Raw genomic sequence first — 56,751 nt, forward strand, 5'->3', positions numbered from 1 at the left:
GTCGGTCGCCGCGCCCAACTGGCTGCACCGGGAGATCGGCGTCGCCGTCGCGGGGTCCGGCCGGCACCTGTGGATCGAGAAGCCGGTGGGCCTGACCGCCGACGACGCCCGCGCGGTGGCCGGCGCGGCCGCCGCGGCCGGCGTCCAGGGCGTCGTCGGGCTGAGCTACCGCAACGTGCCCGCGGTCGCCCTGGCGCGGGAGATGGTCGCCGCCGGCGAGATCGGCCGGGTGACCCACGCCCGCGTCGCCTTCCTCAGCGACTACGCCGCCGCGCCGGAGGGGGCGCTGACCTGGCGGTACGAGCGGGCCCGCGGCGGCAGCGGGGTCCTCGCCGACCTCGGCTCGCACGCCGTCGACCTGGTCCGCCACCTGCTCGGCGACGAGGTCGAGTCCGTGCTCGCCGACACGGCGGTGTTCGTGCCGCAGCGGCCCCGGCCGGCCGGGCCGACGTCGGGGCACGCGCTGGCGACCGGCGGCGTCCCGGGGCCGGTGGAGAACGACGACCACGTCGCCGCGCTGCTGCGGCTGTCCTCCGGCGCGCGGGTGGCGCTGGAGGCCAGCCGGGTGGCGGCGGGGGAGCAGAACGCCTACGGCTTCGAGGTGCACGGCAGCGCCGGGCGCCTGGCGTGGGACTTCCGCCGGATGGGTGAGCTGCAGGTCAGCCGCGGCCCGGTCGCACAGGACCAGCCCGTCGCCACCGTGCTGGTCGGTCCCGGGGCGGGGGAGTACGCGGCCTTCCAGCCCGGCCCCGGCAACCCGATGGGCTTCGACGACCTGAAGGTCGTCGAGGCGCGCGACGCGCTGCTGGCGGCCGCGACCGGCGAGCCGCACGGCGCGACGCTGGCCGACGCGGTGCAGGCGGCGGTCGTCCTCGACGCGATCGCCGAGTCCGCCGCCCGGGGGGAGCGGGTGACGGTCCCCGCGGACCGGGCCGTCCCGGTCGGGGGCACGCCGGGCCCTTGACGCCTCTGGTGCCCCATGTCACATTCCACATGTCACTATGTCCAGACATAAGGACGTCGTTGTGACGGGGGAGGTCCGGCGTCTGGACCGGCCGACGGCCGCCAGGAGGGTGGCCATCCCGACGAGGAGACGCCCATGAGGAGGACCCGCAGGTCGCTGCAGCTGGCGGTGGCGGTGAGCGCGACGGTCGTGGTCGCGAGTGCGTGCAGCAGCGAGGGCGGTGCCCAGAACGAGGGCGGCGGTGCGGACCAGGGCGACTACACCATCGCGATGATCACGCACGAGACGCCGGGGGACACCTTCTGGGACAAGATCCGCGCCGGCGCGGAGGCCGCCGCCGACGCCCACGGCCTCACGCTCAACTACTCGAACGACCCGGACTCCAGCGAGGAGGCGACCCTCGTCCAGAACGCCGTGGACCAGGGCGTCGACGGCATCGCGGTCACCCTCGCCTTCCCCGACGCGGTGGGGCCGGCGGCGCAGTCGGCCATGGAGGCCGGCATCCCGGTCGTCGCCTTCAACTCCGGGATCAATGACTACCAGAACTACGGCGTGCCGATGTACTTCGGGTCCAACGAGGACCTGGCCGGCCAGACCGTCGGCACCCGGATCGGGCAGGACGGTGGCGGCAAGGCCCTCTGCGTCATCCAGGAGCAGGGGCAGGTCGCCCTCGAGACCCGGTGCGCCGGTGTGGCGAAGACCTTCGCCAACACCGAGAACATCAACGTGCCCGGCGCCGACCTGCCGGCGGTGCAGCAGACGATCGGGGCCAAGCTCCAGCAGGACCCCTCGATCACCCACGTCGTCACGCTGGGCGCCCCGGTCGCCCTCGCGGCGCAGCAGGCCAAGAACGACAGCGGCAGTCAGGCCGAGATCGTCACCTTCGACCTGAACTCCGACGTCGCCGAGGCGATCCAGAACGGTGACATCGCCTTCTCGGTCGACCAGCAGCCCTACGTGCAGGGCTACATGGCCGTCACCGCGCTGTGGCTGAACATCACCAACGGCAACGACATCGGTGGTGGCGGCCCCGTCCTGACCGGCCCGTCGATCGTCGACGAGGAGAACATCGGCCCGATCGTCGAGTACGCGGCCAACAACACCCGGTAACCCCGCTCGGGGGGAGCCGGGGCCGCCCGGCTCCCCCCGCCCTCCCCCTGGAGTGCAGACATGAGCTCATCCGTGGCGACACCCCCATCGGCGGCGCCGCCGTCGGCCGCCGTCCAGGCGCGCCCCCAGCGGTCGCTGGTCTCCCGCCTCCTGGCGCGGCCCGAGATCGGCGCCCTGGCCGCCGCGGTCGCGATCTTCGCCTTCTTCTACGCGGTGGCCCCGCCCTTCCGGACCCTGCCCGCCTTCGCCACCGTGCTCTACGCCAGCTCGACCATCGGCATCGTCGCGGTGGGGGTCGCGCTGCTGATGATCGGCGGCGAGTTCGACCTGTCGTCCGGCGTCACGGTGACCACGGCGGCGCTCGCCTCGGCGATGCTCTCCTACCAGTACAGCCTGAACATGTGGGTGGGCGTCGTCTTCAGCCTCGCCGTCGCGCTCGTCATCGGGTTCGTCAACGGCTACCTGGTGGTGCGGACGGGGATCCCCAGCTTCCTCATCACACTGAGCACCTTCTTCATCCTCCAGGGTGTCAACCTCGGCGTGACCAAGATCGTCACGGGCACCGTGGCGACGCCCAACGTGAGCGACATCGACGGGTTCGACGCAGCGCGGTCGGTGTTCGCCAGCGACATCGACCTCGGCTTCATGACGGTGAAGATCACGGTGCTGTGGTGGCTGCTGTTCGTCGCCGTGGGCACCTGGCTGCTGCTGCGGACCCGCACCGGCAACTGGATCACCGCCTCGGGCGGCAACCCGGCCAGCGCCCGCGCGGTCGGCGTGCCGGTGCGCAAGGTGAAGATCGGCCTGTTCATGGGCGTCTCGTTCCTGGCCTGGTTCCTGGGGATGCACCTGCTGTTCAACTTCAGCTCGGTCCAGTCCGGCCTGGGCATCGGCAACGAGTTCATCTACATCATCGCCGCGGTCGTCGGCGGGGCCCTGCTCACCGGCGGCTACGGCTCCGCGGTGGGCTCGGCGCTGGGCGCCTTCATCTTCGGCATGACGACGCAGGGCATCGTCTTCGCCGGCTGGGACCCGAACTGGTTCCGGACCTTCCTCGGCGTGATGCTCCTGCTCGCCGTGATGGTCAACCTCTACGTCAAGAACTACGCCGAGCGCAGGAAGTGACGACGATGACCGACACCATCACCGAACACGCCGCGCGCGACTTGAAGGCCGGCACGCCGCTGGTCGAGATGCACGACGTCGGCAAGTCCTACGGCGCCATCCGGGCCCTCGAGGGCATCGACCTGACTGTCAACGCCGGGGAGGTGGCCTGCGTCCTCGGGGACAACGGCGCCGGGAAGTCGACGCTCATCAAGATCATCTCGGGGCTGCACCCGCACACCGAGGGGACGCTGCGGGTCGACGGCCAGGAGCGGCACTTCAGCTCACCCCGCGAGGCGCTCGACGCCGGCATCGCGACCGTCTACCAGGACCTGGCGGTCGTCAGCCTCATGGAGGTGTGGCGCAACTTCTTCCTCGGCTCGGAGATCCGCAAGGGGAAGTACCCGATGGCGCCGCTGGACATCAAGGCCATGCGGGAGATCGCCGACACCGAGCTGCAGAAGATGGGCATCGTCGTCAAGGACATCAACCAGCCGATCGGCACGCTGTCGGGCGGTCAGCGCCAGTGCGTGGCCATCGCCCGGGCGGTGTACTTCGGCGCCCGTGTGCTCATCCTCGACGAGCCGACCGCGGCGCTCGGCGTCAAGCAGTCCGGCGTCGTGCTCAAGTACACGGCCGCGGCCCGGGACGCCGGCCTCGGGGTCGTCTTCATCACCCACAACCCGCACCACGCCTTCATGGTCGGGGACCACTTCGTAATCCTGAAGCTGGGCCGGCGGGTGCTGGACAAGAAGCGCTCGGAGGTCACCCTCGAGGAGCTCACCGGCGAGATGGCCGGCGGCCAGGAGCTCGCCGAGCTCTCGCACGAGCTGAAGCGCTGACGGCACCCGGCCCTCCCCGCGCGGCCCGCGCGCGGGGAGGGCCGGCCGTGCCCGCCGACCCCGCAGCCGGACCCGCCGGGCGCCCGGGCGACGACGCACGCCCGCGTCGGCCGGGCAGGACCGGTGACGGCACCCCCGCACGACGCCCACCGCACGACGCCCACCGCACGACGCCCACCGCACGACGCCCACCGCACGACGCCCACCGGACCAGGCAGGGAGCCCGCCGTGACGACCACCGCCACCCGCACCGCCACCGGGATCGACTACGACCCGTTCCGGCCGGACTTCTACACGTCCGACCCCTTCGGCCTGTACCGCCGGATGCGCGACGAGGCGCCGGTGTGGCACAGCGAGCGGTGGGGCTGGTATGTGCTGACCCGCTTCGAGGACGTGCGCGCGGCCGCGCTCGACGCGGACACCTTCCGCAGCTTCGAGGGCATGGACATCGACGACAGCCGCCTCGAGCAGGCGCCGCCGGGGTCGATCGGCAGCATGGACAACCCCCGGCACGACCAGGTCCGCTCCGTCGTCCAGCCGTACTTCGTGCCCCGCCGGATCGCCGACCGGGAGGACGGCATCCGCGCCGTCGTCCGCGACCTCGTCGCCTCCTGGCGGGACCGCGGCACCGGCGGCCGGGGCACGGTCGACATCGCCCAGGAGCTGGCCTGGCCGATGCCCTTCGACGTGTTCTTCCACCTCATGGGCCTGCCGGGCCGGCACGACCCCGACCCCCTCGAGCAGGCACGCCGGGAGCAGCTCGAGCACTGGACGCACGAGCTCAAGGACCGGGTGCCCGGCACCCCGCACCTCACCCCCGTGGCGCGGGCGGCCACCGCCGGCGTCCAGCAGTTCTTCATCGACCTGCTCGACGACCGCCGCCGCGCCGCCCGCGACGACCTGGTCACGCGCTTCGTGCAGGCCGACATCGACGGCGTGCCGTTCGTGCCCGAGCGGGTGACGACGGAGTCCGAGGTCAGCGGACTGATGATGATCCTGTTCCTCGGCGGCGTCGAGTCCACCGCCGGGCTGACCGGGACGCTGTTCGAGCTGCTCGCCGAGAACCCGGACCAGCGGGCGCTGCTACGGGCCGACCCCTCGCTGATCCCGGCCGCGGTCGAGGAGGCCATGCGGCTGATCACCCCGCTGCAGCTCACCGCCCGCACCACCTCCCGCGAGGTGACGCTGCACGGCGTCACCATCCCGGCCGGCGGCCGCGTCGTGCTGGTGACCGGCGCGGCCAACCGCGACGAGCGGCAGTTCCCCGACCCCGACACCTTCGACCTGACCCGGCCCCGCGGCCGCCACCTCGGCTTCGGCGAGGGCGTGCACGGCTGCCTCGGCGCCCCGCTGGCCCGGCTCGAGGCGCGGATCGCGCTGGAGGAGGCGCTGCCGGTGCTCGGCGACTACGAGCTCGCCGGCCCGCCGACCTTCTACCCGAGCTCGCCGAACATGTACGTCTGGAAGAACCTGCCGATCAGCTTCGGCGGGGGCGCCCGGCACCGGCCGCACGTGGAGGAGGTCCGGCACCGCACCACCAGCGTCACCCTCGCCACCACCGAGTTCGAGGCGCCGGCCCGGGTGGCCGCCAAGCGCGAGGTCGCCGACGGCGTGGTCGAGCTGGTGCTGCGCGCGGCCGACGGCTCCCCGCTGCCGGGCTGGGAGCCCGGCGCGCACGTCGACCTGGTCCTCGACGGGGCGCCCACCCGGCAGTACTCGCTGTGCGGCGACCCCGCCGACCACTCCGCGTACCGGCTCGGCGTGCTGCGCGACCCCGACGGGCGTGGCAGCTCCCGGTACGTGCACGACACCCTCCGCGAGGGCGATCCCGTGCGCGTGCGCGGCCCGCGCAACAACTTCCCGCTCGCACCCTCGCCGCGGTACCTGTTCATCGCCGGCGGCATCGGCATCACGCCGGTCCTGCCGATGGTCCGGGCGGCCGAGGCGGCCGGCGCCGACTGGCGGCTGGTCTACGGCGGCCGGCGCCGCGCCTCGATGGCCTTCCTCGACGAGCTCGCCCCCCACGGCGACCGGGTCTCGGTCCGCCCGCAGGACGAGACCGGCCTGCTCGACCTGCCCGCACTCCTCGGCACCCCGCAGCCGGACACCCTCGTCTACTGCTGCGGCCCCGAGCCGCTGCTCGCCGCGGTCGAGCGCGCGGTCGCCGGCTGGCCCCCGCGGTCGCTGCGCGTGGAGCGGTTCGCCCCGCGGCCGCGGACCGGGCCGGTGCGCGACGAGCCGTTCGAGGTGGTGCTGCAGCGCAGCGAGCTGACCCTGCCCGTGCCGGCGGACCGCTCGATCCTGGCGGTGGTGGAGGCGGCCGGGGTCGGGGTGCTGTCCTCCTGCGCGGAGGGCACCTGCGGCACCTGCGAGACGGCGGTGCTCGCGGGCACCCCCGACCACCGCGACTCCGTGCTCAGCGACGACGAGCGGCAGGCCGGCGACTGCATGATGATCTGCGTCTCCCGCGCCGCGGGCCCGCGTCTGGTGCTGGACCTGTGACCGCCGGCCCGCTGGGCGTCGCCCTCCTGGGGTCGGGGCGGATGGGCGCCTTCCACGCGCAGACCCTGGCCCGGCGGCTGCCGTCCGCGCGGCTGGTGGCCGTGGCCGACCCCGCGCAGGGCGCCGCCGAGTACCTGACGGGGGTGCTCGGCGCGGGCCGGGCGTACACCGACGCGGCGCAGGTGTGGGACGACCCGGACGTCGACGCCGTCGTCGTCGCCGCGCCGGCCCGCGCGCACGCCGACCTCGTGGTCGCCGCCGCGGCCGCCGGCCGGCACGTGTTCTGCGAGAAGCCGATGGCGGTGACGCTGCCCGACGCCGACCGCGCCATCGACGCCGCCCGCGCCGCCGGCGTGGTGCTGCAGGTGGGCTTCAACCGCCGCTTCGCCGCGGACTGGGCCGCCGCCCGGGCGCTGCTGGACGACGGCACGCTCGGCACGCCGCGGCTGCTGCGCTCGCTCACCCGCGACCCGGGCGGCTTCTCCCCGGCCCGGGTGCGGCCGGACACCGTCTTCCTGGAGACGCTGATCCACGACTTCGACACGCTGCGGTTCCTGCACCCGGGCGCGGAGGCGGTGGAGGTGCACGCCGTCGCCGACGCGCTGGTCGAGCCGGCCTGGCGGGACCGGGGGCTGCTGGACACCGCAGTCGTCGTCGTCCGCTTCGCCGACGGCGCGATGGGGGTCGCCGAGGCCTGCTTCGAGGCGGCCTACGGCTACGACGTCCGCGGCGAGGTGCTCGGCTCCGGCGGCATGGCCACCATGGGCGACGGCCGCCGCACCGGCATGGTGTTCTCCGGCCCCGGCGGCCGGGTGGCGGAGACCGTCCGCAGCGACCAGGAGCTGTTCGCCGGCGCCTACACCGCCGAGCTCGCGGCGTTCGTCGACGCCGTCCGCGGCCGGACGCCGCCCCCGGTCACCGGGGAGGACGCCCGCGCGGCGCTGGCGATCGCGCTGGCCGCCGCGGAGTCGGTCCGCGCGGGCCGGCCGGTGCGGACCGACGAGGTGGAGAAGTGAGCCGGTACCGGCTGGCGGCGTTGGCGGAGATGCTGTTCCTCGACCTGCCGTTCCCCGAGCGGGTGCGGCGGATCGCCGCCGCCGGCCTCGAGGTCGAGATCTGGGACTGGACGGCGAAGGACCTCGACGCGCTCGCCGCCACCGGCGCCACGTTCTCCTCGATGACCGGCTACGTCACCGGCACCCTCGCCGACGACGGCGGCGCGGCCGAGCTGCTGCGCACCGCCGAGCTGTCGCTGGCGGCCGCCGAGCGGCTGGGCTGCCCCCGGCTCAACGTGCACGGCACCGGGCTGGACGCCGGCGGGCTGCCCGTCGTCCCCGCGGTCGTCGTGACCCCGGCGATGTGGCTGACCGCCGCCCGCACGCTGACCCGGCTGGCGGGGCTCGGCGAGCGGGCCGGGCGGGTGTTCACGCTGGAGAACCTCAACACCGCCGTGGACCACCCGGGCACCCCGTTCGCCCGGGCCGCGGACACGATCGCGCTGGTCGAGGCGGTGGGCAGCCCGCACCTGCGGCTCAACCTGGACCTGTACCACGCGCAGATCGGTGAGGGGAACCTGGTCGCGCTGGTGGAGCGGGCGCTGCCGCTGGTGGGCGAGGTGCAGGTGGCCGACGTCCCGGGGCGGTGCGAGCCGGGCACCGGCGAGATCCGCCACGAGGCGGTCGCGGCCGCGCTCGACCGGCTCGGCTACGACGGCGTCGTCGCGCTGGAGGGCTGGGCGTCCGGCGACCCGGACGACGCGCTGAAGGCGTTCCGCGCCGCCTACGGCTGACGTGTTTGTCCGGACGTCCTGATGTCCGGCTGCCCCGATGTGGGGACGACAGGAGGTGCCCGTCCGGGTGCGATCATCGGGGACGCGGGAAGCGGGTCTCCGGACCGACCCGCGGTGCTCGCTTCCCGGGAGGCAGACGTGCTCACCTTCGACATCGACCGCTCCAGTCCCACGCCGCTGTACTTCCAGCTGGCGCAGGCCATCGAGGGGGCGATCACCGGCGGCTCGCTGCCCGCGGGCTCGCGGCTGGAGAACGAGCTGCTGCTGGCCCAGCGCTACGGGCTGTCCCGGCCGACGGTCCGCCGCGCGGTGCAGGAGCTGGTGGACAAGGGCCTGCTGGTCCGCAAGCGCGGCGTGGGCACCCAGGTGATCCAGCCGCACGTCCGCCGGTCGGTGGAGCTCACCAGCCTCTACGACGACCTGTCCCGCGCCGGCGAGGCGCCGACGACCGAGGTGCTGTCCCTGGAACGGCGCCCCGCGCCGGCCGACGTCGCCGGGGAGCTCGACCTCGCGCCGGGGGAGGAGATCGTGGTGGTCCGCCGGCTGCGCCGCTCGCACGGCGAGCCGCTGGCGCTGATGACCAACCACCTGCCCGGCCGGTTCGACCCGTCGGTGGAGGACCTCACCGAGCGGGGGCTCTACCAGTACCTGCGCGCGCAGGGGGTGCACCTGCGGGTGGCCCACCAGCGGATCGGCGCGCGCCTGGCCCGGGCAGACGAGGCGCGGCTGCTGCAGGAGCCGCCGCGGGCGGCGCTGCTGACCATGGAGCGGACGGCGTTCGACGACAAGGGCGGCGCGGTGGAGCTCGGCCGGCACGTCTACCGCGCGTCCCGCTACGACTTCGAGACGACGCTCGTCGGCCGCTGACGGCGGCCGGTGTGCCCGGTCACGGTGCGCACACTCACAGGCCGGATACCGCTCCGCCGCGCCGCGCGCGAGGACGATGGAGTCGGTACAGAGAAGACGACGCAGACGCAGCTCGGAGAACCGCCATGCCCTCCCTCCTCACCCCCTCCCGCCGCGGCTCGGTGTGGCAGCGGTCCCGCCGCGCCCTCGAGCGCGAGCTGGCCGACTACGCCACGACCGCCGACCGCGACGACCTCACCGCCCTGCTCGAGGGCCGCGGCTCCGGCGAGAGCCTCGCCGCCGAGCTCCTGGGCCGCCAGGCGCACCGGGCGCTGTTCGCCCGCGCCTGAGCCGTCCGGCGGGCGAGCTAGGGCAGCCGCTCGAGCTCCCCGCCGTCCCACTCCCAGCGGACGGTCATCCGCCCGGACGGCCCGCCGGCGTGGGTGTCGCCCTCCTCGTAGACCCGCATGACCGCCACCACCCGGCCCTCCTCGACCGCGAGCCCGTCCGGGTCGTAGACCGGCGGCAGGACGTCGGCCCGCGGCAGCGTGCGCGGGCTCGGCAGCACGGCCAGCCGGCGGCCGTCGGCGTCGAGGACGTGCACCTCCTCGACGATCCCGTTCGACGGCTGCGGGGAGCACCGCAGCAGGACGACGGTGTCCGGCCGGCCGTCGCCGTCGACGTCCCCGCCCACCGCGGCGCCGAGGGAGACGTCGAACCAGTCGTAGGGACCCGCGGCGGCCGGCACCCGCGCCGACCCGTCCCGCAGGGTGGCCGCGAACCCGTCCGGGACGACGCCGTCGCAGGTCACGGTGTAGGTGGTGTTCCGCCAGTCGGGGGCGCGCGTCGCCGGAGCCGCCGGGGCGGGGGAGGCGCCCGGGTCACCGGCGCAGCCGGCCAGCAGGAGGCACGCCCCCACACCGGCCGCGCTCAGCCGGCGGATCGCCGCGTCGGACATCGGGCCTTCCCTCGGCCGGGGCGGAGGAACGGGGGAGCACCCCTCCGCACCGAGCGTCCCACCGTCCGGGCCCTCAGGCGAACGGGTTCTCGCCGGCCTCGACCTGCGCCGCGAGCTCCCGCAGCGCCGCCCGGTCCGGCGTGCCGCCGGCCTCCCGCACCGCGGCCTCCAGCGCGGCGGCCACCTCGTCCGCCGGCCGGCCCGCCATGCGGTCGGCGACCGCGGCCAGCGTGGGCGCCACCCGCTCGCTGAGCAGCTGCTCCCGCCGCGGGTCCGGCGGGCGCAGCAGCCGCAGCAGCTCCTCCTGCAGCCCGCTCCGGGGTCGGCGTCCCACCGGCTCCCTCCCTCCGACGGCCCGGCCAGTCGACACCCCGCCGGGCGGCCGGGCAAGCCCCGCGGCGCTACCGTCCGGGCGAGGGAGGGAGCGCCGGTGCACGAGGTCACCGAGGACGTCTTCTGCGTGCCGGGCACCGCGGTCAACCGGGTGCTGGTCCGCGACGGCCGCGACCTGACCCTGGTCGACGCCGGGTACCCGGGCGACGCCGCTGGCCTCGCCGACGCCGTCCGCGCCCTGGGCTCCCGTCCGGAGGACGTGCGCGCCGTCCTGGTCACGCACGCCCACGTCGACCACGTCGGCGGGCTGTCCGCCCTCGCGCCGGGCACCCCCGTCCTCGTGCACCCGGACGAGCTGCCGAACGCCCGCGGGGAGCGCCGCGAGCAGGCCACGCCGCTCGACGTCGCCGTCCGGGCCTGGCGGCCGCGGGTCGCCCGGTGGGCGCTGTCGGTCGTGCGGGCCGGGGCGACCGCGCACCCCGTCGTCGCCGCGGCGCGACCGCTCCCCGGCGGCGGCCCGCTGGACCTGCCCGGCGGGCCGGTCCCCGTGCCCACGCCCGGCCACACCTCGGGGCACACCGCCTACCTGTTCCCCCGGCACGGGGTGGTGGCGACCGGCGACGCGCTGGTCACCGGGCACCCGACGTCGCGGGTGCGCGGACCGCAGCTGCTGCCGGGGTTCTTCTCCGCCTCGCCGGACCGCGCCCGGGACGCCCTCGGCGCGCTCGCCGCGCTGCCGGCCGACCTGCTCGTCCCCGGCCACGGCGACCCGTGGCGCGGCGACCTCGGCGTCGCGGTGACCCTCGCCCGCCGGTGACGGGGGCCCCGCCGCGATGAGTTCCGGCCGGGGCGGGGGTCCTCCCTGGGAACCGCCGGCGACGAGATCCCCCGGAGGACGCCATGACGACCGTCCCGGACCGCCCCGCCCCCGCGCCCACCGGCCGCCCGCCCGTCGTCGACCGGGCCACCTGGCAGGCCGCCCGGGACGAGCTCCTGGTCCGCGAGAAGGCGCACACCCGCGAGGGCGACGCCATCGCCGCGGCCCGCCGCCGGCTGCCGATGGTGGAGGTCGACGGCGCGGCCGAGGTCGTCGGACCCGGCGGCCCGGTCCCGTTCCCCGACCTGTTCCAGGGCCGCGACGAGCTCCTCGTCTACCACTCCATGTGGTACGACGGCGCGCCGCACCAGGGGCAGTGCGAGGGCTGCACCTTCAACCTGTGGCACCTGCGGGACGCCGTCTACCTCAACGCCCGCGGCGTCTCGTTCGCCGTCCTGACCTCGGGCCCCTGGGACGAGGTGGCGCCCTTCGTCGACTTCATGGGGTATCCCCAGCCCTGGTACTCGGTGCGGGGCACCGAGGAGCGGATCGCCACGGAGGAGGGGCACCTGTCCTGCTACCTGCGCGACGGCGACCGCGTGTTCCTCACCTACTCCACGACCGGCCGGGGCAACGAGCCGGCCGACGGGACTCTCGGCCTGCTGGACATGACGCCCTACGGCCGCCGCGAGGCGTGGGAGGACGTCCCCGAGGGCTGGCCCGCGGCCCCGCAGGTCGGCTCACCGGTCGGCGGGCACGGCGCGCCGATCTGCTGGTACTGGCGCTCGGACGCCGACGGGAACGCCGCCTGGGGCCCGACCAGCCGCCCGGTGCCGCAGTGGACCCGCCCCGGCGCGACCCCCGTGGACACCCTCGGCCGGCACGCCCACCACCACTGACCGGGCGCGCTCAGGCGTTCTGCGGGAAGCCCAGGTTCAGGCCGCCGTGGCTCGGGTCGAGCCAGCGGGAGGTGATGACCTTGCCGCGGGTGAAGAAGTGCACGCCCTCGGCGCCGTGGGCGTGGGAGTCGCCGAAGAGGCTGTTCTTCCACCCGCCGAAGGAGTAGTAGGCCATCGGCACCGGGATCGGCACGTTGATGCCGATCATCCCGACCTCGACCTCGTGCTGGAACCGCCGGGCGGCGCCGCCGTCGTTGGTGAAGATCGCGGTGCCGTTGCCGTACTCGTTGCGGTTGACCAGCTCGACGGCGTGCTCGTAGCTGTCCACCCGCAGCACCGACAGCACCGGGCCGAAGATCTCGTCGGTGTAGACGCTCATGCCCGGCTCGACGTGGTCGACCAGCGTCGGGCCGAGCCAGAAGCCGTCCTCGGCGCCGTCGGGCTGCACCTGCCGGCCGTCGACGACCAGCTTCGCGCCCTCCTCCTCACCGGCCTCGACGTAGGACTCGACCCGGTCGCGGTGCCGCTTGCTGATCAGCGGGCCCATGTCGCAGCCCTTGCGCCCGTCGCCGGTGCGCAGCGTCCGGGTGCGCTCGGCGATGCGGGCGACCAGGTCGTCGCCGATCCCCCCGACGGCGAGCACGGCGCTGATGGCCATGCAGCGCTCGCCGGCCGAGCCGAACCCGGAGTTGACCGCGGCGTCGGCGGCCAGGTCCAGGTCGGCGTCGGGGAGGACGACCATGTGGTTCTTGGCTCCGCCCAGGGCCTGCACCCGCTTGCCGTGCCGGGTGCCGGTCTCGTACACGTACCGGGCGATCGGGGTGGATCCGACGAAGGACACCGACCTGATCCCGGGGTGCTCGAGCAGCCGGTCGACCGCGACCTTGTCGCCCTGCAGCACGTTGAAGACGCCGTCGGGCAGCCCCGCCTCCTGCCACAGCTCGGCCATCCACAGCGACGCGGAGGGGTCCTGCTCGCTGGGCTTGAGGACGACGGTGTTGCCGGTGGCGATCGCGATGGGGAAGAACCACATCGGGACCATCGCCGGGAAGTTGAACGGGCTGATGACCGCCACCGGGCCGAGCGGCTGGCGGACGGAGTGGACGTCGACGTTGGTCGAGGCGTTCTCGGTGAACCCGCCGCGCACGAGCGAGGGCACGCCGCAGGCGTACTCCACGACCTCCTGGCCGCGGGAGACCTCGCCGAGCGCGTCGTCGAGCACCTTGCCGTGCTCGGCGGTGATGATCGCGGCCAGCTCGGGCTTGCGGGCGTTGAGCAGCTCGCGGAAGCGGAACAGGACCGCGGTGCGCCTGGCCAGCGAGGTGTCGCGCCAGGCGGGGAAGGCCGCGGTCGCCGCGGCGACGGCCGCGTCGACCTCCTCGGTCGAGGCCAGGGCGACCTCGCCGAGGACCTCACCGGTCGCCGAGTCGGTCACCTCTGCGGTGCGGCCGCTGGCGCCCTCGCGGCGGGCGCCGTCGATCCAGTGGGGGATGGAGGTGGGCATGGCTGCTTCTCCCGGGGTGGGTGTCACGGAGCGGTGTCGTCGGGGAGCGGTGTCTGCGGGAAGTTCGGCCGTCCCGACGCGCCGGTGTCGGGTCGGGCGGCGCCGCGGCCGGCGTCGTCGGGGAAGTGCTTGGCGACCAGCTCGCGGATGGCCTCGAGCATGCGCGTCCCGGACTCGCGGGCCTGGTCGTCCCAGCCGAACACGCAGGTGGTGAGGACCCCGTCGAAGCCGGTGCCGGCGAGGGCGGCGAAGGCCGCGTCGAAGTCGACGTCGCCACGGCCGATCTCCATGTGCTGGTGGACGCGGGTGGTGTTGCCGGGCGGGTTGGTGATGTAGCGCAGCCCGTCGGAGGCGCGGTGGTCCATCGAGTCGGCGACGTGCACGTGGGTGAGCAGATCGCCGGCGTGCGCGATGATCCCGGCCGCGTCGTCGCCCTGGTGGAACGTGTGCGGCGTGCAGTACAGGAAGGAGACGCACGGCGAGTCGATGCCGCGGACCATGTCGACCGCGGGGTGGCCGAGCTCGATGAAGTCGTCCGGGTGCGGCTCGAGGGCCAGCCGGAGCCCCTCCCGCTCGAGGACGGGCAGCAGCTCCTCCATCGACCGCCAGAACATCGCCTCGGCGAGCTCCGGCGCCTCGGGGCGGCCGTTGAACTCCGAGTTCACCGTGTCCACGCCGAGCTCGACGGTGATCTCGATCGCCCGCCTCCAGTAGCGCACCGCCGCCTGCCGCTCGTCCTCGCCGGGCCCGGACCAGCGCATGACCGGCAGCACCGAGGTGACGCCGACGCCGGCGTCGGCGAGCCGCGACCGGAACGCGCGGACGGTGGCCAGGTCCACGCGGGGGTGCTTGAAGAACGGGACGAAGTCCTCCCGCGGGGACAGCTCGATCCACTCGTAGCCCATCGCGGCGACGACGTCGGGCAGCTCCAGCAGCGGCGTGGTCCGCAGCATCTGCGGGTCCAGGGCGATCCTCACCGCTGCTCCAGCCGGACCTCGGTGCGCCGTCCGGTGCGCAGCGCCTCGACACCGGCCGCGCACACCGCCTGGGCGGCGTAGCCGTCCCACGCGCCGGGGCCGTCGATCCCGCCGCGGCGGGCGGCGTCGGCCCACCGCTGCAGCTCGACGTCGTAGGCCCGGCCGAAGCGCACGCGGAAGTCCGGCGCGATGCCGGCCGACCGGGTCGGGCCCGCCGCCCCGCCGGACGTGCGCAGCAGCCCGGCCTCGAGGCCGATCACGGCGCTGCCGTCCTCGCCGACCACCTCGGTGCGGACCTCGTAGCCCACCCCGGTGCTGACGAAGACCTCGACGTCGACCAGCCGGCCGCCGGTGGTCTCGAACAGGACCAGCAGCGGGTCGGACTGGCCCGTGACCGCGTGCCGGGTCGCCCGCGGCCGCAGCACGGTGACCGCGGCGATCTCCTCGTCCAGGAGGAACCGGGCGACGTCGACCTCGTGCACCACCGAGTCGTTGACCATCATCTCGCTGGTGAAGTGCGGCGGGACCGCGGCGTTGCGGTGGGCGCAGTGCACGATCAGCGGCTCACCCAGCCCGCCCTCGGCGACCAGGGCCCGGAGCTGGGCGTACTCGGGGTCGAAGCGGCGCATGAAGCCGACCTGCACCAGCCGCCGGCCCGTGCGGGCGGTGTACGCGTCCTCCGCGCGCACGACGGTGATGGAGCTGTCGGCGTCCATCGTGAGCGGCTTCTCGCACAGCACCGGCTTGCCGTGCTCGATGCAGGCGAGCACCTGCTCCTCGTGGAACTGCCCGGGGGTGGCGACGAGGACGGCGTCGACGCCGTCGTCGGCGATCGCGGCGAGCGGGTCGCCGACCACCCGGCAGCCGGGCACGCCGGCGGCCACCTGCTCGGCCTTCTCGGCGGAGGCGTCGCTGACCGCGACCACCTCCGCGCCGGAGATGCGGCTGTGGAGGCGGGCGACGTGGTCGGCGCCCATCATGCCGACCCCGAGCACGGCGACCCGGAGCCCGCGTGCCGGGACGTCGGCCATCGCCGGGAGGACACCGGCCTGCGTCTCCGTGGTGGTCACGCCCGGGCCTCCGATCCGGGTGCGGGGGTCCTCGGGGCGCCGATCTGCAGCGACGGCAGCCGGCAGCCGGCGATGTGCCGGTGGGTGCGCCGGGCGATGGGGAGGGGCCGGTCGGGCGGGCAGGGGTACATGTCCTGCTCGACGATCGCGAAGACGTCCAGGCCGAGCTCCTCGATCGCCTCGAACAGCGGCGGGTAGGCGGGCACGCCGTGGGGCGGTTCCACGAAGGCGCCCATCCTGACCGCGTCCGGCCAGGTCACGTCCTTCTCCAGGACCTCGTCGACCACCTGCGGGTCGACCTGCTTGAGGTGCAGGTAGCCGATCCGCTCCGGGTGGCGGCGGACCAGGTCGAGGTTGTCGCCGCGGTAGTAGCTGACGTGCCCGGTGTCCAGGCACAGCGGCACGTACCCGGGGTCGGTGTCGGCGAGGAACCGCTCGATGTCGCGCTGCCAGCCGACGTGGCTCTCGGCGTGGGGGTGGTAGGCGATCGTGAGCCCGTACTCCTCCCGGATCGCGCGGGCCAGCCGGTCCACCCCGCTGGTCTTCGCCCGCCACGCCTCGGGGGTGAGCTCGCGCGGCTCGACGTCGGCGCCGGTCTTCTGGTCGCGGAAGGTGTCGGGGATGACCACCACGTGGGTGCCGCCGGTGGCCCGGGTCAGCGCGGCGACGTCCTTGACCTGGCTCCACACCGCGTCCCAGGAGTCGGGCCGGTGCAGGTGCTCGAAGACGGTGCCGGCGGACACCTGCAGGCCCCGCGCGGAGAGCTCGTCGGAGAGCCGCGCCGGGTCGGTGGGCAGGTAGCCGTAGGGACCCAGCTCGATCCACTCGTAGCCGCAGGCGCTGACCTCGTCGAGGAAGCGCTGCCACGGCACCTGTTCCGGGTCGTCGGGGAACCAGACGCCCCACGAGTCGGGAGCCGAGCCCACCCGGATCCGCGCGCGGCCGTGCTGCTCTGTCATGGGTGCTCCTCCTGGCTGGGATCAGGGCTGGGCAGGAGTGAGGTACGGGCGCTGGCGCGCCTTCTCCTCGGCGTAGACGGCGCGGGCGCGCCGGGTGCTCTCGAGCGTGGAGACCTCGCTGACCGGCACGTCCCACCACGACTCGCTGGAGGGCGCGTCGACGAGCGGGTCGGTCTCGACGTGCACGACCGTCGTCCGGTCGCTCGCCTTGGCCTTGCGGAGGGCGGCCTCCAGGCTCGGTCCGTCCTGGGCGGAGAGGACGTCGACGCCGAGGCTGGCGGCGTTGGCGGCCAGGTCGACCGGCAGCACGTCCCCGTCGAGCCGGCCGGAGCCCGACCGGTACCGGTAGCGGGTGCCGAACCGCTGCGACCCGAGGGACTCCGAGAGCGCGCCGATCGAGGCGAAGCCGTGGTTCTGCACCAGGACGACGACCACCTTCACGCCCTCCTGGACGGCGGTGACCAGCTCGGTCGGCATCATCAGGTAGGAGCCGTCGCCGACCATGACGAACACGTCACGGTCCGGGCTGGCCATGCGGACGCCGATGCCGCCGGGGATCTCGTAGCCCATGCACGAGTAGCCGTACTCGACGTGGTAGCCCTTGGGGTCCCGGACCCGCCACATCTTGTGCAGGTCCCCGGGCATCGACCCGGCCGCGCACACCACCACGTCGCGCGGCGCCGACACCTCGTTGACCAGCCCGATGACCTCGTTCTGGGTGAGCCGGCCTCCGCTGCCGGGTGTGGCCGGGTGGTAGGCGGCCTCGACCGTGGCCTCCCACGCGGCGGCGAGCTCGGCGGTGCGGGCGCGGTACGCGTCGTCGGCCGACCAGCCGGCCAGCGCCCCGGTCAGCGCGGTGAGCGCCTCGCGGGCGTCGGCCTGCACCGTCACCCCGGCGTGCTTGGCGGCGTCCACCGCCGCGACGTTGACGTTGACGAACCGCACACCCGGGTCGGCGAAGGCGGTGCGGGAGGCGGTGGTGAAGTCCTGCCAGCGGGTGCCGACCCCGATGACGACGTCGGCCTCGCGGGCCAGCGCGTTGGCCGCCGTCGTGCCGGTGGAGCCGATCGCGCCGACCGACCGCGGGTGGTCGAAGGGCAGCGCGCCCTTGCCGGCCTGGGTCTGCGCGACCGGGATGCCGGTGGCGGTGGCGAACGCGTCCAGCGCCGCGGTGGCGGAGGAGTAGACGACCCCGCCGCCGGCGACGAGCAGCGGCCGCCGGGCCGAGCGGATCACCTCGACGGCGCGCTGCAGGGCGGCCGGCTCGGGCTGCGGGCGCCCGACGTGCCAGGTGCGCGGGGCGAACAGCTCGACCGGCCAGTCGAACGCCTCGGCCTGCACGTCCTGCGGGAGGCAGACGGTGGCCGCGCCGGTCTCGGCGGGGTCGGTGAGCACCCGCATGGCGCCGAGCAGCGCGGCGGGCAGCTGCTCGGGCCGCTCCACCCGGTCGAACCACCGGGACACGGGGCGGAGGGCGTCGTTGACCGAGACGTCGCCGCTGTCGGGGCGCTCGAGCTCCTGCAGCAGCGCGCCGGCGGCGCGGGTGGCGAAGGTGTCGGCGGGCAGCAGCAGCACCGGCAGCCGGTTGACCGTGGCCAGCGCCGCGCCGGTGACCATGTTGGTCGCCCCGGGCCCGATGCTGGTGGTCACCGCCCAGGTCTGCAGCCGGTCCTTCGCGCGCGCGTAGCCGACGGCGGTGTGCACCATCGCCTGCTCGTTGCGGCCGAGCACGTAGGGCAGCGCCCGCGGGGACTCCAGCTCGGCCTGCAGCAGCGCCTGGCCGAGGCCGGCGACGTTGCCGTGGCCGAAGATGCCCAGGCAGCCGGCGAACAGCCGCTGCCGGTGCCCGTCGCGCTCGGTGGACTGCTGGGCGAGGAAGCGCACCACGGCCTGGGCGACGGTCATCCGGGCGGTCCCGGGACGGGCCTGCGGCGGGGTCTGGCTCACGAGGGGGACGCTCCCTCCGGGTCGGGGCGGTGGATGGGCAGCGGCAGCCGGGGGTCGACGTCCTCGTCGGCCCACGTGCCGCGGACCCAGGCGTGCGCGGGGTCGTCGACGATCCGCCACGCCCGCTCGGGGCCGGGACCGGCCATGACGTTGAGGTAGTAGAGGTCGTGGCCGGGCGCGGCGATCGAGGGTCCGTGCCAGCCGTGCGGCACCAGGACGACGTCGCGGTCGCGGACCTCGGCGAGCACGTCGACCGGCCGGTCGGGGGTGCCGTACACGCGGTGGTAGGCCAGGCCGGGCTGGCCCTGCGGGCCGGTGGCGACCTCGAAGTAGTAGACCTCCTCGAGCTCGGTCTCCACCGCGGAGGTCTCGTCGTGCTTGTGCGGCGGCCAGCTCGACCAGTTGCCGCCGGGCGTGAGCACCTCGCAGGCGATGACCGAGTCGGCCTCGAGGACGCCGGCGGTGGCGAAGTTGTGCACCTGCCGGCTGCTCCGGCCGGCGCCGCGCAGCTCGACCGGCACCGCGGCGGCCGGGCCGTACCGGACGGGGTACCGGCGCCGCGCGCGGGCGCTGCACAGGGCGAACCGGCCGCCGTTGCGGCTGGTCAGCTCGGCGGTGGCCCCCAGCGGGAGGTAGGCGAAGTCCGTCGGCCCGGCGAAGACGCAGCTGCGGCCGGCCAGGGGGAGCACCTCCCCGTCGCAGGCGACGGTGACCCCGCCCTCCAGCGGGACGACGACGACCTCGTCGGGCCCGGTGTCCAGGACGTGCCGGCCGCCGGCGGGCAGCTCGAGCACGCGGAGCCCGGTGTGGCCCCAGCCGGCCGACTCGGGCGTGACCTCCAGCGCGTACGGGCCGGCGGCGGCGGACCCGGCGGGCAGGTGCAGGGAGCGGGAGCCGGGGGCGGTGGTGCTCGGGGCGGTGGTGCTCGGGGCGGTGGTGCTCGGGGCGGTGGCGGTCACGGTCGGCTCCCTCCGTGGACGAGGGCGACGGCGGTGTCCACCGCGGCCTCCACGTCGTCGTCGGGCGGGTAGAGCAGCGTGCGGCCGACCACCAGGCCGCGCACCGGCGGCAGCGCGAGCGCGTCGCGCCACTGCGCGTAGGTCTCCTCCGGCCGGCGTGAGGGGTCCCCGCCGAGCAGCAGCGTGGGCAGCGTGGTCGCGTCTGCCACCCGCTCCATCTCCGCGACCACCGGCAGCTTCAGCCAGGTGTAGGCGGAGGTGGCGCCCAGGCCCTGCACGACGTGCACGCTCTTGATCACCGCGTCGGGGGACAGGTCGTTGACCACCCGCCCGTCGACCCGCCGGGACAGGAACGGCTCCAGGATCGCGACCAGCCCGGCGCGGGCCAGCGCGGTGACCGCGCGGCCGGCGGTCTCCAGCGAGACGACCGTGGCGGGGTCGTCGAGGTCGACGCGGTTGAGCATCTTGGCCGCGTCGAACCGGGCGTCGACCACGCCCCGCACGTCGTAGCCGGTCATCCGGTCGTCGATCTCGAACACCGAGCCGGCCAGGCCGCCGCGGTTCATCGAGGCGACGACCACCTTGTCCTCCAGCGCGCCGAGCAGCAGCAGGTCCTCGGCGACGTCGGCGGTGGCCAGCAGCCCGTCGACCCCGGGCCGGGCGAGCGCGGCGCGCAGCCGGTCGAGCATCTCCGTGCGGCTGTGCATCGCGGTGGGCCGGCCCTGCGCCGACAGCGCGCCGCGGGCGGGGTGGTCGGCGGCGATCAGCATCAGCCGGCCGTCGTCGGGGAGGAAGGCCGGCCGCCGGCGGCGGGTGGCCAGGGCCTGCGCGACCGCCTGCGGGGAGCGGCTGCGCAGCTCGGTGACCTCGGCGTAGGTGGCGCACACCGGCGCGGTCCCGACGGCGGGCAGGTGCACGGCGGTGTCAGACACGGGTGCCCTCCAGGCGGGGGGTGGGGACGGCCGGGCGGGCGGCGGCGACGTGGGCGGCCACCTCCGCCGCGGTGGGCATCGCGGTCGAGCACTCCAGCCGCGAGGCGACGATCGCGCCGGCGGCGTTGGCCTCGCGCAGCAGCTGCTCCAGCGGCAGGCCGGTGAGCAGCCCGTGGATCAGCGAGCCGCCGAAGGCGTCCCCGGCGCCGAGGCCGTTGACGACCTCGACCGGGGTCGGCGGGACGACGACCCGCTCGTCCCGGGTCGCGCCGAGGACCCCCTCCGGGCCCTGCTTGACGACCGCCAGCTCGACGCCGGCGTCCAGCAGCGCGTCGGCCGCCCGGTCCGGGTCGGTCTCACCGACGGCGACCTCGCACTCCTCCCGGTTGCCGACCGCCACGGTGACCGAGGGGAGCGCGGCGCGGACCTGCTCGGCGGCCGCCTCCCGGGAGGGCCAGAACACCGCCCGGTAGTCGAGGTCGAGCACGGTGTGCCGGCGGCGGCCGCGGGCCGCCCAGGCGGCGTGGTGGGCCGAGCGGCTCGGCTCCTCGGACAGGCCGGTGACCGTCGCCCACAGCAGCCGCGCGCCGCGGACCGCGTCGAGGTCGAGGTCCTCCGGCCGGATCTGCAGGTCCGGGGCGGTCGGGCGGCGGTAGAAGTAGATCGGGAAGTGGTCGGGCGGGAAGACCTCGCAGAAGGTGACCGGCGTCGCGTGGTCGGGGTCGACGACGACGAACCGGTCGTCGACCCCGAGCTCGCGCAGCGCCCGGCGCACGAAGCGGCCGAACGGGTCGTCGCCCACACCGGTGACCAGCGCGGGGGAGTGCCCGAGGCGGGCCGCGGCGACGGCGACGTTGGCCGCGCTGCCGCCGAGGTACTTGCCGAAGGACTCGACGTCCTCGAGCCCCACGCCGACCTGCAGGGGGTAGACGTCGACGCCGCTGCGCCCCATCACCACGACGTCGGGGGCGACTTCGTCGGGGGTGTCGTCCACGGTCCGCTCCGTCCTGTGCGTCGTGCCCCGTGGGACCCGACTGTGCGCCGCGACACCTTCCGGCGTCAAGGCTTTGTCAGGACATAGCGACATCGTATCGTGAGCGCGGCACCCCGGTGGCCGCCCCGGCTCAGCGGGGGTCGAACAGGACCACCTCGCCGGGCGTGACCGGGAACGGGTTGGCCCACCCCGAGGCGGTGCCGGTGATCGGCTGCGCGTCGGTGACCACGTGGTACGGCGTCCCCGGGTAGACGGCGAGCACGCGGGCGGGGTCGGTGAGCTCCTCGGTGTGCTCGAGCAGCTCCCCGCGGCGCAGCAGCCGCGTCGTCCGCCGCCCGCGCAGCTCGCGGCCCACCTCCGCCACCCACCGGGCGCCGTCCTGGTCGAAGGCGACCGAGCGCACCCGCGCGCCCGGCGGCGCGGGCTCGCAGCCGGCGAACTCGGCGAGGGCCTCGTAGAGCCGCTCGGCCTGGTCGTCGTCGGTGGCGCGGGGGAGGAAGAAGGCGGTCACCGGCCGATCCTGACCCCCGGTACCGACAGCCCGGGATGCGGACCGTGCACCGGGCGTGCACCCTGGGTGCACGTGCTCCGCCCCGGCCGAGTAGAGGGGGACTCCTCGCCGGGGCACCGGGCCAGGTTCCGAGCTCCGCTCCCTGGCCCGGCCGCCGGGACCCCGGTCGTGCACCACCGGATGCCGGGCCCTCAGGTCGTGCGGCTCACCGACGCCTTCAGCACCCGGCCGCACAGCACCGTGGCCACCCCGGCGACGACGGCGGTCAGGAGCCCGACCCGCAGGCTGGTCGCGTCGGCGAGCGCGCCCACCAGCGGCGGGGACACCAGGAAGCCGATCCGCAGCAGCCAGTTGACCAGCGTGAGCCCCACGCCGTGCCGCAGCCCCGGGAGGTCGTCGGCCGCGGCGTAGACGGCGGGGACCAGCGTCGCGACGCCCAGCCCGGCCAGGGCGAACCCGGCCAGCGTCGTGGCCAGCGACGGCACCGCCAGCGCCAGCCCCATGCCGGCGGCCACCATCGCGCCGCCGACACGGGCCACCCGGCGCTGCCCGAACCGGTCGACGACGCGGTCGCCGGTCAGCCGGCCGACGGTCATCGCCAGCGACAGCGCGACGAACCCCAGCCCCGCGGCCGCCGCGCCCGTCCCCACCTCGGTGCGCAGCCACAGCGCGCTCCACGAGGAGCCGGCGTCCTCGACGAACGCCCCGCACGCGGCGAGCACGCCGAGCGCCGCCAGCGGCAGCGCGACCGCCCGCAGCGTCCCCCGCCCGCCCGCGGGCACGGCGTCGTGGGGCACCTCCTCCTGGTCGGGACCGGGCAGCATCGACCGGTGCGCCACCAGCGCGACGACGGCGAAGACGGCCGCGACCACGCCCAGGTGCACCCCGAGCGGGACGCGCAGGCCCGCCGCGGCGGAGCCCAGCAGCCCGCCCGCCACCGCGCCGATGCTCCAGAGGCCGTGGAAGGAGTTGAGGATCGACCGGTCGTAGGCCCGCTGCACCCGCAGGCCGTGCGCGTTCTGGGCGACGTCGACGACCGCGTCCAGCGCGCCGGCGACGAACAGCGCCCCGGCGAACAGCCACCACGAGGGCGCGACGGCGGCGCCCCAGACGGCGGCGGCCAGCGCCACCAGGCCCCAGGAGGCCACCCGCGCCGAGCCGAACCGGCGCATGAGCGCGGCCGAGGCCAGCGCGGACACCAGCGCGCCGAGCGGCAGGGCGGCCAGCGCCGCGCCGAGCTCGGCGTTGGAGACGCCCAGCCGGTCCTTGACCTCGGGCAGCCGGGGCACGAGGTCGGCGAAGAGCACCGCGTTGACGAAGAAGCAGGCGGCGACGGCGGCGCGGGCGGCGCGCAGCCGGGGCGGGGCGGGAACCGGGAGGGTGTCCGACACGGGTGTCCTGTCTGGAGGGGCGGGCGGGTCAGGCGGCGAAGCGGAGGATGGCGGCACGGATCTGGGCGCGGTCCATCGGGTCGGTCGACAGGGCGCTGTGCAGCACCAGCCCCTCGACCAGGGCGTCGAGCTCGCGGGCGGTCACCGGGTCGAAGTGGCGCTCCAGGCTCGCCCGGCTGCGCTGCATCCAGTCCTGGGTGACCGCGCGCAGCGCCGGCCGGCGGGCGGCGGCGACGTAGAGCTCGACGGCGAGCACGAGGTCCCGGCCGGAGCCGAGCAGGTCGCCGGTGAGGTGCTCGACCAGCGCGTCCAGGGCGGCGACCCGGTCGGGCGCGGCGCACATGCGCGCGTCGAGGCGGGCGGCCACCTCCTCGACGTGCCGGGTGAACGCCGCGGCGTGCAGCTCGTCCAGGCTCGCGAAGTGGTAGGTCATCGACCCCAGGGGCACGTCGGCGGCGCGGGCGATGGCCCGGTGCGTGGCGCCGGTGACGCCGGCGTCGGCGATGACGTCCAGCGCCGTGGCCACCAGCCGGTCGCGGCGGCCGGGGTCGTGCCGCCGCGGCCGCCGGACGGGGGCGCTCACCCCCGGTCCAGCTCGCGGACCACCCGGGCCGGGTTGCCGACGGCGACCACGCCGGCCGGCAGGTCCCGCGTCACGACCGACCCGGCGCCGACGACGGTGTCCGCGCCGATGGTGACGCCGGGCAGCACGATCACCCCGCCGCCGAGCCACACGTTGTCGCCGATGGTGATCGGCCGCGCGGCCTCCCACTCGTCCCGCCGGGGCCCGGGCTCCACCGGGTGGGTGGGGGTGAGCAGCTGGACGTTCGGCCCGATCTGCACGTCGTCGCCGATGGTGATCGCCGCGACGTCGAGGGCGACCAGGCCGACGTTGGCGAAGCAGCGGGCGCCGACGCGGATCCGGCGGCCGTGGTCGACGTACAGCGGCGGGCGGATCTCGGTGCCCTCGCCGACCGAGCCGAGCAGCCGCCCGAGCAGCTGCCGGCGCAACGGCCGCTGGCGGACCGAGGTGGCGTTGTAGGCGGCCACCAGGTCCAGTGCGGCGGCGCTCTCCTCGCCGATCTCGGGGTCGTCGGCGACGTAGAGGTCGCCGGCGAGCATCCGCTCGCGCATGGTCCGGCCGTCGTCCGGGGCGGGCAGCGAGGTCATGCGGACGAGCGTACACATCCATGCGGACGACCGTACGCATCGTCACGGGGCGGCCCGCCGATGACTCCCGTCCGCCACGGCGGTCCACCCCTCGACACCACCGCTTACGGGAGGCCCCAGATGACCAGCACCGCCCCCGCGCTCGAGACCCGCACCCTCGAGGTGCCCGGCGCCGTCCTCGCCTACGACGTCCGCCCCGGCCCGGCCGGCGCGCCGGTGCTGCTGCTGGTCGGCTCGCCCATGGCCGCGGCCGGTTTCGGCACGCTGGCCGGGTACTTCGCCGACCGCACGGTGGTCACCTACGACCCGCGCGGCTCCGAGCGCAGCCGCCGCACCGACGGCGCCGCGACGAGCACGCCCGAGGAGCACGCCGACGACCTGTCCCGCGTCGTCGCCGCGGTCGGCGGCGGTCCGGTCGACGTCTTCGCCAGCAGCGGCGGCGCGGTCAACGCGCTGACCCTCGTCGCCCGCCACCCAGGGCAGGTGCGCACGCTGGTCGCGCACGAGCCGCCGTCGGTGCGGTACGTGCCCGACGCCGCGGAGGCCTCGGCCGCCACCCACGCCGTCGGGGAGGCCTACCGGCGGTCCGGCCTCGGCGCCGGCATGGCGGCCTTCATCCGGCTGGTCGCCCACCGCGGCCCGGTGACGCCCGACCTCGCCGGCCCCGCACCCGACCCCGCCCTGTTCGGCCTGCCCACCGAGGACGACGGCTCGCGCGACGACGTCCTGCTCGGGCAGAACCTCGTCTCGTGCACCCACCACGAGCACGACGTGGCGGCGCTGCGGGCCGCGCCCACCCGGGTCGTGGTCGCCGTCGGCGCCGGGTCCGAGGGAGAGCTCGCGCACCGCGGCGGCGTGGGCGTCGCCGAGGCGCTGGGGACCGCCCCGGTCGTCTTCCCCGGCGGGCACGCCGGCTTCCTCGGCGGCGAGTACGGCCAGACCGGGGAGCCCGCGGCGTTCGCGGCCCGGCTGCGCGAGGTGCTCGACGGGGCGGCCTGAGGGCCTTGTCCCGTCCCGGCGGCAGCGGGAGGCTGGGCCCGCCAGGACGAGCTGTGAACAGGGCCAGCCACCGCCGGGAGGTCGCCGTGGAAGCGCGCGTGGGGGACAGGATCGTCGTCCGCTCGACCCACCAGGGGGAGCCGGACCGCACCGGACGGGTGCTCGAGGTCCGCGGACAGGGCGGGGCGCCGCCGTACGTGGTCCAGTGGGACGCCGACGGGCACACCGGCGTCTTCTACCCGGCCGGCACCTGCGCCGTCGTCCCCGAGCCGGCCGAGGCGTAGGAGCGGGGGCCGTCCCCTCGCGGGACGCCCCCCGCGCGGGTCGGCGGCGGACGCCCCTCCGGCGTGCCCGCCCGCCCACCGCTCCGGCGGCCGCGGGTGGCCCCACGCGCCTGGCCGGTCGCATCCGGGCTCGAGGACGGCCCGACCGGCCGCGGCAGGCGTACCGCCCCTCGTGGAGCCGACGGGCGCCCGCGCCGGCCCCATAACCGTTATCCCCAACTTCCGCCGCGATGAGGCGGGGCCGGCATAGAAACGCACGGCGAGACGGGCCCCGGCCACGCCTCGTGCACGTCCCGACGTCCCGGGGCAGGACGAGGCGACCCCCGGCGCGCCGGTGCTCCCGCCGCGGGACGCCGCGGCGGGAGGGCCGGAGGTGGGGCGGTCAGGCCTGCGGGGTCTCCGGCGTGCCGGCGTGCGGCGTGCCGTCGGGCCCCTCGGCGAGCAGCAGGTACAGCGCGCGGCGGGCCTCGGCGAGGACGCCGGCCGCGGCGGTGAGCTGGGCCTCGGTGCCGGTGCGCGCCACCTGGCGGACCGCGCCGTGCAGCTGGTCGAGCAGGCCGCGCAGGTCCGCGGTGGGGGCGCCCGCGGTGCCGCCGCCGAACGGGTCGTTCCCGGTGCCGCGCAGCTCCTCGACGGCGCTGCGGCCGGCGTCGGTGAGGGTGGCGAGCTTGCGGCCGGCGTCGGCGGTCACCGTGACCAGGCCCTCGTCCTCGAGCTGGCTGAGGGTCGGGTAGATCGCGCCGGGGCTGGGCGTCCACCGCCCGCCGCTGCGCTCGGCGACCGCCTGCATGAGCTGGTAGCCGTGCATGGGCTGCTCGGCCAGCAGCAGCAGGACGGCGGCGCGGACGTCGCCGCGCGGGGCCCGCCCGCGGCCGCCGCGGCGCCGCCACCCGGCCGCCGGGTCGGAGCCCGGGCCGAAGCCGGGGCCACCGGGGCCTCCCGGGCCGCCGAAGCCCGGGCCGCCGGAGCCCGGGCCGAAACCGGGGCCGGGGCCGAGACCGGGGCCACCGGGGCCGCTCGGGCCACCGAAGCCGGGGCCGCCGAAGCCGGGGCCACCCGGGCCGCCGAAGCCGAAGCCGGAGGGCCCGGAGCCCCCGCCGCCGGGCCCGCCCGGACCGAACCCGCGCGGCCGCTGGCCGCGCCCGTGCCCGCGGCCGCCGGGCCGCCATCCCTCGGATCGTGGGTCGTGCACCATGACCGCCTCCTGACGTATCGAATGACAGTAACGATATATCGTGATGCGACGGTCGTCTAGCGGCCGAAGGAGTGCGCCGCGATCGCCTGGACGGCCGCCTCGCCGAGTGCGTCGACCTCGGCGGCGAGCACGCGCAGGGGGGCGGGCTCCCCGGAGCGGAGGCGGTCGGTGAGCCGGCGGGCCACCTGGCCGATCCGCCCGGCCGGGTCGACGCCGGGCTCGGCGGGCGCGGGCGGGACCACCGACCAGGGCTGGTCGATCTCCGCGCTGAGCGCCGGCAGCCGGCGCAGGAGGGCCGCGCTCTCGGCGGCCAGCCGCCACCAGGTGCCCGGCCGCAGCTCCGGGGGCCCGGACCCGCCGGCGGCCGCCCAGCGCAGCAGGCGCACCACCTCGCCCCAGACCACGTCGGAGACGACGTCGCCGACCGGCCCGCCGCCGGGGGAGCGCCGGGCGAGCACGAGGGCGCGGGCCGCTGCGGGGTCGAACAGCCAGGGCGCGGTGTCGCGGTCCATGACGGCACGCTGCCCCCGCACCCTCCGCAGGGGCTGGGGCCGGCCTGTGAGCTCCCTGGGGACCTCAGCCCAACGCGGCCAGCACCGCCGCGGCGGCGGAGTCGAGGGCGGCGCGGGCCCGTCCCCACGACGTCGCGGCGGGGAAGTCGCCGAGCAGGACGACGGCGGTGCCCGAGGGCAGCACCCCGGCCGAGTGCAGCTGCCGCCGGCCGTCGACGCAGCACATCCAGCCCTGCTTGGCCGCGGTCCCGGGGCCGCCGGCCAGCAGGCCGAAGGACTGGGAGAACCCGTCGGCCGCGGTCGGCGCGGTCTCCCGCATCCAGCCGAGCAGCGTCGCGGCCGGCCCCTCGCCGAGCGTGTCGGCCAGCCCGGCGAGCAGGGCGGCGACGTCGGCCGCGCTGAGCCTGGCCTCGCCCCACTGGCCGGCGACCCGCGGCGGGGCGGTGGCGGTCAGGCCGGCGTCGGCGGCGGTGGCGGTGACCAGCGCGGCGCCGTCGTAGCGGTCCCACAGGGTGCTCATCGCGCCGTCGTCGGAGGTCACGATCGCCCGCTCCATCAGCGCGAGGTCGTCCTCGCCGAGGTCGAGCGCGCCGGCCGCGTCGAGGGCCAGCAGCCGGCCGACGACGTGCAGCTTGACCACCGACGCCGACAGGAGGGCGTCCCCGGCGGCGGGACCGGTGACCAGCGGCCGGCCGAACGCGTCGAGCACCGCCACCGCGACCGTGCCGTCCGCCGCGCCCGCGGCCGCGTCGACGGCGGCCAGCACCGCGGTGGCGTCGACGGCGACCGGCGGCGGGACGGGGGCGGCGGCCTCCCCGACGACGCCCATGCCGCGGATCTCGGCCGGCGTCCCCGGGTCCGGCGCGACCGTGGCCCGCTGCGCGTCCGGCACCTCCGCACGCTCCGCGCCGTCCGGGGCCCAGAGGACCACCGCCAGCAGTCCCGCCGTGGTCACCACCAGCACCGACGCGAGCACGATCGTGAGCGCGCCGAGGACCAGCCGCTCCAGCGGGCCCCGGCGCGGGCGTCCGGGCGAGGGGCGGACGGCGCGCACGGGCACAGGGTGGACCCGATCGGGGTCGTGCGGGGAACGTCCGTGTTTCCCCTGGCGGACCGGCCGGTGACGCGGTGCAGGTCAGGCGGGTCCGGACCCCGCCTCGACCGGCCCGTCGGGCCCGGCGGCGGACCCGGACGCAGCGGTCCACAGTCGCGGCACGGGCGGCTGACAGCCGGGTCACAGCTTCGTGCCCCATCCTCGGGACCAGGGCCGGATCGACCGGTCACCCGAGCGAGGAGTGTGCCCGTGCGGAAGAAGATCCTGCTCGCCACCGCGGCCGGTGCCCTGGCCGCGGGCGGCCTGGCCTTCGCCGTCCCGGCCGTGGCCGACGACGACACGACCACCACGGACTCGGTCACCTCGGCCGAGGAGCGCATCCGCGACGCCCTGTCCGGCCTGGTCGACGACGGGTCGATCACCCAGGAGCAGGCCGACGAGGTCGCCGCCACCCTCGGCGACGCCGCGGTCTGGCACGGTGGCCGGGGTGGCTGGCACGGCGGCTGGGGCGGCGGCTTCCCGGTCGTCGCCGAGACCCTGGGCCTGTCCGAGGAGGAGCTGCGCACCGCCCTGGAGGCCGACGGCGCCACCCTCGCCTCGGTCGCCGAGGACCGGGGCGTCGCCGTCGAGGACCTCGTCGCCGCGCTCGTCGCGGCGGCCGAGGACCGCATCGCCACCGCCGTCGAGGAGGGCCGCCTCACCCAGGAGGAGGCCGACGAGCGGCTGGCCGACCTGGAGGCGAGGGTCACCGAGTTCGTGCAGTCCGCCGACGGGGACGGGCCCTGGTGGGGCGGCCGCGGCGGCCCCGACGACGAGAGCGACTGACCGTCCCGGCACCTCGCGGCGCCGTCCTCCGTTGGGGAGGGCGGCGCCGCACTGCACCCCGGTCCCCGCGCACCCCGGTGCCCGCGCACGCGGGCCGCTCCGCGGCACGGTGCGCCGGTACCGTCCGCCGCTCCGCCGGAGTGCACCCCCCGCGACGGCCGGCGCCCCGAGGAGGAGACCCGTGACCACCACGCTGCCGTCGGCGCGGCCCGACGGCCGCCCCCCGGCGCCGGCCCGCACGCTCGTCGTCGTCGGCGGCCTGCCCGGCAGCGGCAAGACCACGCTGGTGCGGCGCGTGCTCGGCGACGGCGTCCCGGGCGTCGCCGCGGTCGACTCCGAGGACGTCGCCGCCCGGTGGCGCACCGGCTCCCGGGTGCCCTACCGCCTGGTGCGGCCGCTGGTGCACACCGCGCACCGGCTGCGCGTCCTCCGCGTGCTCGCCGGTCCGGCGCCGGTCGTCGTCCTCACCGACCCTTGGACCAGCCGCTGGTGGCGCCCGGTGGTGCTGCGGGCGGCCCGCCGGGCCGGGCGCGCGGTCCGTCTGGTGCTGCTCGACGTCTCCGCCGACGACGCCGCCGAGGGCCAGCGCGCCCGCGGCCGGCGCATCCCCGAGGGCCGGATGCGCCGGCACGCCGGCCGCTGGGACCGCTACCGCGCCGCGGACCCGGCGCCCGGCGAGGTCCTCGTCGTCGACCGGCCGGGGGCCGCCGCGCTCACCCTCGCCGGGCTCCTGGGTCCCGTGACCCCGGCGGCTGCAGCGGGCTGACCACCCCGGTCAGGCCCAGCGCCCGCTCGAGCAGCCGGAACCGGTAGGCCGCGGTCAGCGCCGCGAACCAGAGCACCAGCGCCGGGACCACGGTCTCGAAGACCGGGTCGGCGGCGTCGGTGAGCCCGAAGTAGGTGGTGAACGCCGGCCAGAACAGCCCGGCGGAGAACACGACCACCAGCGCGAGGACCAGCCACGCGGGGCGGCGGTCGCCGTCGGGACGGGTCCAGGCGGCGAACCACCGGGTGGGCGGCTTGAGGAACAGGATCAGCAGGAACGCCGCGTAGGAGACGAACGTCGACAGCGCCGTCTGCGCGCCGATGGTCGCGGCGGCCTCGGCGAAGCCGACGTCGTCGGAGGACACCCCGGTGTAGTCCTCGAAGGCGTCGACCACGAACGAGGGCACGGCGTCGTCGGTGAACCCCTGCAGCAGGTCGGTGTAGTGCCGGGCGTAGACGGCGACCCCGCCGGCCGCGGTCACCAGCACCGCCGGCACGACGAACCGCCACAGCGTGGTGAGCAGGTGCGGGTCGGGCGGGGTCGGGCGGGCCCACGCGGTGAGGAACAGCGTCGGGACGCCGACGGTGAGCAGGGTCAGCCCCACGTTGGCCGGGGAGTAGGGGAAGCCGAGCCCGAGCATGGTGACGGCGAGGATGACCAGCCCCTGGGTGCCGACGCGGGCCAGGAACACCTGCATCGACGTGCTGATCCCGGTGATGATCCGGCGGCCCTCGTGCGCCGCCGGCAGCAGCGCGGCCAGCGAGTCGCCGGTCAGCACGATGTCGGCGACGTCGCGGGTGACCGCGCTGCCGCCGGCCATCGCCACGCCGACGTGCGCCCGCTTCAGCGCGCGGGCGTCGTTGACGCCGTCGCCGACCATCGCCACGTGGTGCCCGGCCCGGCGCAGCGCGTCGACCAGCCGCTCCTTCTGCTCCGGGGCGATCCGCCCGAACACCGTCGTCCGCGCGACGACCTCGTCGAGCTGCGCCTCCGACAGGCCCTCCAGTGCCGGGCCGGCCACCGGCTCGCCGGGCTCCAGGCCGGCCTGCCGCGCCAGCGCCGCCACCGTGGCCGGGTCGTCGCCGGAGACCACCTTGACGGTGATGCCGTCCGCGGTGAGCCGGGCGAGGGTGTCGACGACGCCGGGGCGCAGCTCGTCGGCCAGCGCAACGACGGCGAGCGGCTCCAGGGCGGGCAGCCGCGCCCGGCCGGCGCCGTCGCGCAGCGGTGCGTCCCGGTCGGGGCGGGCGAGCACCAGCACCCGCAGCCCGCGCCCGGTCAACTCCCGCACGGGGACGCCCAGCGGCTCGCCGGTCAGCCGCGGCGCCAGCGTGTCCGGGGCGCCGAGCACCAGCACGCCGTCGGCGGTGCGCAGCGCGCTCCACCGCAGCGCGGAGGAGAACGGCACCTCCTCGGCGACGGGCACCGGGTCGCCGGGCAGCGCCTGAGCCAGTGCCGCCGTCGTCAGGTTGCCCGCGGCGGTGCTGCGGGCCATCGACCCCAGCAGCCGCTCCACCTCGCCGGCCGGCAGCGGTCCGACCGGCCGCACCTCGGCCAGCGACAGCCGGCCGGTGGTGAGCGTGCCGGTCTTGTCGGTGCAGACGACGTCGACGTTGCTCACCGACTCCACGGCGTTCACCTGCTGCACCAGCGCGCCGCGGCCGGCGCTCCTGGCCGCGCCGACGGTGTAGGCGACCGCGACGAGGAAGAACAGCCCGTAGGGCACCAGCCCCGACAGCACCGCGGTGGTCTGCACGGTCCGCACCAGGGTGAAGCCCTCCAGCGCGGCCTGCGCCAGGATCGTCACGCTCATCAGCAGCACCAGGAGCATGACCAGCCGGACGACGAAGTCGATCCGCCGCTGCAGCGGCGTCCGGTCGGTGGAGACCCGGCGCGCCTCGGCGGTCAGCCGGCCGGCGTAGGACGCCGCGCCGACCTCGCGGGCCAGCTGCGCGCCCTCGCCGCCGACGACGAACGAGCCCGACAGCAGGTCGTCCCCGGGCTCCTTCGGCAGCGCCTCGGACTCGCCGGTCAGCAGCGACTCGTCCACCTCCAGCCGCCCGGCGAGCACCGGCCCGTCGACGACGACCTGCCCGCCCGGGCGCAGCCGCAGCACGTCGCCGAGCACGACCTCCTCCGGCGGCACCTCGGTGTCGGCGCCGTCGCGGACCACCGTCACCGTGCCCCGCGCGAGCAGCTGCAGCCGGTCGAGCTTGCGCTTGGCGCGGATTTCCTGCACCGCGCTGATCGCGGCGTTGACCAGCCCGAGGCCGACGCTGGTGAACGCGTCGCTGTACCGGCCGAGCGCCAGCAGCGCCGCGCCGATGGTGAACAGGATGACGTTGAAGAAGGAGAAGACGTTGGTGCGCAGGATGACCGCGTAGCTGCGCGAGGACGCGCTGACCGCGACGTTGCCCTCACCGCGCCGGTGCCGGGCGCGGGCCTCGGCGGCGGTCAGGCCCGCCGGCGCCGCGGGAGGAGTCAGGCCGGTGGTCCCCGTCGTCATCGCCCCCGACTGTGACAGGCGGGACGGCGGGCGGCACGGCGTGGCGCGCCGGGCACAGCCGACTCCCGCCCGGCGTCCAGGCGACGCGCAGCCGCGGCGCGGACCGTGGTCGCCGTGACGACGCGTGCCCTCCCCGGGCGAGCCCGGCCCCGCTCGCTGCGGGCGCGGCTGCTGTGGGTCTTCCTCGTCCCGCTGGCCCTCGTGCTCGTCGTGGTGGGGGTGGCGGCGACCGCCGCGGTCCGCGGTGAGCTGCTCGGCCAGGTCGACGACCGGCTGGCCGCCGCCGTGACCCGCTCGGCGCACGCGGACGGCGGCCCGGGCGCGCCCGGGGACGGCGACCCGGGGGGCGGGCCGGACTTCCTGCTCGTCCCCGGCCAGGGCGACGGCACGCTCGGCGCGCGCGTCGTCGACGGCGCGGTGACCGAGGCCGCCGTCATCGGCAGGGAGGGCGACGGCGAGGCGCTGACCGCCGCGGAGGCCGCCGCGCTGGCCGGCGTCCCGGCCGACGGGGCCGCGCGCACCGTCGGCCTCGGCCCGCTGGGGGACTACCGGGTGGTCGCCTCGCCCGCCGGCGACGGCGAGCTGCTGGTCACCGGCCTGCCGCTGGCCTCGGCCGAGGCCGCGCTGGTCCGGCTGGTCGCCGTCGAGGTGGTCGCCGGGCTGCTGGGTCTGCTCGCCGCCGGCGTCGCCGGGTCGCTGGTGGTGGGCCGCACGCTGCGCCCGCTGCACCGGGTCGCCGCCACCGCCGGGCGGGTCGCCGCGCTGCCGCTGTCCAGCGGCGAGGTGCGGCTGCCCGACCGGGTGCCGGCCGCCGACACCGACCCGCGCACCGAGGTCGGCCGGGTGGGCGCGGCGCTCAACCGGCTGCTGGACTCGGTGGAGTCGGGCATCGCCGCGCGGCAGGCGTCGGAGACCCGGCTGCGCCGGTTCGTCGCCGACGCCGGCCACGAGCTGCGCACCCCGGTCACCTCCATCCGCGGCTACACCGAGCTGGTGCGCCGCCGCGGCGGGCTGCCCGAGGACGCCGACACCTCGCTGCGCCGGGTGGAGGCGGAGGCGGTGCGCATGTCCGGCCTGGTCGACGACCTGCTGCTGCTCGCCCGCCTCGACGCCGGCCGCGAGCTCACCGTCGGCACCGTGGACCTCACCGGGCTGGTCGTGGACGCCGTCAGCGACGCGCACGCCGCCGGCCCCGGGCACCGCTGGCGGGTGGACCTGCCCGGCGCGGCCGTGCTCGTCCCCGGCGACGCCGCCCGGCTGCACCAGGTGCTGGCCAACCTGCTGGCCAACGTCCGCACGCACACCCCGGCCGGGACGACGGCGACCACCCGGCTGCGCGCCGAGGACGGCACCGCGGTGCTCGAGGTCGCCGACGACGGCCCGGGCGTGCCCGCCGACCTGCGGGCCGGGGTCTTCGAGCGGTTCGCCCGCGGCGACTCCGCGCGCTCGCGGGCCTCCGGCAGCACCGGCCTCGGGCTGGCGATCGTCGCGGCCGTGGTGGCCGGGCACGGCGGCACCGTCGGCGTGGCCGGCCGGCCCGGGCGGACGGTGTTCACCGTGCGGCTGCCCGGCGCCACCGTCGCCGAGTTCGAGGACGACGACGCGCTCGAGGGAGCCGGCGGCGTCCGCGCATGACCAGCCGGCCTGATCGTGCTGCGTCCTGGCTCGGCGCCGACCGTGAGCCGGGACGCGCGGCGGTGAGCCAGGACGCCTCAGGCGGGGACCAGCCGGCGGCACTCCGGGCAGACGTCGTCGGAGCCGAGCCCGCGCCGGCCGTTCCACGCCCCCTGGACGACGGCGACCGGCGTCCCGCACGCGGCCACCCACGGCGGCGGCCCGTCGGCGGCCTCCCGCGGCACCGCGTGCGCCCGGCTGCTCTCCTGGTCCCGCCCGGCCGCGTGCCCGCCCGTCGCGCTCGTCACCGCCCCAGTCTCCCGGCCGGGCCCCGCCTCGTGGTGCCCGCCCTCGCGCTGCGGGGCGGGGCCGGGCACCGCGGGAGGAGGCGGGGCCGGCCGGCACCGGGGGCGGCGCGCGCCGTTCCCCTCCGGAAACCGGGCACGGCAGTCCATGCTGTCGCCCGTGACCGCCCCGTCGACGCCGCTGCCGTGGTTCCCCGCGGCCGAGGCGCCGGGCGGGCGCCGGGTCCCGCCGCCGGACGGGGCCGGGCAGGACCGGCTGGTCCTCGACCCCGCCGCGGTCTCCCTGGCCGGCCCCCGCGGCGCCGACCAGGACGCCGGGTCCGCCGGTCCCGCGCTGCTCGTCGTCGCCGACGGCGTGGGCGGCGGGCGGGGCGGGGCCACCGCGGCCCGCCTGGTCGTCGAGGAGGTGGTCGCCCGCGCGGCCGCCGCCCGTGCCGACGGCACCGAGGCCGCCCCGGACGCGGGCCTGGCCGACGCGCTCGCCGCCGCCGACGCCGCCGTGCGCGCGGCCGCCGCGGCCGACCCCGCGCTGACCGGCATGGCCACCACCTGCACCGCGGCCGTGCTCACCCGCGACGGCCGGCTGGTGGTCGCGCACGTCGGCGACAGCCGCGCCCACCTGATGCGCGCCGGCGTCCTCACCCGCCTCACCACCGACCACTCGCTGGTGCAGGCGCTGGTCGACTCCGGCGACATGACCCCCGAGGAGGCCGCCGCCTCGCCGATGCGCTCGGTGCTGCTGCGCGCCCTCGGCGGCTCGGCCGACCCCGGCCGGGCCGACCTGATCGCCGTCCGCGCCGAGCCCGGCGACCGGCTGCTGCTGTGCTCCGACGGGCTGTCCGGCGTCGTCCCGGCCGCCACCCTGCAGCGCGTCCTCGCCGCCGAGCGGCGCCCCGCGGCCGCCGCCTCCCGGCTGGTCATGGCCGCGCTGGCGGCAGGCACCCGCGACGACGTGACCGCCGCCGTCGGCGACGTCACCCCCGCCGGGTGGGCCGGGTGCACCGTCCAGGTCACCGTCGGTGCGGCCGCCGGGACCGCGACCGGGACCGCCGCCGACTGAGGCCCGGCAGGGGCTTGCCCGGCCCGCGCGTCCGGGGGCAGGGTGTGGTGCACACCACATCCCGTGAGCCCGGGAGGTCCCCGTGCGCATCCCCCTCCAGGACAACGACCGGCCCGGCGGCCGCCGTGGGTAGGGACGTCGTCCCGGCGCCGGAGCCGCGCGAGGCGGCCCGGGTGCGCAACGTGGCCCTCGTCGGCCACGCCGGCGCCGGCAAGACGACCCTCGCCGAGGCGCTGCTCGTGGCCACCGGCGCCCTCGTGCGCGCCGGCCGGGTCGAGGACGGCACCACCTGCCTCGACAGCGACGACGTCGAGGTCCGCCAGCAGCGCTCGGTGACCCTCGGCGTGGCCACCGTCGAGCACGACGGCACCCGGATCACCCTGCTCGACACCCCCGGCAGCCCCGACTTCGTCGGCGAGCTGCGCGCCGGGCTGCGGGCCGCCGACGCCGCGCTGTTCGTCGTCTCCGCCGTCGGCGGCGTCGACGCGACCACCGTGCAGCTGTGGGAGGAGTGCGCCGCGGTCGGCATGCCGCGCGCCGTCGTCGTCACCCAGCTCGACCGCGCCCGGGCCGACGTCGAGGAGACCGTGCGGCTGTGCCGGACGGCGCTCGGGGAGGGGGTGTACCCGGTCCACCTCGTCGACCGGGCGCCCGACGGGACCGTGCGCGGCGTGGTCAACCTGCTCGAACCCGGCGCGCAGGCCCCCGACGCCGAGCGGCTCCGCAGCGAGCTGATCGAGGGGATCATCGGCGAGAGCGAGGACGAGGCGCTCATGGAGCGCTACCTCGCCGGTGACGAGCTGGTCCAGGGCGACCTGATGGCCGACCTGGGCACCGCGGTCGCCCGCGGCCACTTCCACCCGGTGCTCTGCGCCGCCCCGCTGCAGGGCATCGGCCTCGACGCGCTGCTCTACCTGATCGTGCACGGCTTCCCGAGCCCCGCGGAGCACGGCTGCCCGCCGGTCACCCGCCCCGACGGCTCGAAGGCCCCGGCGCTGGCCTGCGACCCCGACGGCCCGCTGGTCGCCGAGGTGGTCAAGACGACGACCGACCCCTACCTCGGCCGGGTCTCCCTGCTGCGGGTCTTCTCCGGCACCCTCACCCCGGACACCCCGGTGCACGTCTCCGGGCACGGCGGCGCCGACCGCGGCCACCCCGACCACGACGCCGACGAGCGCATCGGCGCGGTGTCCTCCCCGCTCGGGTCGGCGCTGCGCCCGGTCGCCGCCTGCCCGGCCGGCGACGTCTGCGCCGTCGCCCGGCTGAGCACCGCCGAGACCGGCGACACCCTGTCCGCGCCCGGCGACCCGCGGCTGGTGCCGCCCTGGGACCTGCCGGTGCCGCAGCACCCGGTCGCGGTCGAGGCCGCCTCCCGCGCCGACGAGGACCGGCTCGGGCCCGCGCTGGCCCGGCTGGCCGCCGAGGACCCGACGGTGCGCGTCGAGCGCTCCCGCGACACCGGGCAGCTGCTGCTGTGGTGCGTGGGGGAGGCCCACGGCGAGGTGCTGCTGGAGCGGCTGCGCACCCGGCACGGCGTCGCGGTGACCACCGTCCCGGTGCGGGTGCCGATGGTCGAGACCCTCGCCGCGCCGGCGAAGGCCACCGGGCGGCTGGTCAAGCAGTCCGGCGGCCACGGCCAGTACGCCGTCGTCGTGGTGGAGGCCGAGCCCGGGCCGCCGGGGTCGGGCATCACCTTCGAGCAGCGGGTGGTCGGCGGGGCGGTGCCCAGCCAGTACCACGGCAGCGTCGAGAAGGGCATCCGCGCGCAGTGCGCCAAGGGCGTCCACGACGACCGGCCGCTGGTCGACGTCGCCTTCGTCCTCGTCGACGGCAAGGCGCACTCGGTCGACTCCTCCGACGCGGCCTTCCAGTCCGCCGGGGCGCTGGCGGTCCGCGAGCTCGCGGCCGCCGCGGGCACCAAGGTGCTCGAGCCGTGGTGCGAGGTCGAGGTGGTCGTGCCCGGCGAGCACGTCGGCGCGGTGATGAGCGACCTGTCCTCCCGCCGGGCCCGGGTCACCGGCAGCGACGCCGACCCCCACCGGGACCGCACCACCGTCCGCGCCGAGGTGCCCGAGGTGGAGCTGCTCGGCTACGCCGGCGCGCTGCGCTCGGTCAGCCACGGCACCGGCTCCTTCAGCCGGCGCCCGCTGGGCCACGAGCCGGCTCCCGCCTCGCTGGTCGCCGTCCCGGCGTAGCCGCCGGCCCCCGGCCGGACGTCCCCGCCACGATCCTGCGCGTGGCGGGGACGAGCGGGGTCCGTCGACTAGCCTCGGGCACGGTGTGCAGCGGGGTGGAGGAGCAGTGACGTCGTCGCAGGGGTCGTCGGCCGTCCCGGCGTCCCCGGAACCGGGGTCGATGGCGGGCGCGGTCGTGGGGCCGGACGCGGGTGTGGGCCGGGTGCCCGACCGCAACGAGCTGCCCGACCGGGTGTGGACCGTCCCCAACGCCCTGTCGGTGCTGCGGCTGCTCGGCGTGCCGCTGTTCCTCTGGCTGCTGCTGGGCCCGCACGAGGACGGCTGGGCCGTGGTCGTGCTCATGGTCTCCGGCGTCACCGACTGGGCCGACGGCAAGCTCGCCCGGGTGCTCGGCCAGTCCAGCCGCCTCGGCGCGCTGCTCGACCCGGCCGCCGACCGGCTCTACATCGTCGCCACGCTCGTCGCCTTCGTGTTCCGCGACGTCGTCCCGCTGTGGGTGGTCGCGGTGCTCGTCGGCCGCGAGGTGGTGCTCGGGCTGATGCTGCTGGTCCTGCGCTCCCACGGCTACGAGCCGCTGCAGGTGCACTACCTGGGCAAGGCGGCCACGTTCAACCTGCTCTACGCCTTCCCGCTGCTGCTGCTGGCCGACGACGCCACCGGCGCCTGGCTGGCCTGGGTCCAGCCGTTCGCCTACGCGTTCACCATCTGGGGCGGCGTGCTCTACGTGCTGGCCGGGGTGCTCTACGTCGTCCAGGTGGCCGGGATCGTCCGCGCCGAGCGGGCGCTGTCGCGGGGGACGGCCCGGTCCGGGGCGGGCGCGCCGGCCCACCCGGCGCCGTGACCGCGACCCGACCGACTCCCCGGCCGGCCCCGCCGGCCCGCGGCGGGGTGCGGTCCATGGGCGCCTCGCTGCTGGACCAGGTGCTCGCCGAGACCCTGGACCCCGCCTACGCCCGTGCTGCGGGGGCCCGCGCCGCGGGCCCGGGGGACGCGCCGCCGCGCCGCCGCCGGCTGGGCGCGCTGGCGGTCGCGGTGACGATGGCGCTGGCCGGGCTGCTGTTCTCGGTGACCTACCACCAGGCCGCCGCGCGGGCCGCCGGGCAGGACGAGGTCCGCGCCCGGCTGGTCGAGGAGATCGGTGCCCAGTCCGCCAGCACCGACGACCTCGCCGCCGAGCTGGAGGACCTGCGCGGCCGGGTCGCCGACGCCCGCGACGACGCGCTGGCCGCCAGCACCGTCGGCCGCCGGGCCATCGACGCCCTCGAGGCCGCCGAGCTCGCCGCCGGCCTCGACGCGGTGACCGGTCCCGGCCTGCTGGTCACCCTGGCCGACGCCGAGCCCGACGCCGACGCCGACCCGGTCGGCGGCACCGACGACGACGGCAGCGGCGACGTCCGCGACGGCGACCTGCAGCTGGTGGTCAACGCCCTGTGGTCCGCCGGCGCCGAGGCGGTGTCGATCAACGGCCAGCGGCTCGGCCCGACCACCGCGATCCGCTTCGCCGGGGAGGCGGTCCTCGTGGACTTCCGCCCGGTCACCAACCCCTACCGCGTCAGCGCCATCGGGAACCCGGACGACCTCCGGGCCCGGTTCCTGGCCAGTCCCGAGGTCAACGCCCTGGCGGTCATCTCGGAGACCTACGGCCTGCGTTTCGAGTTCGCCCAGGAGGACGAGCTGTCCGTTCCCGCCGGGGGAGTCCCCGAGCTGCGTTCCGCCGTGCCCTTCGCCGGCACCCCGGCCGAGGCCGCCGCCGGCGGCACGGGGGACTGAGCGGTGATCCCCGTCATCGGCCTGGCCGTCGGCATCGCGCTCGGCCTCGTCATCGACCCCACCGTCCCGCTGTGGCTGCAGCCCTACCTGCCGATCGCGGTGGTCGCCGCGCTCGACGCGGTGTTCGGCGGCGCCCGCGCCCGCCTCGACGGCATCTTCGACGCCAAGGTGTTCGTCATCTCGTTCGTGTCGAACGTCGTCGTGGCCGGGCTGATCGTCTTCCTCGGCGACCAGCTCGGCGTCGGCGCCCAGCTGTCCACGGCGGTCGTCGTCGTCCTCGGCATCCGCATCTTCGGCAACGCCGCGGCCATCCGCCGGCACCTGTTCCGGGCATGAGCGGCACCCCGCGTCCCGCCGGGGACGACCCCCGCCCGCCCGTCCCGGCCGACGCCGGGCCGGAGGTCACCGACGCCGGCCCCGCCGAGGCCCTGGCCGCGGGGACCGCCCCGGCCGGCGACGTCCCCGAGCCCGCCGGCGACGTCCCCGAGCCCGCCGCGCGACCCGCCGGGCAGCCGCCCGCGGGGGAGCCGCCCACCGGGGAGGACGCCACCACCCCGGAGCGGGGCCCGGCCGCCCCGCGGCGCCCCCGGCAGCGCGTGGTCGCCGGCCTGCTGATCGGCGTCCTCACCCTGCTGCTCGGCTTCGCGATCGCGGTGCAGGTGCGCAGCACCGACACCGGCCAGGCGCTCGAGGGCGCCCGCGAGGAGGAGCTCGTCGCGATCCTCGACGACCTCGACCTCGAGGAGGAGCGGCTGCGCGCCCAGATCGCCGACCAGCGCAGCGCGCTGCGCGACCTGTCCGACACCGACAGCCGCTCGGCCGCCGCCCTCGAGGACGCCAACGAGCGCGCCGACGCCCTGGCCGTCCTCAACGGCACCGTCGCCGCCGAGGGGCCGGGCCTGGTCATGACCATCCGCGACCCCGAGGCGCAGGTGCGGGTCGCCGACCTGCTCGACGCCATCCAGGAGCTGCGCGGCGCCGGGGCGGAGACCATGCAGATCGACGGCGTGCGGGTCGGCGTCTCCACCGCCGTCACCGGCGTGCCGGGCGCCCTGCAGGTCGACGGGCGGGCGGTGAGCGCCCCCTACGAGGTCGTCGTCATCGGCTCCCCGCAGGACCTGCAGACGGCGATGAGCATCCCCGGCGGCGTCGTGGACCGGGTCGGCCGGCAGGGCGGCAGCGTCGACATCGAGCAGCGCGACCGGGTCGTGGTGGACGCGTTGCGGCCGCTCGACGAGCCTCAATACGCTCAGCCCGACACCGACTGAGGACCCTCCTGCCCCCCACGCCTCGCTGGCGCTCGGCGCGGGCCCCTGCAGGAGGGCCACGACCGACCTGGAGACGACACCGCATGAGCACGCCCGACGACCGCCGCTACACCGACCAGCACGAGTGGGCGCTCGTGCAGGGCAGCGGGGAGGCGGGCACGGTCGTCCGGGTCGGCATCACCGACCACGCGCAGGACGCGCTCGGCGACATCGTGTTCGTGCAGCTGCCCGAGGTGGGGGAGGAGGTCGGCCCCGGCAACCCGATCGGCGAGGTCGAGTCGACCAAGTCGGTGTCCGACGTCTACTCGCCCGTGGCCGGGACCGTCTCGGCGGTCAACGAGGCCCTCGGCGACGCCCCGGAGACCATCAACGCCGACCCCTACGGCACCGGCTGGCTGGTCGAGATCACCGTGGCCGGCGACGGCGGCGACCCCACCGCCGACCTGCTCGACGCGGCCGCCTACCAGGCGCTGGTCGACGCGTCCTGACCACCCCCCGGGCCGCCCGGGCGCCCGGGGACGATCACTATGCTGCCCCTGGGAACGGGTCCTCGACGGCCCCGTGGGACAGCTGTGACACCTCCCCGGCGTCCGGTTGACCCTCGGGACCACCGCTGGTTCCATGACCAACGGCCCGCCGTGCCCCGCACGGCGGCCGACCCGCGACGACACCGTCCGGTGCCGTCGTCCGCCGGCCGCCCGCGGCAGGACCACATGCCCGCGGCGGTGCCCCCTGCACCGGAGGAGACAGACGTGCACTGCACTCGTTGTGGCCACGACAACCCCGAGGGCAGTCGCTTCTGCGCGCAGTGCGGCGCCGCCCTCTCCCAGGAGCGCGTCGGGGAGTCGACGAGCGTCATCCCCAAGGTCGGCGGCGAGGACACCGGCGACGTCCCGGAGGCCGCGGAGCCCTCGGCCGACGCGCACGCCGGGGCGGTCGAGTCCCTGCCCGCCGGGTCGGCGCTGCTCGTGGTCAAGCGCGGTCCGAACGCCGGCAGCCGGTTCCTGCTCGACCAGGACGTCACGACCGCCGGCCGGCACCCCGACAGCGACATCTTCCTCGACGACGTGACCGTCAGCCGCCGGCACGTGGAGTTCCACCGCGAGGGCGGCGGCTTCTCGGTGCACGACGTCGGCAGCCTCAACGGCACCTACGTCAACCGGGAGCCGGTCGACGTCGCGACCCTGTCCGGCGGCGACGAGGTGCAGATCGGCAAGTTCCGCCTCGTCTACCTGACCGGCCCGCGCACCGGCGAGCCCGCCGCCCGCTGACAGCGGGGCGCTGATCCCTTGCGTTCCGCGCCGGCCGGCGCGTCCGGGGACGGCGCGCCCGACGCCCGCACCCCCCGCCTGACCATCGGGGCGGTGCTGGGCGCCCTGCGCGACGACTTCCCCGACGTGACCATCAGCAAGATCCGGTTCCTCGAGGCCGAGGGCCTGGTCTCCCCGCAGCGGACGCCGTCGGGGTACCGGAAGTTCTCCCGGGCCGACGTCGACCGGCTGCGGTACGTGCTCACCGCCCAGCGGGACCACTACCTCCCGCTGCGGGTCATCAAGGAGCACCTGGACGCGCTCGACCGCGGGGAGCCGGTGCCGGACCCGGCCGCCCCGGCCGTGCCGGAGGAGCTCCGGCCGGACGGGGACGCCGCGGCGGCGTCCGGGCCGATGGAGGCCGCCGCGTTCGCCGCGGCGGCCGGGCTGACACCGGCCCAGCTGGGCGACTGCGTCCAGTTCGGGCTGCTCGTCCCCGACGCCGACGGGCGGCACCCGGCCGGCGACCTGCCGGTCGCGCGGGCGGCTGCGGGGCTGGCCCGGCACGGCATCGAGCCGCGCCACCTGCGGGTGTTCCGCACCGGCGCGGAACGGGAGGCCGCCCTGGTCGAGCAGCTGCTCGCGCCGGTGCTGCGCTCCCGCTCGGAGGACGCGCGGGCCCGCGCCACCGAGCAGCTGGCCGAGCTCGCGGCGCTGTCGGCGCAGTTGCACCGGGCGCTGCTGGAGGCGCGACTGCGCGACCTGTTGCGCCCGTGAGTCCGGCGTACCGTGGACCCAGCCGCCGGACCGGCCGTCCGTCACCGCAGACCGGCGCCTCCCCGTACCGCCGCAGCTGAGGAGCAACACCGTGCAGGAACTCAGAGTTGTCGGGGTCCGGGTCGAGCTGCCCGGCAACCAGCCGATCCTGCTGCTGAAGGAGACGCAGGGGGAGCGGTACCTGCCGATCTGGATCGGCGCGGTCGAGGCCGCCGCCATCGCGTTCGAGCAGCAGGGCGTGCGGCCGGCGCGGCCGATGACCCACGACCTGCTCCGCGAGGTCGTGCGCACCCTCGGCGCCACGCTCGAGGCGGTCAACATCACCGAGATGCGCGACGGCATCTACATCGCCGAGCTGGACTTCGGTGACGACCGGGTGGTCAGCGCCCGCCCGTCGGACGCCGTCGCCCTGGCCGTGCGCACCGGCGCCCCCATCTACGGCGCCGAGGAGCTGCTCGACGAGGTCGGGATCGAGATCCCCGACGAGCAGGAGGACGAGGTCGAGAAGTTCCGCGAGTTCCTCGACCAGATCTCGCCCGAGGACTTCGGCGCCGGTTCCGGCTCCGGCGGCGCCTGACGCCCGGTGGGCGCGGGACGCCGCCGGGGAGCGGCGTCCCGGCTGCCGCCCGTGCACCCACGGGACGGGTGGGACCCCGTGCGTCTCGCTCGTCACACCAGTCACAGAACGCTGGAGTCCGGCGCGGAGCTGCCGATACCACTCTCTCGGGGTGAGTGGGGCGACACGCCGCCCGCGTCAGTTGACCGCCCTGGGGGCCCGGCTTACGGTCGCGGACAACACCGGTGTGACCCGTGGGGAAGCGGGAGCACTCCGGGACGCTCCGCCGCGCCTGTGGCGGGACTCGAAGGAGGACGCTGACGTGAGCGACCAGAGCGAGGGCTCCCAGGGTCAGCTCTTCAGCGACGCCGCCGTGGGGGCGACGGACTACGACGAGGTCGACACCGACCTCGTCGGGTACCGCGGCCCGACGGCGTGTGCCGCCGCCGGGATCACCTACCGCCAGCTGGACTACTGGGCCCGTACCGGTCTGGTCGCCCCCTCGGTGCGCAGCGCCACCGGGTCGGGGACACAGCGGCTGTACTCGTTCCGCGACATCCTGGTGCTGAAGGTGGTCAAGCGGCTGCTCGACACGGGGGTGTCGCTGCAGAACATCCGCAAGGCCGTCGACCACCTGCGCAACCGCGGGATCAAGGACCTCGCCAACGTCACGCTGTTCTCCGACGGGGCGACGGTCTACGAGTGCACCTCGGCCGAGGAGGTCGTCGACCTGCTCGCCGGCGGGCAGGGCGTCTTCGGCATCGCGGTGTCCGGCGCGCTGCGCGAGCTGTCCGGCGAGCTGGCCGAGCTGCCCGCCGAGCGGCTGGACGGCGCGCCGCTGCACGCGGCCGACGACGAGCTGGCCCTGCGCCGCCGTCGCCGCGCCCAGACCGCGTAGCCCAGACCGCGTAGCCGGACCTGCACGTCCGGGAGGGGCGTCCCGCACCCCGCGGGACGCCCCTCCCGCGCGTCCGGGGAACGCCCCGCCCGGCGGTCGTGAGCGGTCCGCCGTTCCCGCGCGGGAGGCGCTGGTAGCGTCGTGGCAGTGGCGGACGCTGCTCACTCCCTCCCGTCGTTGCGCTCCCTGAGCCCCGCGGGTTCCTTCGCCGGCCGGCACATCGGCCCCCGGGCGGACGAGACCGCCGCGATGCTCGAGGCCGTCGGCCACGACTCGCTGCAGTCGCTGGTCGACGCCACCGTCCCCGAGGCGGTGCGCGACCGCGACGAGCTCTCGCTGCCCCCGGCCGCCGACGAGGCCACCGTGCTCGCCGAGCTGCGCGAGCGGGCCGCGGCCAACCAGGTCGCCGTGCCGATGATCGGGCTGGGCTACTCCGGCACGGTCACCCCGGCGGTCATCCAGCGCAACGTGCTGGAGAACCCCGCCTGGTACACCGCCTACACGCCCTACCAGCCCGAGATCAGCCAGGGCCGGCTCGAGGCGCTGCTGAACTTCCAGACGATGGTCGCCGACCTCACCGGCCTGCCCGTCGCCGGCGCCTCGATGCTCGACGAGGCCACCGCCGCGGCCGAGGCGATGACGCTGGTCCGCCGCGCCGGGCGCGCGAAGCCCGACGCGGTGTTCGTCGTCGACGCCGACACGCTGCCGCAGACCCTCGCGGTGCTGCAGACCCGCGCCGAGCCGCTGGGCATCCGGCTGCACGTCGCCGACCTGTCCGCCGGCTGGCCGGCCGACCTGCCCGAGGCCGGCGCGTTCGGCGTGCTGGTGTCCTACCCGGGCGCCAGCGGCGCGGTCCGCGACCACCGGGCGCTGGCCGACGCCGCGCACGCCGCCGGCGCGGCCGTCGTCGTCGCCGCCGACGTCCTGGCGCTCACCCTGCTCGAGGCGCCGGGCGAGTGGGGTGCCGACGTCGCCTGCGGCAGCACGCAGCGCTTCGGGGTCCCGCTGGGCTACGGCGGCCCGCACGCCGGCTACCTGTCGGTGCGCGAGGGCCTGGCCCGGCAGCTGCCCGGCCGGCTGGTCGGGGTGTCGGTCGACGCCGACGGCGACGTCGCCTACCGGCTGGCGCTGCAGACCCGCGAGCAGCACATCCGCCGGGAGAAGGCGACCAGCAACATCTGCACCGCGCAGGTGCTGCTCGCCGTCATGGCCGGCGCCTACGCCGTCTACCACGGGGCCGAGGGGCTGACCGCGATCGCCGCCCGGGTGCACCGCAGCGCGCTGGCGCTGGCCGGGTGGCTGCGGGCCGGCGGCGTCGAGGTCGTCCACGAGGAGTTCTTCGACACCGTGCAGGCCCGCGTCCCCGGACGGGCCGACGAGGTGGTCGCCGCCGCCGCGGCCCGGCGGATCGACCTGCGCCGGGTCGACGCCGACACCGTCGCCGTCGCCTGCGACGAGACGACGACGCCGCAGGTGCTGCGCCGGGTGGCCGAGGCGTTCGGCGTCGCCGCGGACGAGTCCGCCCTCGACGACGACGGCCCGGACGCGCTGCCCGCCGCCCTGCGCCGGCGCACCCCGTTCCTCACCCACCCGGTCTTCTCCGCGCACCGCTCGGAGACGGCGATGATGCGCTACCTGCGCTCGCTGTCGGACAAGGACCTGGCGCTGGACCGCACGATGATCCCGCTGGGGTCGTGCACGATGAAGCTCAACTCCGCCGTCGAGATGGCCGCGATCACCTGGCCGGAGTTCGCCGGGCTCCACCCCTTCGCCCCGGCCGAGCGGGCGCGCGGCTACCGGCAGCTGATCGACGAGCTGTGCACCTGGCTGGCCGAGATCACCGGGTACGCCGCGGTGAGCGTGCAGCCCAACGCCGGCTCGCAGGGCGAGTTCGCCGGGCTGCTGGCGATCCGCGGCTACCACGCCTCCCGCGGCGAGTCGCACCGCGACGTCTGCCTCATCCCCAGCTCCGCGCACGGCACCAACGCCGCCAGCGCGGTGATGGCCGGGATGCGGGTGGTCGTGGTGGCCTGCGACGAGGCCGGCAACGTCGACGTCGCCGACCTGCGCGCCAGGATCGACCAGCACGCCGAGCGGCTGGCCGCCATCATGATCACCTACCCGTCGACGCACGGGGTGTTCGAGACCGAGGTCCGCGAGATCTGCGCCGCGGTGCACGACGCCGGCGGGCAGGTGTACGTCGACGGCGCCAACCTCAACGCGATGGTCGGGCTGGCGCGGCCGGGCCGGTTCGGCTCCGACGTCAGCCACCTCAACCTCCACAAGACCTTCTGCATCCCGCACGGCGGCGGCGGGCCCGGCGTCGGGCCGATCGGCGTCCGGGAGCACCTGGTGCCGTTCCTGCCGGGCCACCCGCTGGCCGACACCGGCGGCTCCGGCCCGGCCGTGTCGGCCGCGCCGTGGGGGTCGGCCGGGATCCTGCCGATCTCGTGGGCCTACCTGCGGCTGATGGGCCCCGCCGGGCTGCGGCGGGCCACCGAGCACGCGGTGCTGGGCGCCAACTACCTCGCCGCCCGGCTGCGCGAGCACTTCCCGGTGCTCTACACCGGCGCGGGCGGGCTGGTCGCCCACGAGTGCATCCTCGACATCCGGCCGCTGACGCGGGCCACCGGCATCACCAACGACGACATCGCCAAGCGGCTGGTCGACTTCGGCTTCCACGCGCCGACGATGAGCTTCCCGGTGGCCGGCACGCTGATGGTCGAGCCGACCGAGAGCGAGGACAAGGCCGAGCTCGACCGGTTCGTCGAGGCGATGGTGACCATCCGCGGGGAGATCGAGCGGGTCGCGTCGGGGGAGTACGACAAGGCGGACAACCCGCTGCGCAACGCCCCGCACACGCTGAAGATGCTCGCCGGGGACTGGGACCGGCCCTACCCGCGCGGCGCGGCGGTGTTCCCGGTGCCCTCGCTGGTCACCCGCGGCTACCTGTCGCCGGTGCGCCGGATCGACCAGGCCTTCGGCGACCGCAACCTGGTCTGCTCCTGCCCGCCGCCGGAGGCCTTCGCCGAGCCGGAGCCGGCGCACGCGCCGCGGACGCGCGTGCCCGACCGCGGCGAGGGCGCCCCCGACGACCTGGGCACCGCCGCCGACGTGGTGGGCGCCCAGGCCTAGTCGGAGGGCCCCGCCGCCGGGGCCCGGGCCCCGGCAGCGGGGCCGTTCCCTCACGACACCGGGGTGCGGCCGGCGGCGGAGGCGATGCCGAGCCAGGTGTGCCGGTTGCCCGCCCAGCACCAGCCGACCTTCGCCGTGCCCCGCCGCTCGGGGCCGTCGCGGCCGGTGCCGTTGCTGATCCACAGCGCCGGGGTGCGGGCGTCCAGCGACCCGTCGGTCCGCAGCACCCGGGAGCCGACGGTCATCGTGCAGGCGTTGCGCTCCAGCAGGTCCGGGCACTGCAGCAGCCAGGTCAGCCCCTCGGTCACCGTCAGCGGCGTCCGGCCGGCGGCGCGGATGCGGGGCAGCGACTCGTCCGGGGTGCAGTTGCGGAACCCGTCGCCGCGCTCGGGGGAGGAGAGGGCGTAGACGTCGGCGGGCGGCGCGGCGTCCTCCAGCGGGGCGAAGGCGTCCAGGTCGGTCAGATCCACGACGACGAACACCGGCCGGTCCCGCCAGGACACCAGCTCCACCAGGGCGGTGGCCGGCAGCAGCGACGGCGCGAGGACGAGCAGGCCGTCGTCCGGGACGCCCGCCGCCAGCGCGCGCAGCTCGGTCGTCGACAGGCCCGCGCGCTCGTGGGCGCCGGCGGCGACCAGCCGCTCGGCCTGCTCGGCGGGGGCGGGGAGGGACAGCAGGGCGGTCGGCACGGGGGGCACCTCCGGCGACGGTGACGGACGGCGGACCAACGGCTCGGGGCGCGGTCCGGTTCCGACCCCTCGACGCCGCTCCCCGGCGAGGGGGACCATCACCGCATGGCGGGAAGGACGCGACGGGTGCGGCGGACGGCGTGCGCGGGGGTGCTGGCCTGCGGGGCGGCGCTGCTCGCGGCGTGCGGGGGGACCGGGGAGCAGACGGCCGGGCCCGAGGACGTGAGCCCGGCGGCGGCCACCGAGGAGGCCCCCGACCCCACTCCCGCCGAGGATCCCGGCACGCCCGGGGAGACGCCGGCCGCCGGCGACCTCGGGGACCGGCTGCTGCCCGCCGAGGCGTTCGGCCCGGACGCGTCCGTCGTCCGGCTCGACGACGGCGACGACGGCGACGGCTGGGGCTGGGGCCGGGGCTGGGGCGGCTGGCACGACCGCGACGACGACGGCGAGCACGACGGCCCGCCCGAGGGGGTGAGCGTGGAGCCCGCGGCGTGCGCCGACGTGCTGGAGGCGCTGCCGGAGCCCGCCGACGAGGCGGCCGACCCGGTGGTGGCGGCGCAGGTCGCCCGCAGCGACGAGGTGCGCACCTACCAGGTGCTGGCCGAGTCGCCGGAGCTCGCCGGCCTGACGCTGCCGGTCGACGAGCTGCTGGGCGCCTGCTCGTCGGTGACGGTCAGTGCTCCGTGGGGCCTCGACGCCACGGTGCGGCTCGCGCCCCTGGACCTGCCCGCGGTCGGCGGCGAGAGCGCCGGCCTGCAGGTCACGGTCGAGGGGTGGGGCGACACGGTCACCAAGCTGGTCGGTGTCGCCGTCGACGGGTCGCGCGGGCTGCTCCTCGCCCAGTCCGCGGGGCCCGGGGACCCGGCGCCCGACACCGCGGCCTTCGCCGGCCTGTTCGGCGACGCCGGGGCGGCGGCCTTCGACTGAGCCCGCGGGACGACCGGGCGCCCGTCCCCGCGAGGGGGACGGGCGCCCGGTCGTTCCGAGGGCTCCCGCTACGCGCGGACCAGCCCGGCGGTCCGCCACTGGTGGTGGTCGGCGACGGCGCTGCCGTCGGGGAGCAGCTCGCCGTCGTCGTCGAAGAGGACGACGCCGTTGCACAGCAGGCTCCAGCCCTGCTCCGGGTGGCTGCTCACGACGACCGCGAGGTCACGCGCGTCGGTGGCGGCGTCGGGGCAGGGGGTGGGGTGTACGCACATCGGGAGGACTCCGGATCGGGCCGGCGGCGGGACCGCCGACATCACTGACGGTGAGTGTCCGGTGACCGGACGCCTCCGAGTGTGCGCCGACCCGGGGGCGGTGTCAGGTGACGAACCTCACCACCTGACCCGATCGGGTCGTCAGTCCTCGCCATGGCGGCAGCCGCGGCGGCAGGCGGACCATGCGCGCCGCCCCGCCGGCCGTTCGACCGTTATCCCCAACTCAGGCGCCGCGTGACCGGTTCGGGACGGGCAACCACGAGGGAGAGGAGGTCAGAGCTTGCGCAGCAGCACCCGGCGCACCGAGTGGTCGGCCGCCTTCTGCAGCACCAGCCGGGCGCGCGAGCGGGTGGGGGCGATGTTCTGCCGCAGGTTGGGGCCGTTGACCGCGGCCCAGATCGACAGCGCGGTGGCGCGGGCGTCGTCGTCGCTGAGGTCGGCGTAGCGGTGGAAGTAGGCGGAGGTGTCGGCGAAGGCGGTGCGCCGCAGGGCGAGGAACCGCTCGACGTACCACTGCTGGATGTCGGCCTCGGCGGCGTCGACGTAGACGGAGAAGTCGAAGAAGTCCGAGAGGAACACCTCGGGCACCCGGCCGTCGTCGCGGCGGCCGGCCTGCAGCACGTTGAGCCCCTCGAGCACGAGGACGTCGGGCCGGTCGACGACCTGCCGCCGGCCGGGCAGCACGTCGTAGGACTGGTGGGAGTAGACCGGCGCGCTGACCTCGCCGCGGCCGGACTTCACGTCGGACAGGAAGCGGATGAGCGCGCGCCGGTCGTAGCTCTCGGGGAAGCCCTTGCGGGCCATGAGGCCGCGGGCCTCGAGGACGGAGTTGGGCCACAGGAAGCCGTCGGTGGTGACCAGGTCGACCCGTGGGGAGCCGGGGGCGGCGGCCAGCAGGGTCTGCAGCAGCCGGGCGGTGGTGCTCTTGCCGACGGCGACGCTGCCGGCGACCGCGATGACGTAGGGGACCTTGGCGGTGGTGTCGCCGAGGAACCGGTTGCGCGCCGCCCACAGCCGCTGGCTGGCGGTGACGTGCAGGTTGAGCAGCTCGGCCAGGGGCAGGTAGACGGTGGCGACCTCGTCGAGGTCGATGCGGTCGCCCAGGCTGCGCAGCGCGCGCAGGTCGGCCTCGTCCAGGGGCAGCGTGCGGGTGGCGGCCAGCGACCGCCACGTGTCGCGGTCGAACGCCGCGTAGGGCGAGATCGAGGGGCGGGTCCCGGCCGTCACGGGTCCATCGTGCCGCCCGGGTGCGCGGCCCCTCGCCGCCGGGTCACCCGCCGGGGTGGGGGACCGGCCCCGGGCGGCCTCGGGCGGCGCCGTCCCGGGTGGCCGCGTCTAGGGTGCCGGTGTGCCGACGCGTCCCGGGCTGCTCGACCGCGTCGAGCAGTACGCCGTCGCCGCGTCCCTGCCCGACGCCCCGCCGGTCGCCGCCGGCCCGCTCGAGGTCCCGATCGGCCCGCCCGCCTGGCCGTTCCCGGCCCGCCCGCGCCCGGGTACCCGCGAGGTCACCGGGGACGACGTCCGCGCCGCGGTCGCGCTGCAGGAGGAGGCGGGGCTGCCGGCCGCCGTCGAGTGGGTGGTCGAGCGGACGCCGACGCTGGGCGCCGCCGCCCGCGGGGCCGGGCTGCTGGTCACCGAGTTCCCGCTGCTGGTCGCCGACGAGCCGGTCGAGCTGCTGCTCCCGCACGGGGTGCGGCTGTACCTGGTCGGCGGCGAGGACCCGCGGCTGCCGCACTACCAGCACCTGCTGGAGAGCGGCTTCGCCCCCCACGTGGAGGGCGGCGCGGGGCTGCTGGACGACCCCGGCCCGCCGGACGAGGCGCGCACCGCCGTCCTGCGCGAGCGGGTGGCCACCGGGCGCACCGTGGTGATGGTCGCCGTCGAGGACGGCGAGCCGGTCGCCGTCGGCGCGCACCAGCCGGTCGACGTCGACGGCGCCGAGATCAGCGAGGTGGTCGGCGTGGCCAGCTCACCGCGCCGCCGCGGCCGCGGGGTGGGCGCGGCGCTGGCCTCGGCGCTGGTCGCGCAGGCCCGGGAGACGGCGGAGCTGGTGTTCCTCACCGCCGGGGACGACGACGTCGCCCGGGTGTACGAGCGGGTGGGCTTCGCCTGGCTCGGCTCGACCGGCGTCGCCGCCCGCCCGCCGGCCTGAGCCGCCGCGGGGCGCCCGGGGCGGCTCGGGCCGGCCGAGATCCCCCGGGTCCCGGACGCCCCCGCCGGCGGCCGGCCGGTCCCGGACCGGTCAGTCCTGGACGTAGACGGGCACCAGCACGGCGCGCGCCAGCGTGTGGCCGAAGAGGTTGAAGCCGTGGAAGGCGGGGCTGGCGTCGTCGGGCACGCCCATGTCCTCGACGTCGAGGGCGTGCACCACGGTGAAGTAGCGGTGCGGGCCGTGACCGGCCGGGGGAGCGGCGCCGACGTAGCCGCGGAAGCCGGCGTCGTTGTGCAGCTGCCGGGCGCCCGCCGGCAGCTGCGCGCCGTCCCGGCTGCCGGCCCCGGCGGGCAGCTCGGTGACGTCGGCGGGGATGCCGGTGACGACCCAGTGCCAGAAGCCGGAGGCGGTGGGCGCGTCGGGGTCGTAGACGGTGACCGCGAACCCCTTGGTCTCCTCGGGGAAGCCGGACCAGGACAGCTGCGGGGAGTGGTCCTCGCCGCCGGCGCCCATGACGCCGCTGACGTGCGGCATCGGCAGCACCTCGCCGTCGGTCACGTCGGTGCTGGTGACGGTGAACGACGGGACGGGCGGCAGGAAGTCGTAGGGGCTCGGGGGCTGGGGGCGGTCGGCCATCGGGGTCCTCTCGTCGGGCGGACGGGGCGGCCGCTGCCGTCCCGGCGCCGACCCTAGGCAGCGGGTCCGCGCCGCGCGCCCCGGACGGGACGGGCTCCCGCGTGATCTCGACGGCCCGCGTGATCTCGACGGCCCGCGTGATCTCGACGGCCCGCGTGATCTCGACGGGTCGCCGGGGACCGGCCTGGGTAGCGTCCGCAGCGTGCTCGGACTCCCCGACGGCATCCGTGCCTGCCTCTTCGACATGGACGGCGTGCTCACCCGCACCGCCACCGTGCACATGGCCGCCTGGAAGCGGACCTTCGACGAGTTCCTCCGCGCGCGGGAGCCGCAGGCGCCGGAGTTCACCCAGCTCGACTACAACCGCTACGTCGACGGCAAGCCGCGCGCCGACGGCGTCCGCGACTTCCTCGCCAGCCGCGGCATCACGCTGCCCGAGGGCTCCCCGCAGGACCCGCCGGACGCGCCGACGGTGCACGGCATCGGCCGGCGCAAGAACGAGCTGCTGCTCGCCGAGCTCGAGGAGCACGGCGTCGAGGTCTACCCCGGGTCGATCGCCTACCTGCGCGCGGTCAAGGAGGCGGGCCTGCGCACCGCGGTGGTCACCGCCTCGGCCAACGGCGAGCAGGTCATCGCCGCCGGCGGCTTCGCCGACCTCATCGACGCCCGCGTCGACGGCGTGGTGACCGCGCGGGAGGGGCTGCGCGGCAAGCCCGCCCCCGACACGTTCCTGGCCGGCGCCCGCGCGCTGGGCGTCGAACCGTCCGCCGCCGCGGTGTTCGAGGACGCGCTGGCCGGCGTCGCGGCCGGGCGGGCGGGGCACTTCGGCTTCGTCGTCGGCGTGGACCGGGTCGGGCAGGCCGACGGGCTCAAGGAGAACGGCGCCGACGTCGTCGTGACCGACCTCGACCAGCTGCTGGAGGACCGCACGTGACCGAGGGGAGAGCGACCTTCCCGGTCGAGCCGTGGTCGCTGACCGAGATCGGCCTGGACCACTCGTCGCTGGGCGTGCACGAGTCGGTGTTCGCGCTCGCCAACGGGCACATCGGGCTGCGCGGCTCGTTCGAGGAGGGGGAGCCGGTCGTCGTCCCCGGCACCTACCTCAACGGCTTCTTCGAGGAGCGGCCGCTGCCCTACGCCGAGGCCGGCTACGGCTTCCCCGAGCAGGGGCAGACCGTCGTCAACGTGACCGACGGCAAGCTGGTCCGGCTGCTGGTCGGCGACACCCCGCTGGACCTGGACTACGGCGAGATCGTCGAGCACCGCCGGAGCCTGGACCTGCGGCGTGGCGTGCTGCGCCGGGTCACCGAGTGGCGCTCGCCCAACGGCCGCACGGTGCGGGTGACCAGCACCCGGCTGGTCTCGCTGCGCCGCCGCTCGATCGCCGCGATCGAGTACCAGGTCGAGTGCACCGACGACCGGGGCGACCTCTACATCGCGCTGCAGTCGGACCTGCTGGCCAACGAGCCGGTCGACGGCGGCAGCGAGGGCGACGACCCGCGCGCGGCGGCGGCGCTGCGCCGGCCGCTGGTCAACGAGTTCAGCGTCGCCCGGGGGCGGCGCGCGGTCATGGTGCACCGCACCCGGCGCAGCCACCTGCGGATGGCCGCGGGGATGGACCACGTCGTCGACGTGCCCGACACCGCCACCGAGGACATGGAGGCCGGTGAGGACCTCGCCCGCTACACGCTCGCCGCGCGGCTGCCCGGCCACGGGTCGGGCGTGAAGCTGGTCAAGTACCTCGCCTACGGCTGGTCCTCGCGGCGGTCCGCGGCGGCGCTGCGGGACCAGGTGGAGGGCGCGCTGGCCACGGCCAAGCTGGCCGGCTTCGCCCGGCTGGCCGACGAGCAGCGGCAGGTCCTCGACGAGTTCTGGGCCGGCGCCGACGTCGAGGTCGACGGCGACGACGAGCTGCAGCAGGCCGTCCGGGTCGGCGTCTTCCACCTGCTGCAGGCGGGCCTGCGCGCCGAGCGGCAGCCCATCCCGGCCAAGGGGCTGACCGGCCCCGGCTACGACGGGCACACCTTCTGGGACACCGAGACCTACGTGCTGCCGGTGCTCACCTACATCGCCCCGCACGCCGCCCGCGACGCGCTGCACTGGCGGTACTCGACCCTGGACAAGGCCCGGGCGCGGGCCCGCGTGCTCGGCCTGCACGGCGCGGCCTTCCCGTGGCGGACCATCCGCGGCGAGGAGACCTCCGGGTACTGGCCGGCCGGGACGGCGGCCTTCCACATCAACGCCGACATCGCCGACGCCGTCGTCCGGTACCTGCACGCCACCGGCGACGAGGAGTTCGACCGCGACTTCGGCGCGGAGCTGCTGATCGAGACCGCCCGGCTGTGGGCGTCGCTCGGCCACTTCGACGAGGAGCACGGCTTCCGCATCGACGGCGTCACCGGCCCCGACGAGTACACCGCCGTGGTGGACAACAACGTCTACACGAACCTCATGGCGCAGCGGAACCTGCGCGAGGCGGCCGCGGCGGTCGACCGGCAGCCCGACGTCGCCGGCCGGCTGGAGGTCACCGAGGACGAGGTGGAGACCTGGCGGCGGGCCGCGCGGCTGATGGCCGTGCCCTACGACACCCGGCTGGGCGTCCACATGCAGTCCGACGCCTTCACCCACCACGAGGAGTGGGACTTCGCGAACACGCCGCCGCAGTGCTACCCGCTGCTGCTGCACTACCCGTACTTCGACATCTACCGCAAGCAGGTGGTCAAGCAGGCCGACCTGGTGATGGCCCTGCACCTGCGCGGGGACGCGTTCACCTTCGAGGAGAAGGTGGCCGACTTCGCCTACTACGAGGCCCGCACGGTGCGGGACTCCTCGCTGTCGGCCGCGCAGCAGGCGGTGGTGGCCGCCGAGACCGGGCACCTGGAGCTGGCCTACGACTACTGGGCGGAGGCCGCGCTCACCGACCTGCAGAACCTGCACGGCAACTCCGGGCACGGCCTCCACATCGCCTCGATGGCCGGCGGGTGGACGGTCGCCGTCGCCGGGTTCGGCGGCATGCGCGACCACGACGGGCACCTGCTGTTCGCGCCGCGGCTGCCCGAGCGGATCACCCGGCTGCGCTTCCGGCTGGCCTACCAGGGCCGCGTCCTGCAGGTCACCGTGACCAAGGAGCAGGCCACCTACCGGCTGCTCGACGGCGACCCGCTCGACGTGCACCACCACGGCCGACGGGTGACCGTCGACCACGAGGACCTGGTGGTCGACGTCCCGCCGGCGCCCGACACCGGGAAGGTCGTCCAGCCGCACGGCGCCGAGCCGCGGCGGCGCAGCCCGTACTCCTCCCAGGGGCGCTAGAGGAGCAGCCACCGGACGGCGAGGCCGAGCGCGGCCAGGTCGACCAGCAGGAACACGCCCACCCACAGCAGCGCGGGCAGCCGGGTGAGGCGGGCCAGCTGGTCGGCGTCGGAGTCCGGCGCGGCCCGCCGCCGGCGCGCGCCCTGCAGCTCGAGCACGGTGCGCGGCGCGGCCAGCAGCAGGAACCAGGTGACCGCGGCGGCGACGGCGGCCTGCCCGGCCGGTGGCAGCCACGCGGTGACGGCGGCCAGGCCCGCGCCGGTGACCAGCACCGCCCACAGGCCGTAGAGGTTGCGGATCTGCAGCAGCAGGAGCGCGAGCAGGGCCAGCAGCGCCCACAGCACCCCGACGGCGTGCCCGGCCGCGAGCAGCGCGGCGGCGCCCAGCCCGAACAGCCCCGGCCCGACGTAGCCGGCCGCGCAGGTGAGCACCATCCCCGCGCCGGTGGGCCGGCCCCGGGACACGGTGAGCCCCGAGGTGTCCGAGTGCAGCCGGATGCCGGCCAGCCGGCGGCCGGTGGCCAGCGCGGCCAGGCCGTGCGCGCCCTCGTGGGCGATGGTGACGACGGTCCGCGCCGGCCGCCACAGCGCGGGGGTGGCGACCACGAGCAGCGCGACGGCGGCGGCCCCGGCCAGGAGCGTGGGCGGGAGGGGTGCCTCGCCCGTCACGCGGGTCCACAGGCGGTCGACGGCGTCCATCCCGGCGAGTCAACCGCACGCACCGGGCAGGACCCCGGAGGCCGCCGGACGCCGTGTCGTCCGTTATCCCCAACTAATGGGCGCACCGGGTAGTGGTCCGGCCGAAGGAGGAGAGCGGCGAGGGCGGGGCAGATCACGCCCGGACGGCCTGCGCGGCCCGCCGGTGGTCGCCGATCCTGGCGGTATGACGACGTCGCTCCCGGTCGCCGCCGCACGCCTCCCGGTCACCGTCTCCTTCACCCGCCGGGCCGATCCGTCGCACACCCGGGAGATGACGGCGTGGATCCGGGCCGGCATGACGATGGCCGAGTCCTTCCCGGGCTTCCTCGGCGCCGGGTGGGTGCGACCGCGCGGCGGCTCGGACGAGTGGCACATGCTCTGCCGCTTCGCCGACCAGGAGGCGCTCGACGCCTGGGAGGCCTCGGCGGAGCGCGCCTGGTGGCTGCGCTCGGCGGAGGGGCTGGCCGAGGTGACCCGCACCGAGCGGCGCACCGGCATCGAGGGCTGGTTCGACCAGC

The 56,751-nt window shown here is 76.4% G+C and carries 57 protein-coding genes (2 of these 57 only partly in view); 33 read left to right on the top strand and 24 right to left on the bottom strand.

Annotated elements, in window-relative coordinates:
- The 9 genes from ACI8AB_RS05375 to ACI8AB_RS05415 form a co-directional block, all read left to right on the top strand.
- Positions 1-964 carry the 3' portion of a Gfo/Idh/MocA family protein gene (locus tag ACI8AB_RS05375; protein ID WP_456949241.1) on the top strand. 254 nt of this gene lie to the left of the window's left edge, so only the last 964 of its 1,218 coding nucleotides appear in the window; its start codon lies beyond the left edge, outside the window; it ends in the stop codon at positions 962-964.
- A 135-nt stretch (positions 965-1,099) separates the two neighbouring features.
- Positions 1,100-2,074, top strand: a complete 975-nt coding sequence (locus ACI8AB_RS05380) for a substrate-binding domain-containing protein (protein ID WP_456949242.1) — start codon at positions 1,100-1,102, stop codon at positions 2,072-2,074.
- A gap of 72 nt (positions 2,075-2,146) precedes the next feature.
- Positions 2,147-3,199, top strand: coding sequence for an ABC transporter permease (locus ACI8AB_RS05385; protein ID WP_456949243.1), 1,053 nt, complete (start codon positions 2,147-2,149; stop codon positions 3,197-3,199).
- Between the two features lie 5 nt (positions 3,200-3,204).
- Entirely contained in the window at positions 3,205-4,020 is an 816-nt protein-coding gene (locus ACI8AB_RS05390) for an ATP-binding cassette domain-containing protein (RefSeq protein ID WP_456949244.1), read from the top strand.
- 228 nt (positions 4,021-4,248) lie between these two features.
- Positions 4,249-6,522, top strand: a complete 2,274-nt coding sequence (locus ACI8AB_RS05395) for a cytochrome P450/oxidoreductase (protein WP_456949245.1) — start codon at positions 4,249-4,251, stop codon at positions 6,520-6,522.
- Positions 6,519-7,538, top strand: a complete 1,020-nt coding sequence (locus tag ACI8AB_RS05400) for a Gfo/Idh/MocA family oxidoreductase (protein WP_456949246.1) — start codon at positions 6,519-6,521, stop codon at positions 7,536-7,538. Before ACI8AB_RS05395 ends, ACI8AB_RS05400 begins: the two co-directional genes overlap by 4 nt.
- Positions 7,535-8,311 carry a TIM barrel protein gene (locus tag ACI8AB_RS05405; RefSeq protein ID WP_456949247.1) on the top strand — a complete coding sequence of 259 codons (777 nt, stop codon included), beginning with the start codon at positions 7,535-7,537 and terminating at the stop codon, positions 8,309-8,311. Before ACI8AB_RS05400 ends, ACI8AB_RS05405 begins: the two co-directional genes overlap by 4 nt.
- 138 nt (positions 8,312-8,449) lie before the next feature.
- A complete protein-coding gene (locus ACI8AB_RS05410) occupies positions 8,450-9,178 on the top strand; it encodes a GntR family transcriptional regulator (RefSeq protein ID WP_456949248.1) in 729 nt (242 codons plus the stop codon).
- Between the two features lie 125 nt (positions 9,179-9,303).
- Entirely contained in the window at positions 9,304-9,507 is a 204-nt protein-coding gene (locus tag ACI8AB_RS05415; RefSeq protein WP_456949249.1) for a hypothetical protein, read from the top strand.
- Positions 9,508-9,524: 17 nt separating this feature from the next.
- On the opposite strand, the gene ACI8AB_RS05420 is transcribed toward ACI8AB_RS05415, so the two are convergent.
- Both ACI8AB_RS05420 and ACI8AB_RS05425 read right to left on the bottom strand, forming a co-directional pair.
- Positions 9,525-10,115 carry a hypothetical protein gene (locus ACI8AB_RS05420; RefSeq protein ID WP_456949250.1) on the bottom strand — a complete coding sequence of 197 codons (591 nt, stop codon included), beginning with the start codon at positions 10,113-10,115 and terminating at the stop codon, positions 9,525-9,527.
- Between the two features lie 73 nt (positions 10,116-10,188).
- The gene (locus ACI8AB_RS05425; protein ID WP_456949251.1) at positions 10,189-10,449 is read right to left on the bottom strand and encodes a hypothetical protein; all 261 of its coding nucleotides are present in this window, start codon (positions 10,447-10,449) and stop codon (positions 10,189-10,191) included.
- 96 nt (positions 10,450-10,545) lie between these two features.
- Here ACI8AB_RS05425 and ACI8AB_RS05430 point away from each other — a divergent pair, with 96 nt between their 5' ends.
- Positions 10,546-11,265: an MBL fold metallo-hydrolase gene (locus tag ACI8AB_RS05430; RefSeq protein WP_456949252.1), complete on the top strand. Its 720-nt coding sequence runs from the start codon at positions 10,546-10,548 to the stop codon at positions 11,263-11,265.
- An 83-nt stretch (positions 11,266-11,348) separates the two neighbouring features.
- Positions 11,349-12,164, top strand: coding sequence for a DUF899 family protein (locus tag ACI8AB_RS05435; protein WP_456949253.1), 816 nt, complete (start codon positions 11,349-11,351; stop codon positions 12,162-12,164).
- 10 nt (positions 12,165-12,174) lie between these two features.
- Here the strand turns inward: ACI8AB_RS05435 and ACI8AB_RS05440 are convergent, their stop codons facing one another.
- The 12 genes from ACI8AB_RS05440 to ACI8AB_RS05495 form a co-directional block, all read right to left on the bottom strand.
- Positions 12,175-13,668 carry a CoA-acylating methylmalonate-semialdehyde dehydrogenase gene (locus ACI8AB_RS05440; protein ID WP_456949254.1) on the bottom strand — a complete coding sequence of 498 codons (1,494 nt, stop codon included), beginning with the start codon at positions 13,666-13,668 and terminating at the stop codon, positions 12,175-12,177.
- A gap of 23 nt (positions 13,669-13,691) precedes the next feature.
- A complete protein-coding gene (locus tag ACI8AB_RS05445; protein WP_456949255.1) occupies positions 13,692-14,645 on the bottom strand; it encodes a sugar phosphate isomerase/epimerase family protein in 954 nt (317 codons plus the stop codon).
- Positions 14,642-15,715 (bottom strand): Gfo/Idh/MocA family protein, encoded by a 1,074-nt coding sequence (locus tag ACI8AB_RS05450; RefSeq protein WP_456949256.1) that lies wholly within the window; start codon positions 15,713-15,715, stop codon positions 14,642-14,644. Before ACI8AB_RS05450 ends, ACI8AB_RS05445 begins: the two co-directional genes overlap by 4 nt.
- Complete coding sequence (locus ACI8AB_RS05455) at positions 15,712-16,674, bottom strand: TIM barrel protein (protein WP_456949257.1); 963 nt, start codon at positions 16,672-16,674, stop codon at positions 15,712-15,714. The genes ACI8AB_RS05450 and ACI8AB_RS05455 overlap by 4 nt, the downstream gene beginning before the upstream one ends.
- A 21-nt stretch (positions 16,675-16,695) precedes the next feature.
- Positions 16,696-18,621, bottom strand: a complete 1,926-nt coding sequence (gene iolD / locus ACI8AB_RS05460; protein WP_456949258.1) for a 3D-(3,5/4)-trihydroxycyclohexane-1,2-dione acylhydrolase (decyclizing) — start codon at positions 18,619-18,621, stop codon at positions 16,696-16,698.
- Positions 18,618-19,580 (bottom strand): 5-deoxy-glucuronate isomerase, encoded by a 963-nt coding sequence (iolB, locus tag ACI8AB_RS05465; protein ID WP_456949259.1) that lies wholly within the window; start codon positions 19,578-19,580, stop codon positions 18,618-18,620. Before iolB ends, iolD begins: the two co-directional genes overlap by 4 nt.
- A complete protein-coding gene (locus ACI8AB_RS05470; RefSeq protein ID WP_456949260.1) occupies positions 19,577-20,512 on the bottom strand; it encodes a class I fructose-bisphosphate aldolase in 936 nt (311 codons plus the stop codon). The genes iolB and ACI8AB_RS05470 overlap by 4 nt, the downstream gene beginning before the upstream one ends.
- The gene (gene iolC / locus ACI8AB_RS05475; protein ID WP_456949261.1) at positions 20,505-21,506 is read right to left on the bottom strand and encodes a 5-dehydro-2-deoxygluconokinase; all 1,002 of its coding nucleotides are present in this window, start codon (positions 21,504-21,506) and stop codon (positions 20,505-20,507) included. Before iolC ends, ACI8AB_RS05470 begins: the two co-directional genes overlap by 8 nt.
- Before the next feature lie 130 nt (positions 21,507-21,636).
- Positions 21,637-22,017 (bottom strand): hypothetical protein, encoded by a 381-nt coding sequence (locus tag ACI8AB_RS05480; protein ID WP_387988154.1) that lies wholly within the window; start codon positions 22,015-22,017, stop codon positions 21,637-21,639.
- Positions 22,018-22,208: 191 nt separating this feature from the next.
- A complete protein-coding gene (locus tag ACI8AB_RS05485) occupies positions 22,209-23,408 on the bottom strand; it encodes an MFS transporter (protein WP_456949262.1) in 1,200 nt (399 codons plus the stop codon).
- 28 nt (positions 23,409-23,436) lie between these two features.
- Positions 23,437-23,991 (bottom strand): TetR/AcrR family transcriptional regulator, encoded by a 555-nt coding sequence (locus ACI8AB_RS05490; protein WP_456949263.1) that lies wholly within the window; start codon positions 23,989-23,991, stop codon positions 23,437-23,439.
- A complete protein-coding gene (locus tag ACI8AB_RS05495) occupies positions 23,988-24,578 on the bottom strand; it encodes a sugar O-acetyltransferase (RefSeq protein WP_456949264.1) in 591 nt (196 codons plus the stop codon). The genes ACI8AB_RS05490 and ACI8AB_RS05495 overlap by 4 nt, the downstream gene beginning before the upstream one ends.
- 120 nt (positions 24,579-24,698) lie before the next feature.
- On the opposite strand from ACI8AB_RS05495, the gene ACI8AB_RS05500 reads away from it, so the two are divergent.
- Together ACI8AB_RS05500 and ACI8AB_RS05505 are read left to right on the top strand one after the other, a co-directional pair.
- Positions 24,699-25,577, top strand: coding sequence for an alpha/beta fold hydrolase (locus ACI8AB_RS05500; protein WP_456949265.1), 879 nt, complete (start codon positions 24,699-24,701; stop codon positions 25,575-25,577).
- 86 nt (positions 25,578-25,663) lie between these two features.
- Positions 25,664-25,861, top strand: a complete 198-nt coding sequence (locus ACI8AB_RS05505; RefSeq protein WP_387988159.1) for a DUF1918 domain-containing protein — start codon at positions 25,664-25,666, stop codon at positions 25,859-25,861.
- 382 nt (positions 25,862-26,243) lie between these two features.
- Here the strand turns inward: ACI8AB_RS05505 and ACI8AB_RS05510 are convergent, their stop codons facing one another.
- The 3 genes from ACI8AB_RS05510 to ACI8AB_RS05520 all read right to left on the bottom strand — a co-directional run bounded on the left by ACI8AB_RS05510 (position 26,244) and on the right by ACI8AB_RS05520 (position 28,622).
- Positions 26,244-27,056 (bottom strand): PadR family transcriptional regulator, encoded by an 813-nt coding sequence (locus ACI8AB_RS05510; RefSeq protein ID WP_456949266.1) that lies wholly within the window; start codon positions 27,054-27,056, stop codon positions 26,244-26,246.
- 56 nt (positions 27,057-27,112) lie between these two features.
- Positions 27,113-27,568: a hypothetical protein gene (locus ACI8AB_RS05515; RefSeq protein ID WP_456949267.1), complete on the bottom strand. Its 456-nt coding sequence runs from the start codon at positions 27,566-27,568 to the stop codon at positions 27,113-27,115.
- A 64-nt stretch (positions 27,569-27,632) separates the two neighbouring features.
- Entirely contained in the window at positions 27,633-28,622 is a 990-nt protein-coding gene (locus tag ACI8AB_RS05520) for a hypothetical protein (RefSeq protein ID WP_456949268.1), read from the bottom strand.
- A 249-nt stretch (positions 28,623-28,871) separates the two neighbouring features.
- Here ACI8AB_RS05520 and ACI8AB_RS05525 point away from each other — a divergent pair, with 249 nt between their 5' ends.
- Positions 28,872-29,447, top strand: coding sequence for a hypothetical protein (locus ACI8AB_RS05525; RefSeq protein ID WP_456949269.1), 576 nt, complete (start codon positions 28,872-28,874; stop codon positions 29,445-29,447).
- 181 nt (positions 29,448-29,628) lie between these two features.
- Positions 29,629-30,213: an AAA family ATPase gene (locus ACI8AB_RS05530; RefSeq protein WP_456949270.1), complete on the top strand. Its 585-nt coding sequence runs from the start codon at positions 29,629-29,631 to the stop codon at positions 30,211-30,213.
- Here ACI8AB_RS05530 and ACI8AB_RS05535 read toward each other — a convergent pair.
- Positions 30,161-32,719, bottom strand: coding sequence for an HAD-IC family P-type ATPase (locus ACI8AB_RS05535; RefSeq protein WP_456949271.1), 2,559 nt, complete (start codon positions 32,717-32,719; stop codon positions 30,161-30,163). The two genes, ACI8AB_RS05530 and ACI8AB_RS05535, sit on opposite strands and share 53 nt — an antisense overlap.
- 114 nt (positions 32,720-32,833) lie before the next feature.
- Here ACI8AB_RS05535 and ACI8AB_RS05540 point away from each other — a divergent pair, with 114 nt between their 5' ends.
- Positions 32,834-34,354, top strand: a complete 1,521-nt coding sequence (locus ACI8AB_RS05540) for a sensor histidine kinase (RefSeq protein WP_456949272.1) — start codon at positions 32,834-32,836, stop codon at positions 34,352-34,354.
- A gap of 77 nt (positions 34,355-34,431) precedes the next feature.
- Here the strand turns inward: ACI8AB_RS05540 and ACI8AB_RS05545 are convergent, their stop codons facing one another.
- On the bottom strand, positions 34,432-34,641 hold the full coding sequence (locus ACI8AB_RS05545; RefSeq protein WP_456929616.1) for a hypothetical protein: 210 nt from the start codon (positions 34,639-34,641) through the stop codon (positions 34,432-34,434).
- A gap of 157 nt (positions 34,642-34,798) precedes the next feature.
- Between ACI8AB_RS05545 and ACI8AB_RS05550 the strand changes: the two genes are divergently transcribed.
- The 12 genes from ACI8AB_RS05550 (at position 34,799) to gcvP (ending at position 47,547) form a co-directional block, all read left to right on the top strand.
- A complete protein-coding gene (locus tag ACI8AB_RS05550) occupies positions 34,799-35,698 on the top strand; it encodes a PP2C family protein-serine/threonine phosphatase (RefSeq protein WP_456949273.1) in 900 nt (299 codons plus the stop codon).
- A gap of 125 nt (positions 35,699-35,823) precedes the next feature.
- Entirely contained in the window at positions 35,824-37,893 is a 2,070-nt protein-coding gene (locus ACI8AB_RS05555; protein WP_456949274.1) for an elongation factor G-like protein EF-G2, read from the top strand.
- Positions 37,894-37,999: 106 nt separating this feature from the next.
- On the top strand, positions 38,000-38,734 hold the full coding sequence (locus ACI8AB_RS05560; protein ID WP_456949275.1) for a CDP-alcohol phosphatidyltransferase family protein: 735 nt from the start codon (positions 38,000-38,002) through the stop codon (positions 38,732-38,734).
- 56 nt (positions 38,735-38,790) lie between these two features.
- The gene (locus tag ACI8AB_RS05565) at positions 38,791-39,663 is read left to right on the top strand and encodes a DUF881 domain-containing protein (protein WP_456949276.1); all 873 of its coding nucleotides are present in this window, start codon (positions 38,791-38,793) and stop codon (positions 39,661-39,663) included.
- 3 nt (positions 39,664-39,666) lie between these two features.
- Positions 39,667-39,999, top strand: coding sequence for a small basic family protein (locus ACI8AB_RS05570; protein WP_456949277.1), 333 nt, complete (start codon positions 39,667-39,669; stop codon positions 39,997-39,999).
- Complete coding sequence (locus ACI8AB_RS05575; RefSeq protein ID WP_456949278.1) at positions 39,996-40,931, top strand: DUF881 domain-containing protein; 936 nt, start codon at positions 39,996-39,998, stop codon at positions 40,929-40,931. Before ACI8AB_RS05570 ends, ACI8AB_RS05575 begins: the two co-directional genes overlap by 4 nt.
- 83 nt (positions 40,932-41,014) lie before the next feature.
- Positions 41,015-41,419, top strand: coding sequence for a glycine cleavage system protein GcvH (gene gcvH / locus ACI8AB_RS05580; protein ID WP_387988174.1), 405 nt, complete (start codon positions 41,015-41,017; stop codon positions 41,417-41,419).
- A 264-nt stretch (positions 41,420-41,683) separates the two neighbouring features.
- Positions 41,684-42,202, top strand: a complete 519-nt coding sequence (odhI, locus tag ACI8AB_RS05585; RefSeq protein ID WP_387988175.1) for an oxoglutarate dehydrogenase inhibitor Odhl — start codon at positions 41,684-41,686, stop codon at positions 42,200-42,202.
- 18 nt (positions 42,203-42,220) lie between these two features.
- Positions 42,221-42,958 (top strand): transcriptional regulator FtsR, encoded by a 738-nt coding sequence (gene ftsR, locus ACI8AB_RS05590; RefSeq protein WP_387988176.1) that lies wholly within the window; start codon positions 42,221-42,223, stop codon positions 42,956-42,958.
- 91 nt (positions 42,959-43,049) lie between these two features.
- On the top strand, positions 43,050-43,535 hold the full coding sequence (locus ACI8AB_RS05595; RefSeq protein ID WP_387988177.1) for a bifunctional nuclease family protein: 486 nt from the start codon (positions 43,050-43,052) through the stop codon (positions 43,533-43,535).
- 301 nt (positions 43,536-43,836) lie between these two features.
- Positions 43,837-44,412: a MerR family transcriptional regulator gene (locus ACI8AB_RS05600; RefSeq protein WP_456902460.1), complete on the top strand. Its 576-nt coding sequence runs from the start codon at positions 43,837-43,839 to the stop codon at positions 44,410-44,412.
- Positions 44,413-44,559: 147 nt separating this feature from the next.
- Positions 44,560-47,547, top strand: a complete 2,988-nt coding sequence (gene gcvP / locus ACI8AB_RS05605) for an aminomethyl-transferring glycine dehydrogenase (RefSeq protein ID WP_456949279.1) — start codon at positions 44,560-44,562, stop codon at positions 47,545-47,547.
- Between the two features lie 50 nt (positions 47,548-47,597).
- On the opposite strand, the gene ACI8AB_RS05610 is transcribed toward gcvP, so the two are convergent.
- Entirely contained in the window at positions 47,598-48,236 is a 639-nt protein-coding gene (locus ACI8AB_RS05610; protein WP_456949280.1) for a DUF5701 family protein, read from the bottom strand.
- A 105-nt stretch (positions 48,237-48,341) separates the two neighbouring features.
- Here ACI8AB_RS05610 and ACI8AB_RS05615 point away from each other — a divergent pair, with 105 nt between their 5' ends.
- Positions 48,342-49,163 (top strand): hypothetical protein, encoded by an 822-nt coding sequence (locus tag ACI8AB_RS05615; RefSeq protein ID WP_456949281.1) that lies wholly within the window; start codon positions 48,342-48,344, stop codon positions 49,161-49,163.
- A gap of 68 nt (positions 49,164-49,231) precedes the next feature.
- Here the strand turns inward: ACI8AB_RS05615 and ACI8AB_RS05620 are convergent, their stop codons facing one another.
- Positions 49,232-49,435, bottom strand: coding sequence for a DUF5999 family protein (locus ACI8AB_RS05620; protein ID WP_387988181.1), 204 nt, complete (start codon positions 49,433-49,435; stop codon positions 49,232-49,234).
- 273 nt (positions 49,436-49,708) lie between these two features.
- Positions 49,709-50,662, bottom strand: a complete 954-nt coding sequence (coaA, locus tag ACI8AB_RS05625; protein ID WP_387988182.1) for a type I pantothenate kinase — start codon at positions 50,660-50,662, stop codon at positions 49,709-49,711.
- Between the two features lie 121 nt (positions 50,663-50,783).
- On the opposite strand from coaA, the gene ACI8AB_RS05630 reads away from it, so the two are divergent.
- Positions 50,784-51,587 carry a GNAT family N-acetyltransferase gene (locus ACI8AB_RS05630; RefSeq protein ID WP_456949282.1) on the top strand — a complete coding sequence of 268 codons (804 nt, stop codon included), beginning with the start codon at positions 50,784-50,786 and terminating at the stop codon, positions 51,585-51,587.
- Positions 51,588-51,677: 90 nt separating this feature from the next.
- Here ACI8AB_RS05630 and ACI8AB_RS05635 read toward each other — a convergent pair whose 3' ends face one another.
- Entirely contained in the window at positions 51,678-52,223 is a 546-nt protein-coding gene (locus tag ACI8AB_RS05635) for a YbhB/YbcL family Raf kinase inhibitor-like protein (protein WP_456949283.1), read from the bottom strand.
- A 202-nt stretch (positions 52,224-52,425) separates the two neighbouring features.
- On the opposite strand from ACI8AB_RS05635, the gene ACI8AB_RS05640 reads away from it, so the two are divergent.
- Together ACI8AB_RS05640 and ACI8AB_RS05645 are read left to right on the top strand one after the other, a co-directional pair.
- The gene (locus ACI8AB_RS05640) at positions 52,426-53,157 is read left to right on the top strand and encodes an HAD family hydrolase (protein ID WP_456949284.1); all 732 of its coding nucleotides are present in this window, start codon (positions 52,426-52,428) and stop codon (positions 53,155-53,157) included.
- Positions 53,154-55,535, top strand: coding sequence for a glycoside hydrolase family 65 protein (locus ACI8AB_RS05645; protein WP_456949285.1), 2,382 nt, complete (start codon positions 53,154-53,156; stop codon positions 55,533-55,535). The genes ACI8AB_RS05640 and ACI8AB_RS05645 overlap by 4 nt, the downstream gene beginning before the upstream one ends.
- Here ACI8AB_RS05645 and ACI8AB_RS05650 read toward each other — a convergent pair.
- Positions 55,532-56,233, bottom strand: coding sequence for a M50 family metallopeptidase (locus ACI8AB_RS05650; RefSeq protein ID WP_456949286.1), 702 nt, complete (start codon positions 56,231-56,233; stop codon positions 55,532-55,534). The genes ACI8AB_RS05645 and ACI8AB_RS05650 overlap by 4 nt on opposite strands.
- A gap of 184 nt (positions 56,234-56,417) precedes the next feature.
- Here ACI8AB_RS05650 and ACI8AB_RS05655 point away from each other — a divergent pair, with 184 nt between their 5' ends.
- A protein-coding gene (locus tag ACI8AB_RS05655; protein ID WP_456949287.1) for an antibiotic biosynthesis monooxygenase crosses the window boundary here: on the top strand, positions 56,418-56,751 show its 5' portion. It continues 269 nt past the right edge of the window; only the first 334 of its 603 coding nucleotides appear in the window; the start codon lies at positions 56,418-56,420; its stop codon lies beyond the right edge, outside the window.

This window comes from Geodermatophilus sp. SYSU D00698, assembly GCF_054050335.1.

Excerpts from the sequence above, each read along its gene's own strand:
- ACI8AB_RS05380 (WP_456949242.1), top strand. The coding sequence starts at position 1,100 with ATGAGGAGGACCCGCAGGTCGCTGCAGCTGGCGGTGGCGGTGAGCGCG.
- ACI8AB_RS05390 (WP_456949244.1), top strand. The coding sequence starts at position 3,205 with ATGACCGACACCATCACCGAACACGCCGCGCGCGACTTGAAGGCCGGC.
- ACI8AB_RS05415 (WP_456949249.1), top strand. The coding sequence starts at position 9,304 with ATGCCCTCCCTCCTCACCCCCTCCCGCCGCGGCTCGGTGTGGCAGCGG.
- ACI8AB_RS05420 (WP_456949250.1), bottom strand. The coding sequence starts at position 10,115 with ATGTCCGACGCGGCGATCCGCCGGCTGAGCGCGGCCGGTGTGGGGGCG.
- ACI8AB_RS05435 (WP_456949253.1), top strand. The coding sequence starts at position 11,349 with ATGACGACCGTCCCGGACCGCCCCGCCCCCGCGCCCACCGGCCGCCCG.
- ACI8AB_RS05440 (WP_456949254.1), bottom strand. The coding sequence starts at position 13,668 with ATGCCCACCTCCATCCCCCACTGGATCGACGGCGCCCGCCGCGAGGGC.
- ACI8AB_RS05455 (WP_456949257.1), bottom strand. The coding sequence starts at position 16,674 with ATGACAGAGCAGCACGGCCGCGCGCGGATCCGGGTGGGCTCGGCTCCC.
- ACI8AB_RS05495 (WP_456949264.1), bottom strand. The coding sequence starts at position 24,578 with ATGACCTCGCTGCCCGCCCCGGACGACGGCCGGACCATGCGCGAGCGG.
- ACI8AB_RS05500 (WP_456949265.1), top strand. The coding sequence starts at position 24,699 with ATGACCAGCACCGCCCCCGCGCTCGAGACCCGCACCCTCGAGGTGCCC.
- ACI8AB_RS05510 (WP_456949266.1), bottom strand. The coding sequence starts at position 27,056 with ATGGTGCACGACCCACGATCCGAGGGATGGCGGCCCGGCGGCCGCGGG.
- ACI8AB_RS05515 (WP_456949267.1), bottom strand. The coding sequence starts at position 27,568 with ATGGACCGCGACACCGCGCCCTGGCTGTTCGACCCCGCAGCGGCCCGC.
- ACI8AB_RS05535 (WP_456949271.1), bottom strand. The coding sequence starts at position 32,719 with ATGACGACGGGGACCACCGGCCTGACTCCTCCCGCGGCGCCGGCGGGC.
- ACI8AB_RS05565 (WP_456949276.1), top strand. The coding sequence starts at position 38,791 with ATGGGCGCCTCGCTGCTGGACCAGGTGCTCGCCGAGACCCTGGACCCC.
- ACI8AB_RS05575 (WP_456949278.1), top strand. The coding sequence starts at position 39,996 with ATGAGCGGCACCCCGCGTCCCGCCGGGGACGACCCCCGCCCGCCCGTC.
- gcvH (WP_387988174.1), top strand. The coding sequence starts at position 41,015 with ATGAGCACGCCCGACGACCGCCGCTACACCGACCAGCACGAGTGGGCG.
- ACI8AB_RS05615 (WP_456949281.1), top strand. The coding sequence starts at position 48,342 with ATGGCGGGAAGGACGCGACGGGTGCGGCGGACGGCGTGCGCGGGGGTG.
- ACI8AB_RS05620 (WP_387988181.1), bottom strand. The coding sequence starts at position 49,435 with ATGTGCGTACACCCCACCCCCTGCCCCGACGCCGCCACCGACGCGCGT.
- ACI8AB_RS05635 (WP_456949283.1), bottom strand. The coding sequence starts at position 52,223 with ATGGCCGACCGCCCCCAGCCCCCGAGCCCCTACGACTTCCTGCCGCCC.
- ACI8AB_RS05650 (WP_456949286.1), bottom strand. The coding sequence starts at position 56,233 with ATGGACGCCGTCGACCGCCTGTGGACCCGCGTGACGGGCGAGGCACCC.